The organism is Steroidobacter sp. (assembly GCF_036406195.1).
In the GTDB taxonomy this organism is placed as follows: Bacteria; Pseudomonadota; Gammaproteobacteria; order Steroidobacterales; family Steroidobacteraceae; genus Steroidobacter.
In genome coordinates, this window is sequence record NZ_DASWVW010000059.1 from 1 (window position 1) to 57,671 (window position 57,671).

General features: G+C 63.1%; 48 protein-coding genes and 2 tRNA genes (1 of these 50 running past the window's edge). 10 read left to right on the plus strand and 40 right to left on the minus strand.

The window, feature by feature from the left end; translation table 11 throughout:
* Positions 1-148: 148 nt before the first annotated feature.
* Together VGE08_RS22480 and VGE08_RS26650 are read right to left on the minus strand one after the other, a co-directional pair.
* Positions 149-1,150: a PEP-CTERM sorting domain-containing protein gene (locus tag VGE08_RS22480; protein WP_331070170.1), complete on the minus strand. Its 1,002-nt coding sequence runs from the start codon at positions 1,148-1,150 to the stop codon at positions 149-151.
* A gap of 799 nt (positions 1,151-1,949) precedes the next feature.
* The gene (locus tag VGE08_RS26650) at positions 1,950-2,126 is read right to left on the minus strand and encodes a hypothetical protein (RefSeq protein ID WP_414717526.1); all 177 of its coding nucleotides are present in this window, start codon (positions 2,124-2,126) and stop codon (positions 1,950-1,952) included.
* 157 nt (positions 2,127-2,283) lie between these two features.
* Between VGE08_RS26650 and VGE08_RS22490 the strand changes: the two genes are divergently transcribed.
* Positions 2,284-3,099 (plus strand): alpha/beta fold hydrolase, encoded by an 816-nt coding sequence (locus VGE08_RS22490; RefSeq protein ID WP_331070171.1) that lies wholly within the window; start codon positions 2,284-2,286, stop codon positions 3,097-3,099.
* A 264-nt stretch (positions 3,100-3,363) separates the two neighbouring features.
* Here the strand turns inward: VGE08_RS22490 and VGE08_RS22495 are convergent.
* Together VGE08_RS22495 and VGE08_RS22500 are read right to left on the minus strand one after the other, a co-directional pair.
* Positions 3,364-3,439 (minus strand) — tRNA-Arg (locus VGE08_RS22495).
* 32 nt (positions 3,440-3,471) lie between these two features.
* Positions 3,472-3,711: a hypothetical protein gene (locus VGE08_RS22500; RefSeq protein WP_331070172.1), complete on the minus strand. Its 240-nt coding sequence runs from the start codon at positions 3,709-3,711 to the stop codon at positions 3,472-3,474.
* Between the two features lie 169 nt (positions 3,712-3,880).
* Here VGE08_RS22500 and VGE08_RS22505 point away from each other — a divergent pair, with 169 nt between their 5' ends.
* Positions 3,881-5,539, plus strand: coding sequence for a response regulator (locus tag VGE08_RS22505; protein WP_331070173.1), 1,659 nt, complete (start codon positions 3,881-3,883; stop codon positions 5,537-5,539).
* Between the two features lie 13 nt (positions 5,540-5,552).
* Here VGE08_RS22505 and VGE08_RS22510 read toward each other — a convergent pair whose 3' ends face one another.
* Both VGE08_RS22510 and VGE08_RS22515 read right to left on the minus strand, forming a co-directional pair.
* Entirely contained in the window at positions 5,553-5,837 is a 285-nt protein-coding gene (locus VGE08_RS22510; protein ID WP_331070174.1) for an Lrp/AsnC ligand binding domain-containing protein, read from the minus strand.
* Positions 5,838-5,862: 25 nt separating this feature from the next.
* Positions 5,863-6,318, minus strand: coding sequence for an Lrp/AsnC family transcriptional regulator (locus VGE08_RS22515; RefSeq protein ID WP_331070175.1), 456 nt, complete (start codon positions 6,316-6,318; stop codon positions 5,863-5,865).
* Positions 6,319-6,449: 131 nt separating this feature from the next.
* Here VGE08_RS22515 and kynU point away from each other — a divergent pair, with 131 nt between their 5' ends.
* The gene (kynU, locus tag VGE08_RS22520; RefSeq protein WP_331070176.1) at positions 6,450-7,724 is read left to right on the plus strand and encodes a kynureninase; all 1,275 of its coding nucleotides are present in this window, start codon (positions 6,450-6,452) and stop codon (positions 7,722-7,724) included.
* A 20-nt stretch (positions 7,725-7,744) separates the two neighbouring features.
* Positions 7,745-9,361 carry an AMP-binding protein gene (locus VGE08_RS22525; protein ID WP_349258779.1) on the plus strand — a complete coding sequence of 539 codons (1,617 nt, stop codon included), beginning with the start codon at positions 7,745-7,747 and terminating at the stop codon, positions 9,359-9,361.
* Between the two features lie 9 nt (positions 9,362-9,370).
* Here the strand turns inward: VGE08_RS22525 and VGE08_RS22530 are convergent, their stop codons facing one another.
* The 6 genes from VGE08_RS22530 to VGE08_RS22555 all read right to left on the minus strand — a co-directional run bounded on the left by VGE08_RS22530 (position 9,371) and on the right by VGE08_RS22555 (position 14,463).
* The gene (locus VGE08_RS22530; RefSeq protein ID WP_331070178.1) at positions 9,371-11,251 is read right to left on the minus strand and encodes a hypothetical protein; all 1,881 of its coding nucleotides are present in this window, start codon (positions 11,249-11,251) and stop codon (positions 9,371-9,373) included.
* Positions 11,252-11,351: 100 nt separating this feature from the next.
* Positions 11,352-11,427 (minus strand) — tRNA-Ala (locus tag VGE08_RS22535).
* 96 nt (positions 11,428-11,523) lie between these two features.
* The gene (locus VGE08_RS22540) at positions 11,524-12,078 is read right to left on the minus strand and encodes a phosphoglycerate mutase family protein (protein WP_331070179.1); all 555 of its coding nucleotides are present in this window, start codon (positions 12,076-12,078) and stop codon (positions 11,524-11,526) included.
* Positions 12,079-12,285: 207 nt separating this feature from the next.
* Positions 12,286-12,879, minus strand: coding sequence for a YkgJ family cysteine cluster protein (locus tag VGE08_RS22545; protein ID WP_331070180.1), 594 nt, complete (start codon positions 12,877-12,879; stop codon positions 12,286-12,288).
* Between the two features lie 41 nt (positions 12,880-12,920).
* Positions 12,921-14,012 (minus strand): DUF3187 family protein, encoded by a 1,092-nt coding sequence (locus VGE08_RS22550; RefSeq protein WP_331070181.1) that lies wholly within the window; start codon positions 14,010-14,012, stop codon positions 12,921-12,923.
* Between the two features lie 190 nt (positions 14,013-14,202).
* Positions 14,203-14,463, minus strand: coding sequence for a DUF6356 family protein (locus VGE08_RS22555; protein WP_331070182.1), 261 nt, complete (start codon positions 14,461-14,463; stop codon positions 14,203-14,205).
* Between the two features lie 129 nt (positions 14,464-14,592).
* On the opposite strand from VGE08_RS22555, the gene VGE08_RS22560 reads away from it, so the two are divergent.
* Together VGE08_RS22560 and VGE08_RS22565 are read left to right on the plus strand one after the other, a co-directional pair.
* On the plus strand, positions 14,593-15,063 hold the full coding sequence (locus tag VGE08_RS22560; RefSeq protein WP_349258780.1) for an Lrp/AsnC family transcriptional regulator: 471 nt from the start codon (positions 14,593-14,595) through the stop codon (positions 15,061-15,063).
* A gap of 42 nt (positions 15,064-15,105) precedes the next feature.
* Positions 15,106-16,590: an NAD(P)/FAD-dependent oxidoreductase gene (locus VGE08_RS22565; protein ID WP_331070184.1), complete on the plus strand. Its 1,485-nt coding sequence runs from the start codon at positions 15,106-15,108 to the stop codon at positions 16,588-16,590.
* Here the strand turns inward: VGE08_RS22565 and paaZ are convergent.
* The 7 genes from paaZ to paaA are packed head-to-tail and all read right to left on the minus strand — an operon-like array spanning position 16,568 to position 23,137.
* The gene (gene paaZ, locus VGE08_RS22570) at positions 16,568-18,598 is read right to left on the minus strand and encodes a phenylacetic acid degradation bifunctional protein PaaZ (protein ID WP_331070185.1); all 2,031 of its coding nucleotides are present in this window, start codon (positions 18,596-18,598) and stop codon (positions 16,568-16,570) included. The genes VGE08_RS22565 and paaZ overlap by 23 nt on opposite strands.
* A gap of 22 nt (positions 18,599-18,620) precedes the next feature.
* Positions 18,621-19,412 (minus strand): 2-(1,2-epoxy-1,2-dihydrophenyl)acetyl-CoA isomerase PaaG, encoded by a 792-nt coding sequence (paaG, locus tag VGE08_RS22575; RefSeq protein WP_331070186.1) that lies wholly within the window; start codon positions 19,410-19,412, stop codon positions 18,621-18,623.
* 3 nt (positions 19,413-19,415) lie between these two features.
* Complete coding sequence (gene paaE / locus VGE08_RS22580; protein WP_331070187.1) at positions 19,416-20,507, minus strand: 1,2-phenylacetyl-CoA epoxidase subunit PaaE; 1,092 nt, start codon at positions 20,505-20,507, stop codon at positions 19,416-19,418.
* 4 nt (positions 20,508-20,511) lie between these two features.
* The gene (gene paaD / locus VGE08_RS22585) at positions 20,512-21,048 is read right to left on the minus strand and encodes a 1,2-phenylacetyl-CoA epoxidase subunit PaaD (RefSeq protein WP_331070188.1); all 537 of its coding nucleotides are present in this window, start codon (positions 21,046-21,048) and stop codon (positions 20,512-20,514) included.
* Positions 21,049-21,051: 3 nt separating this feature from the next.
* The gene (paaC, locus tag VGE08_RS22590; RefSeq protein ID WP_331070189.1) at positions 21,052-21,840 is read right to left on the minus strand and encodes a 1,2-phenylacetyl-CoA epoxidase subunit PaaC; all 789 of its coding nucleotides are present in this window, start codon (positions 21,838-21,840) and stop codon (positions 21,052-21,054) included.
* The gene (paaB, locus tag VGE08_RS22595) at positions 21,837-22,130 is read right to left on the minus strand and encodes a 1,2-phenylacetyl-CoA epoxidase subunit PaaB (protein ID WP_331070190.1); all 294 of its coding nucleotides are present in this window, start codon (positions 22,128-22,130) and stop codon (positions 21,837-21,839) included. The genes paaC and paaB overlap by 4 nt, the downstream gene beginning before the upstream one ends.
* A gap of 11 nt (positions 22,131-22,141) precedes the next feature.
* Entirely contained in the window at positions 22,142-23,137 is a 996-nt protein-coding gene (gene paaA / locus VGE08_RS22600) for a 1,2-phenylacetyl-CoA epoxidase subunit PaaA (RefSeq protein ID WP_331070191.1), read from the minus strand.
* 130 nt (positions 23,138-23,267) lie between these two features.
* Between paaA and paaX the strand changes: the two genes are divergently transcribed.
* Positions 23,268-24,251 (plus strand): phenylacetic acid degradation operon negative regulatory protein PaaX, encoded by a 984-nt coding sequence (gene paaX / locus VGE08_RS22605; protein WP_331070192.1) that lies wholly within the window; start codon positions 23,268-23,270, stop codon positions 24,249-24,251.
* Between the two features lie 10 nt (positions 24,252-24,261).
* Here the strand turns inward: paaX and VGE08_RS22610 are convergent, their stop codons facing one another.
* Together VGE08_RS22610 and VGE08_RS22615 are read right to left on the minus strand one after the other, a co-directional pair.
* A complete protein-coding gene (locus tag VGE08_RS22610) occupies positions 24,262-25,518 on the minus strand; it encodes a dihydrolipoamide acetyltransferase family protein (protein WP_331070193.1) in 1,257 nt (418 codons plus the stop codon).
* A 20-nt stretch (positions 25,519-25,538) separates the two neighbouring features.
* Complete coding sequence (locus tag VGE08_RS22615; protein ID WP_331070194.1) at positions 25,539-27,650, minus strand: alpha-ketoacid dehydrogenase subunit alpha/beta; 2,112 nt, start codon at positions 27,648-27,650, stop codon at positions 25,539-25,541.
* A 173-nt stretch (positions 27,651-27,823) separates the two neighbouring features.
* On the opposite strand from VGE08_RS22615, the gene VGE08_RS22620 reads away from it, so the two are divergent.
* Both VGE08_RS22620 and VGE08_RS22625 read left to right on the plus strand, forming a co-directional pair.
* The gene (locus tag VGE08_RS22620; RefSeq protein ID WP_331070195.1) at positions 27,824-28,297 is read left to right on the plus strand and encodes an Lrp/AsnC family transcriptional regulator; all 474 of its coding nucleotides are present in this window, start codon (positions 27,824-27,826) and stop codon (positions 28,295-28,297) included.
* Position 28,298: 1 nt separating this feature from the next.
* Positions 28,299-29,099, plus strand: a complete 801-nt coding sequence (locus VGE08_RS22625) for a DUF72 domain-containing protein (RefSeq protein WP_331070196.1) — start codon at positions 28,299-28,301, stop codon at positions 29,097-29,099.
* 8 nt (positions 29,100-29,107) lie between these two features.
* Here the strand turns inward: VGE08_RS22625 and VGE08_RS22630 are convergent, their stop codons facing one another.
* Genes VGE08_RS22630 through VGE08_RS22670 form a run of 9 tightly spaced genes read right to left on the minus strand, consistent with a single transcriptional unit; the run spans position 29,108 to position 45,366 of the window.
* On the minus strand, positions 29,108-30,100 hold the full coding sequence (locus VGE08_RS22630; protein WP_331070197.1) for an FHA domain-containing protein: 993 nt from the start codon (positions 30,098-30,100) through the stop codon (positions 29,108-29,110).
* Positions 30,090-30,932, minus strand: coding sequence for a PP2C family protein-serine/threonine phosphatase (locus tag VGE08_RS22635; RefSeq protein ID WP_331070198.1), 843 nt, complete (start codon positions 30,930-30,932; stop codon positions 30,090-30,092). Before VGE08_RS22635 ends, VGE08_RS22630 begins: the two co-directional genes overlap by 11 nt.
* Positions 30,933-30,945: 13 nt before the next feature.
* A complete protein-coding gene (locus tag VGE08_RS22640; protein ID WP_331070199.1) occupies positions 30,946-32,256 on the minus strand; it encodes a multiheme c-type cytochrome in 1,311 nt (436 codons plus the stop codon).
* Positions 32,257-32,268: 12 nt separating this feature from the next.
* Entirely contained in the window at positions 32,269-36,039 is a 3,771-nt protein-coding gene (locus VGE08_RS22645) for a hypothetical protein (RefSeq protein WP_414717528.1), read from the minus strand.
* Positions 36,040-36,064: 25 nt separating this feature from the next.
* Positions 36,065-38,131 carry a hypothetical protein gene (locus tag VGE08_RS22650; protein WP_331070201.1) on the minus strand — a complete coding sequence of 689 codons (2,067 nt, stop codon included), beginning with the start codon at positions 38,129-38,131 and terminating at the stop codon, positions 36,065-36,067.
* Between the two features lies 1 nt (position 38,132).
* A complete protein-coding gene (locus tag VGE08_RS22655; protein WP_331070202.1) occupies positions 38,133-40,223 on the minus strand; it encodes a GlcG/HbpS family heme-binding protein in 2,091 nt (696 codons plus the stop codon).
* The gene (locus tag VGE08_RS22660) at positions 40,220-41,953 is read right to left on the minus strand and encodes a hypothetical protein (protein WP_331070203.1); all 1,734 of its coding nucleotides are present in this window, start codon (positions 41,951-41,953) and stop codon (positions 40,220-40,222) included. The genes VGE08_RS22655 and VGE08_RS22660 overlap by 4 nt, the downstream gene beginning before the upstream one ends.
* A 12-nt stretch (positions 41,954-41,965) precedes the next feature.
* Positions 41,966-42,838 carry a hypothetical protein gene (locus tag VGE08_RS22665; RefSeq protein ID WP_331070204.1) on the minus strand — a complete coding sequence of 291 codons (873 nt, stop codon included), beginning with the start codon at positions 42,836-42,838 and terminating at the stop codon, positions 41,966-41,968.
* Positions 42,835-45,366 (minus strand): cyclic nucleotide-binding domain-containing protein, encoded by a 2,532-nt coding sequence (locus VGE08_RS22670; protein WP_331070205.1) that lies wholly within the window; start codon positions 45,364-45,366, stop codon positions 42,835-42,837. The genes VGE08_RS22665 and VGE08_RS22670 overlap by 4 nt, the downstream gene beginning before the upstream one ends.
* Before the next feature lie 452 nt (positions 45,367-45,818).
* On the opposite strand from VGE08_RS22670, the gene VGE08_RS22675 reads away from it, so the two are divergent.
* Positions 45,819-47,813, plus strand: a complete 1,995-nt coding sequence (locus VGE08_RS22675) for a S8 family peptidase (protein ID WP_331070206.1) — start codon at positions 45,819-45,821, stop codon at positions 47,811-47,813.
* Here the strand turns inward: VGE08_RS22675 and gabT are convergent.
* The 10 genes from gabT to pheA all read right to left on the minus strand — a co-directional run.
* The gene (gene gabT / locus VGE08_RS22680) at positions 47,763-49,073 is read right to left on the minus strand and encodes a 4-aminobutyrate--2-oxoglutarate transaminase (RefSeq protein WP_331070207.1); all 1,311 of its coding nucleotides are present in this window, start codon (positions 49,071-49,073) and stop codon (positions 47,763-47,765) included. The two genes, VGE08_RS22675 and gabT, sit on opposite strands and share 51 nt — an antisense overlap.
* Before the next feature lie 36 nt (positions 49,074-49,109).
* Positions 49,110-50,015 carry a UTP--glucose-1-phosphate uridylyltransferase GalU gene (gene galU, locus VGE08_RS22685; protein ID WP_331070208.1) on the minus strand — a complete coding sequence of 302 codons (906 nt, stop codon included), beginning with the start codon at positions 50,013-50,015 and terminating at the stop codon, positions 49,110-49,112.
* 134 nt (positions 50,016-50,149) lie between these two features.
* Positions 50,150-50,473, minus strand: coding sequence for a ComEA family DNA-binding protein (locus VGE08_RS22690; protein WP_331070209.1), 324 nt, complete (start codon positions 50,471-50,473; stop codon positions 50,150-50,152).
* Between the two features lie 184 nt (positions 50,474-50,657).
* On the minus strand, positions 50,658-51,854 hold the full coding sequence (locus tag VGE08_RS22695; RefSeq protein WP_331070210.1) for a tetratricopeptide repeat protein: 1,197 nt from the start codon (positions 51,852-51,854) through the stop codon (positions 50,658-50,660).
* Positions 51,844-52,137: a hypothetical protein gene (locus VGE08_RS22700; protein WP_331070211.1), complete on the minus strand. Its 294-nt coding sequence runs from the start codon at positions 52,135-52,137 to the stop codon at positions 51,844-51,846. The genes VGE08_RS22695 and VGE08_RS22700 overlap by 11 nt, the downstream gene beginning before the upstream one ends.
* 88 nt (positions 52,138-52,225) lie before the next feature.
* Positions 52,226-52,528 carry an integration host factor subunit beta gene (locus VGE08_RS22705; RefSeq protein ID WP_116810269.1) on the minus strand — a complete coding sequence of 101 codons (303 nt, stop codon included), beginning with the start codon at positions 52,526-52,528 and terminating at the stop codon, positions 52,226-52,228.
* Between the two features lie 132 nt (positions 52,529-52,660).
* Entirely contained in the window at positions 52,661-54,337 is a 1,677-nt protein-coding gene (gene rpsA, locus VGE08_RS22710; RefSeq protein WP_331070212.1) for a 30S ribosomal protein S1, read from the minus strand.
* 183 nt (positions 54,338-54,520) lie between these two features.
* On the minus strand, positions 54,521-55,204 hold the full coding sequence (gene cmk, locus VGE08_RS22715) for a (d)CMP kinase (RefSeq protein WP_331070213.1): 684 nt from the start codon (positions 55,202-55,204) through the stop codon (positions 54,521-54,523).
* A gap of 48 nt (positions 55,205-55,252) precedes the next feature.
* Positions 55,253-56,584 (minus strand): 3-phosphoshikimate 1-carboxyvinyltransferase, encoded by a 1,332-nt coding sequence (gene aroA / locus VGE08_RS22720; protein WP_331070214.1) that lies wholly within the window; start codon positions 56,582-56,584, stop codon positions 55,253-55,255.
* Positions 56,585-56,655: 71 nt separating this feature from the next.
* Positions 56,656-57,671, minus strand: partial view of a prephenate dehydratase gene (gene pheA, locus VGE08_RS22725; protein WP_331070215.1) — the 3' portion only. It continues 181 nt past the right edge of the window; 1,016 of the gene's 1,197 nt are visible here — the last part of the coding sequence; its start codon lies off the right edge, out of view; its stop codon occupies positions 56,656-56,658.

Consider the following 57,671-nt stretch of genomic DNA (forward strand, 5'->3'; position numbering starts at 1 on the left):
AAAGATGTGAAGGATCTGAAACGCACGATGCTCAGTCACTCGCGCCGGATCCAGAAGTCGCCAACCCGCGTGCGGGCATACTTCAAGAATAAGAACATTCGCTACGCCGCGTGAGTCCACTTCAATTACGCCGGGTTAATAGCTACGATCAGACGCTTCGAGCTAGCGACCGACGACGACCGAGGAACAAGCCAACCAACGCCAGGCCGAGCAGCCCGAAGGTTCCCGGCTCCGGAACCGTGGTGGTGGGCGGCGTTGGGTCGGTCGGCAGGCCGGGATCGAGCGGATCGTCGGTCACAGGCGGATTGGTGTCCACTGGCGGATTGGTGTCCACCGGCGGATTGGCGTCCACTGGCGGATTGGCGTCCACTGGCGGGTTGGCGTCCACTGGCGGGTTGGTATCGCCCGGCGGATTGGTATCTCCTGGCGGATGGGTGTCCACCGGTGGATTCATACCCACCGGAGGATTGGCATTCCCCGGCGGGTTCGAATTCTTCGGCGGGTTGGTGTCGGTCGGCGCATTGGGGGGCGTCGAACCTTCCGAGCCCGAGCCCGGGGACGTCGGGCCCGGAGTCCCGTTCGTCAACCGGCCGCCGCCACCGCCGCCCGCGAAGCCGCTGCCCGCGAACACACCGTGCAAGCCTCTCGAAACGAAATATTCAGGTTGGGTCGAAACGGACGCGGCGACGTCATTGAACAACACAGTGTCGTTGACCGCGACAGTCGAGCTGGCAAAGTCATCGTGCGCACCCGGCACGAAGTAGCTCGGCATGACCGCACCCGGGATCTCCGACTGGCGCGCCAGCAGATTTTGCCGGTGCAAGCCGGATTCACACAGATCGATCGGTACGGTGATGAGCTCACCCGACTCCGAAAGGACCCGGGATTCGAACTGGGAGCAGCCGTCGAGCCCCCACGCTGCGTCGTGCACCGACGCCAGCGGCAATCCGAGCTCGTTATGTTGATCGTTAGTTTGATCGACAGCAGCGTCGATCGATGCAACATCCCCTGCATCGGACGTGGATAGTGTCGACTCTTGGGCCGGTGGGGTCTTCGCCTTCGTTGCGACATAAGCATCCACCAGCGAGGTGCGCAACAGGATCGCAGCCACAATCGTGATCGCGAGCGCGAGCCATCCGTAACGTGCCACAAATTTCTCCTTCAGTTCGCCTTGCAGATCGCGGGAAATTCACGCCTGCTCGTAGTCTTCGACCTAGAGGATTGCAAACCCCATGCCACCGATGTAATCACGTTGCTGCTCAGTCACTTCGGCGATCGGCGCGCTGCCCCACTAGCACTTAGGTGCAATGCTTTTCGACATGCGATGGAAACATTGGCAAAGGCTTTGTAAATGCGGCGTCATTGGAGCGCCGACATAACCTGCTCGTTGTTTCGAGACTGCGTGCCGTTCAGATGCGAGCGAAGCGAGTCGAGCTCACAAATTGCTTCGTCACGCACACGACAAGTTCACACTTCGAGGCGCGCACGGCGCGGACTGCTTCTCATAATCAAGAAGCGATGTTCGAAGGCAGCGAAAAACGTCTGAACCTGAACGTCCGCGTCCAGCAACTCGCGTGCTTCACGCGATCGACGCAGGTGACGTGCGCTCACGCGAATGTATCTTGGATCGACACTCAGTGCGGTCCAGAACCTGAACGATCAGATCGAGCACTGAGCCTCGACATTGCGAGACTCGAGTTGCCTGACGATGCGGTGGCCGCGACGCGTGCGGCAACGATGATCCATCACGAAAGAAGAGCTGGCCGCTTCACATGCTCGAACGAGCATCGTTGCGATTTGCAAGGCTGGAGGAGATGGCGCCCTGGCGCGTCCAAAATGTCTTGAGATCCGTACAGTACGTCGCTCTGGGCTTGGCTCCCCGAGCACTACCAGCAGCAAGCCGCCGGCGACGATCGGATCGCTCAGGCGCGCTTTCAGGTCTTTGAAGGTCATCGCCACTCTTCCGTTCTCATGATCTCCGCCATGCGCTTTGCCCGGGCCGGCGTTTGTTTCGCCCATGTCGAGTCCAGCATCTCGATTGCCGCCGCGCTGTAATCGCGAATCCGCAGCGCGGCGCACATGCGCTTGAAGTTAGTCACGCCGTTGGTGCCCAGCTGATATGCCATGCAGAGGATCACGCCCTGGCGCGCGTCATCGATGCTGTGCCACCACTCGAATCGGCTCTCGCACTCAGCTTCCTTTTGCCAGGTCCGGTTGCGCAGTTGGTGTCATTCTGTGAACTCCATCCTACGTACACTCCAACGTCTGTGTTCAAGTGAACTGATGAAAGGAATCATCGCTTTCATAGCCTTCAGCGTTCTTTGTGGGTGTGGGTCGGATGGCTCGGCCCCTCCCGCGTCCCCAAGCGAGCCCGCGCTCGCACCGCTGCCGGCTGTCGAGTTGCCAGCCTACGAACTCATTGCCAATCACGGCCCGCTCGTGGTGCTGATGGCGATGGACATGCACACGACGCTGTACACGAACGCCCTGGGAAGCGTCCCGTCTGACCTGCTCGGTGCGGGTTTTTCGTTGCTGGCGCTGGATCTGCCATGCCACGGAGCGGATGCAACGGAGCCTGCGAAGTTCGAGCTGACGTGCTGGCGCAAGCGGATCGAAGCCGGCGACACGGAGCTGTTCCGGAAGTTCTGCTCGGGCCTGTCTCTCGTGCTCGACCAGATCGGAGCTACCGAGGTAAGCGTGGTGGGCCAGTCGCGCGGCGGCTACACAGCAGTCACCTGCGCGGCGTATGACGAGCGAATCCGAAACATCGCGCTGCTCTCCCCGGTGACCGACCTTCAGCGCCTGACTGAATTCGATGGATACGCGGTCGATCAGGAGGTTTACGGCTTGGCGCAGTTCGTTCCTTACCTTGCCGGCCGCCATATCATGATTCGCATCGCCTCCGACGATAGTCGAGTCGGCACAGATGCCGCTGTCGCCTTTGGCAAGCTCGTCAATGCTGAGATTCGCTTGGTTGATTTTGTCGGGCACGTGCCTCCAGAAGATGGCAGCACGACGGCTTGGCTGCTGGAACGGCATCAGGGATCGACCTTCGATAACAACCAATCAGCAGTCTCACCGTTATCAGTCACCCTGTGACCAGGTTCATAAGGCGTTCACGGCCAATGCGTTCCAGCTTCAGTGGCAGCGCCTACTGGCCAAACGCAAGGCGGATGGGTTCGCCGATCACTTCCACGATCTCAGGGCGAAGCGAGCGACGCAGATACCGATCAAGAGGCGGCCGATGCGCCCGGCCATGCCGATGTCCGGTCACAAAGAAGCGTTATCGCCGGCTGCCGCAACGATCGAAAGCCCTGCGGATTTTGGACAAGGCGAGTGATTTTGGACGGAGGCATTAGAAAATGGCGCCCCCGGCAGGAGTTGAACCTACGACCTACCGCTTAGGAGGCGGTCGCTCTATCCACTGAGCTACGGGGGCGACGGCCGGCATTCTAGCAGCTCGGGGCGGGATCATGACGTCGCCGGGTCATTCTTGCGGGTGCCGCGCAGGTTCAGCAGAAAAAGGCCCACCTGCAGCACGATCAGCGCCGCGGCGCCCTCGTGCCAGCCCCAGACGGTCCACAGCACGTTGCTCGCGATGAAGGTCCAGAAACCCCATTTGCGACGGCGCTGGGATTGGGACGCGACCAGCCAGGCGGCCACCAGGGTGACGAGCATCGCGGGCCATTGCAGCAGGGACAGCCAATCCATGAAAGCCTCAGTAGAAAGCCTGGGCTCGGCGCAGTGACTGGCCGAACCTCGCGACGAATCCAATCGTTGGCGGCGCGGGCGAGTTCCGGCGGCGAAAGCTGTTGGGAGCAAGCCCGCTTTGCTAGATTGCGCGCTTGTCGGGGGGACGGGCGGCACTTCGCGACCACTCATGCTCGTAAAACGCATCCGCAAGTGGTACGAAACCACGCAATTCCTGCGCGAAAGCCGCTGGCTGGGCCATGCCTTCGCCGTGGCCGCCAGCATCGCAGCGATGTATGTCCGTGTATTGCTCAGCGCCCAACTGCACGGCTTTCCCTTCATCACGTTCTTCGTCGCCATCGTCCTCACCGCTTTCATTTTCGGCTGGCGCGCGGGCGCGGTCGCGGGCGTGCTGGGTGCTGTTCTGTCCGGGTATTTCCTGTTGTCCCCGACCTGGTCGCTGTCTGCCGAGGGCCTGTCGAACTGGATCGGCATGGGCTTCTATGTCGTGCTGGTCAGCGTGATCCTGCTGATGACCGCGGCCATGCATCGCGGCTTCGCGGAGTACGCGCACGACAACGATCTGCGCCGCCGCGCCAACGATCTGCTGGAAACGCGGGTTGCCGAGCGCACCGCCGAGCTGGAGGACGCCAACCAGCAACTGCGTGACGAGGTGCAATCGCGCGCCCGGGCCGAGGCCCTGGTCAGGCAGATGCAGAAGATCGAGGCGGTCGGGCAGCTGACCGGCGGCATCGCGCACGACTTCAACAACATGCTGGCGATCGTCGTCGGCTCGATCGACATGGCGAAGAAATACCTCGTGCGCGATCCGGCCAAGGCCGCGATGGCAGTTGATCACGCCATGGAGGGCGCGCTGCGAGCCGCCGAGCTGACTTCGCGGCTGCTGGCATTCTCGCGGCAGCAACCTCTCGCGCCCTGCTCTGTGGACGTCAACAAACTGGTCGGCGGCATGTCCGAGCTGTTGACGAGAACGCTCGGCGGCAACGTCCGCATGGAGACCGTGCTGGCCGGCGGTCTGTGGCGCATGTTCGCCGATCCGCCGCAACTGGAGAGCGCCATTCTCAACCTATGCGTGAATGGGCGCGATGCGATGCCCGAGGGCGGCAGGATCACCCTCGAGACCATGAACGCGCACCTGGACGATATCTACGCCGCCGATCACGCCGATGTTCGGCCCGGTCAGTATGTAGCGATTGCCGTGACCGATACGGGAACCGGCATGACCGCTGAAGTGATGTCGCGTGCGTTCGACCCCTTCTTCACGACCAAGAAGCCTGGCCAGGGCACCGGTCTCGGCCTGTCGCAGGTCTATGGCTTCGCCAAGCAGTCCGGCGGTCACGTGAAGCTGTACTCTGAAGTCGGCCAGGGCACCACGGTCAAGCTCTATCTGCCTCGCTACGTCGGCGAGGAAGAAGCGTCCGTGCCCGAAACGCAGCCTGCCCCGCCGCCGGAAGGCACGCCCTGCGAAGTGATCCTGGTGGTCGAAGATGAAGACCGCGTTCGCCAGATGTCGGTGCAGTTGCTGCGCGACCTCGGCTACACGGTGATCCACGCGAGCGATGCCAGGCAGGCGCTGGCGATGGTCGAGGCGAACACCCGCTTCGATCTGCTGTTCACCGATGTGGTGATGCCCGACATCAATGGCAAGCAACTCGCCGATCGCATCCGCGAGCAGCGCCCGGACGCGAAAGTCCTGTACACCACCGGTTACACGCGCAATGCCGTCATCCATAACGGCATGCTGGATCGAGATGTTTCGTTCCTGCCGAAGCCGTTCACCCTCCAGCAGCTGGCGACCAAGGTCCGCCAGGTACTGGACCAGAAATAAAACGGTGCGCGCGTCAACTTCCCAGGTCGAACATGCCTTCCACCGCGGCCTTGGTGAACACACGAAACGCGATCATGGTCTCGGTGAGCTGCACGCCGGGTAGCTTGCGCATCTTGTCGGTGATCACTTCGGCCAGCTGTTCGTTCTCGTTGACGCGCACGATGGCCACGAGATCGTACTGCCCGGCCACCGAGAACACCTCGGCGACACCCTTCAACTCCACCAGCTTCTGCGCAAGCTCGTTGACACTGGAAGTCTCGGCCTTGATGAGGACCACTGCACTGACACCGCCGATCATGATGCTCTCCTGAGTTGTTCGTTGCTCATCGCAGGCACGCCATCAGCGAGCCGCGATGCTTGATGGTCTTCATGCAGACCGTGGTTTCCAAGCGCTGCACGCCGGGCAGCCGCGAAATCTGCGAGCGGAGCAATTCGTCCAGCTCGCTGATGCCACGCACCAGCACGTGCAGCAGGTAATCCGCCTGTCCCGCCGTCGTGAAGCACTCCAGCACGGCAGGGTGACGATTCACCGCCGCCTCGAAGTCGGTGTGCCGCGCCGAGTCGATGGTCACCTGCACGAACGCATGCAGCTCCAGCCCCACCGACGCCGCGTCGATCTCCGCTCGATAACGTCGGATGACTCCGCGACGCTCCAGGTCGTGCACTCGCGTCCAGCACGGACTCTTCGACAGACCGACCTTCTCGCCCAGCTCGGCGTATGAGAGCCGTCCGTTCTCCTCGAGCAATTTCAGGATAGCGGTTTCCGTTTTGTCCAGCATCGGGACATTGTCCTGCTAAAGGGCCCAGCTGCACTACTAACGTTCTTGGCGAGGCTTTGCAAGGGTGGCCATTCGGAACAATGTCTCGCGGCCGCAGCGCGACACTTTCCGGGTCACGAGGGACGGGACACATGCATCGCAAATTCGACAAAACCACCAACTTCGAGCGGCGAGATGCAATTACCTACCCGGCGATCCGCCGCTGGGACCAGGAAGACCCCCTGCGCCACCGGCGCGAAGAGTTCGAGCTGCCGGGCGGCCTCATATATATGGATGGCAACTCGCTCGGTCCGCTGCCCAGGGCGACACGCGCCCGCATCGAGGAAGTCGTCGCCAAGGAGTGGGGCCAGAGCCTGATCCGCAGCTGGAACGATCACAACTGGATCGATGCGCCGCTGCGCGTCGGCGACAAGATCGCCAGGCTGATCGGCGCTCGCAGCGGCGAAGTGGTCGTCGCGGATTCCACCTCGGTGAACCTGTTCAAGCTGCTGGGCGCCGCCCTCGCCGCTCGCCCGGACCGCCGCGTCGTGCTGTCGGAGCCGGGCAACTTCCCGACCGATCTCTACATGGCCGAGGGCGCCATCGGCACACGCAATGCGTCTCTGGAGCTGCGGCTGGAGCCCGGCGAGCGCATCATCGATGCCATCGATACGAATACTGCGGTGGTCATGCTCACGCATGTCCACTACAAAACCGCCGCGATCCATGACATGCGAGCCATTACTGCCAGGGCTCACGAGCATGGCGCGCTGGTGATCTGGGATTTGAGTCATAGCGTCGGCGCGATCGAGGTCGATCTCAACGGCTGCGAAGCCGATATGGCCGTGGGGTGCGGCTACAAATATCTCAATGGCGGGCCGGGCGCGCCGGCGTTCCTGTTCGTGGCCGAGCGGCTGCAGGCCGAGCTGGCCTCGCCGCTCAAGGGCTGGATGGGCCACAACCGTCCGTTCGAATTCATCGATCGGTACGAGCCCGCACGGGGTATCCGCCGCTTCCTGTGCGGCACGCCCTCGATTCTCGGCGTGCTCAGTCTCGAAGTGGGTGTGGACGTGATGTTGCGCAGTCGCATGCAGGACATCGTGCAGAAATCGCGCTGGCTGAGCGAGCTGTTCGTCGATCTCATTGCCGATATCTGCCCTTCGTTGCGCCTGGTGAGTCCGGCCAACGTGAACGAGCGTGGCAGCCATGTTTCTTTCGCGCATCCTGACGGCTACGCCATCATGCAGGCGCTGATCGAACGCGGCGTGATTGGAGACTTCCGCGCGCCTGATCTGCTGCGCTTCGGCTTCACGCCACTCTACCTTCGTTATCAGGATGTCTGGGACGCCGCTTACACGGTGGCCGATGTGGTTCACAGCGGCTGCTACGCGGACCCTCGTTATTCCGTTCGCGCGGCGGTGACCTGATGCTGGCTCCAACACTGCGCATGCCCTACACCTCGCATGTAGATCGATTCGCACGCGAGCGGTTGCCTCCGCCGCATCTTTGGCCCGAATTTCGCTTCGATCTGCCGGAACTCCAGTATCCGGAGCGGATCAATTGCGGCGTCGTGCTGCTCGATGATGCGATTCACGAAGGCCACGGCGAGCGCGTCGCGTTGTACTCGGACAGTGGCGTGTGGACATACGCACAACTGCTCGAACGCGCCAACCGCATCGCGAATGTCCTGGTGAACGAGATGGGCATCGTGCCCGGCAATCGTGTGCTGCTGCGAGGGCCGAACAACCCGACGCTGGTGGCCTGCTGGCTCGCCGTGATGAAGGCCGGTGCCATTGCGGTTACCACCATGCCGCTGCTGCGAGCGCCCGAATTGTCGGTGATCGCGGAGCGGGCGCAAATCGATCACGCGCTGTGCGACTGGCGTTTCGCGCAGGAACTGGAGCAAGCGGCGCAACTGGGCGGCCGGCTGAAACGCATCGTCTGCTACGGATCTAGCGCAGGGGATGGGCAGTTGGAGGGAATGATGAACGGGCAGGCTTCGACGTTCGACAATGTCGACACTGCCCGTGACGATGTTTGTTTGCTCGCGTTCACCTCGGGAACGACGGGCACGCCGAAAGCTACCATGCACTTTCATCGCGATGTGCTGGCGATGCGCGAGGTCGTTGCGGGACATCTGCTGGAAACCGCGCCGGACGACATCTATGTCGGCAGCCCTCCTCTGGGGTTCACGTTCGGCCTGGGCGCACTGCTGGTGTTTCCGCTCGGCCGGCGCGCTGCGACCCTATTGGTGGAGCAGCCGAGCCCGGACAATCTGCTATCGGCCGTGCAACGCTTTCGCGCGACGGCGTTATTTACTTCGCCGACGGCCTATCGCTCGCTGCTGCCGATCCTCGAGAAGTTCGATATCTCCAGCCTCGAGCGCTGTGTGTCCGCCGGCGAGGCGCTGCCCAAGGCAACGTCGGACGCGTGGTTCGCGGCGACCAAGATGCGGCTCATCGACGGCATCGGCGCGACCGAGCTCATTCACATCTTCATTTCCGCCAAGGGCGAGCAGATTCGCCCTGGCACGACCGGCAAACCCCTGCCCGGCTATCAAGCGTGCATTCTCGATCCAGATGGCTTGCCGCTGCCTCCCGGCAAGGTCGGACGGCTCGCCGTGAAGGGCCCGACGGGTTGCCGCTATCTCGACGATCCGAGGCAGCGCGATTACGTGGTGCACGGATGGAACGTCACCGGCGATCTGTATTCGCAGGACGAGGACGGCTATTTCCGCTTCGAAGCGCGCGCCGACGACATGATCATTTCGGCTGGCTACAACATCGCCGGTCCCGAGGTAGAGGCGGCTTTGCTGCAGCATCCGGCTGTACACGAATGCGCGGTCATCGGCGTTCCGGATGAAGCGCGCGGGCAACTCGTCAAGGCGTTCATCGTTCTGCAAGAGGGCATCGCGGGCTCGCCCGAGCTGGTTCAGACTCTGCAGGACTTCGTCAAACAAACCATCGCGCCTTACAAGTATCCGCGCGCCCTCGAGTTCCGCGACTCGCTGCCCAAGACCGCGACGGGCAAGCTGCAACGTCACGCCCTGCGGCCGCCGAAATAACCACGCCGCTCAGGAGGAGAAGGTAATGACGCGCAATACTTCGCGCGACACGCGCTCCTCGATCTCGGCGGCATGCCGCAGCTCGACTGGATAACGAACGATGGCGTCCACACCATCCACCGAGAAGCGCAACTGGACCTGCGGCTGAACATCGCCCGGGCCATGCGCCGAGCCAGCGCGCTCGATTTCCTGCGTCTGCCGCAGGATGTCCTCGCGGTAGTCGTTGAGCACGCCGCTGACAGCATCGCTCAACTTAGTCTTCAACTCCGTTGAATCCGCCCCCGTCGGCAGCTTCACGGTGATTTCACGCCAGGCGAGATTGATGCCAGGGATCTGTTTGAACAGCCCGCCCGAGGCCTGAAAGACAATGGAATTGGCGAACGCCACGACGCGGCCAGTCGGACTCATGGCCCCACCCTGGCCGCTCAATTCCAGCAAGTGCAGACGCACCAGCCCGAGATCGATGACTTCGCCGGTGACGCTGCCCACCTGGACACGATCGCCGACGCGAATGCCATACTTGCCGACCAGGAAGAAGTACCCCACCACCGAGACCAGCACGCTTTGCATGGCCACCGCCAGACCGGCGGTGATGAGACCCGCGAACGTGGCCAGCGATCCCAGCTCAGTCGCGAACGTCGCGGCAGCGATGGCGACCACCAGCGCCCACAGCACGATCTTTCTAAGCAACAACAGTCGCGAGCGACGGCGGATGTCAGGCACGTAGCGAAACACGGCACGACGCCACAACTCTGCCGCCGTGAAAACCAAAGCCAGCAACGCAGCAAAGATCACGAGGCGGATGCCGAGAACACGCCACGCTTCCCGAGACTGCCTTTGGGTAGCCTCACGCCAGTTATCGAGATTATTGCGATACTGAGTCAGCAGCACTTCCGCCTTGCTGAGCGGCGTGACGATGGATGATGTTTGCTGGAACAGCCAGGCAATGGTGTCGTACTCGTCGCGCACTCGCCGCAGACTCTCGCGGTCCTGCGAACCTGACTGCGCCGCCAACGCATCGCCTCGCGCGGCCAGCGCTTGCAATTGCTTCAGCGGAGCGTCGCGGATCTCCTTGAATGTTTCCTGCAGCTGTTCGGTGCGCCGATCGACCGTCTCGATGGTTCGCGCCTTGGCCGACAGGCGCAGCACGGTCGCGGTCAGATCCCAGATACCGAACTGGCTCAGCGATGTGCTCACCGCCGATGTGAACGACGCCGCGGCCGGCGCAGCTGCGATTGTTCCAGGCATCGTCACCGGCGTGGCACTGGCCGCAGGTATCGACGCCGCAATTGCATCGATGTGCGCCTTCAACGCATTCGCGCCGACATTCTCGCTGGCGTACTGCGCCATGTTCGAGAACAGATTGCGCTGGGCATTGATGAGATCCAGCTCGCCTTGCAGGACCTGACGCCGAGCTTGCAGGTCGCCTCGTTCCTTGGCCGACGCTGTGGCGATCTTCGCATTCACGGCTTCTATCTCGCCCTGCAACTGCGTGCGCTGCTGGTCGAGCTGCTGCTTCATGCGGGCATGCGACCGCATTTCCGCATTCGACTCGGCGTCTTCGTTTTCCTGCGCGCCGGCTTCGCTGCTGATCAGCTCGGCGTTCGCACGGGCGATCTCGAAGGCCAGCGCGATGACTTTCTCGGCGGTCTGGCGATTGGCGTACAGGATCAGCAAGTCGCTGGGTTGCGTCGCGGCTTGCTGCTGGGTGCCAAGAGTGCGATACCAGTCGACGGTCTCATCGAGGATCTGCACCACCTGCTCGCCTGTCATTACCGCTCGCGACGCGATCGGATCGATCTTGGCAGGGGCGTCGGCCTGCTCGGCGCCGTGGGCCGGCATCCACGAGAGCCCCAGCAACACACCCAACAGCAGCGATCTTGGCAGCATGCAGCCTCTAGCCATCGGACCGGGCGACGGGCTGGCGGAAGACCGCCGGGGCGCCCGTAAGTCATTGACGGATCGAGATTAAGGCACGGGTGGGGAAAGTTGGTGGACCCGAGGAGGATCGAACTCCTGACCTCCTCATTGCGAACGAGGCGCTCTCCCAGCTGAGCTACGGGCCCACCGAAGGGCGCGAATTGTAGCACCGGCCTGCCGGCAGGCAAGCGCAGCGGAGCACTTTGTCCGCCGCCCGGGTGCCGGCCAGATCGAGGACCCGCTCAGTAGGACAGTCTGACCACCTTGCTCTTGGACACCTGCGGCACGAACACCACGAACATGGTGTTGTACTCGTCCTCGCCCAGGGTCACGCTCTCGCCGCTCAATGCCTGCACCACCTGCGGGATGTTATTGGGATTGCCCGCGACCAGCACATATTCGCCGCGATGTTCCCGAGTGATGCGCTTGGCGAGCTCGGCCCAGGTGGCCGTGGGTACGACGTTGACCGGCAAAGCCAGGGTCTCGGACAAGGGTGTGACGGTCTGATGGGCGCGTCGAAACTCGGACGCGAAAATCGCATCCAGGCCGCGCACCGGGCGAGCCTTGGACAGCATTGTCGCCAGACGCGCGGCGCGTTCGCGGCCCTGGACGCTCAGCGGCGGATCCGGATCGTTGCCCGCTTCCACCTCGGCGTGACGCACGACGAACACCACGGTGGTGGCCCGGGCATCGAACAGCCACGCCGCGGCAGCCACCAAAGCGATGAACAATAGAACCGCGAGCACCAGCGGGAAGAAGAACGGCCGCCGGCGCATCTTGTCGAGATCTCGTTGCATGGGGCGGATCATAGCATCCGCGCCCGAACGGCCCGGTGACGGCCCTCAAACGCTCAGATGCTGCCTGCCCCAGACTGTCGTCCAGACTGTCCTTCGAGGCAGCCATTTTGCCGCCGGCCGCCATGCGGCCTTATCGATGAGGCAAGGCCGATGAGGGCAAGGCGGTCAGCACCGGCGATGCGCTGGTGGTTATGGAAGCGTTTGTTGCTATGCCAATGTGCCGGAATCGAAACGGCGAACCCCGTCGATGATGGCGCGGGCAATGTCCGTATCGCTGCCGCTCGTGAAGTGAGGATCGAGAAACACCGTGTACGCCTTGATCGCGAACACCGCGATGCCCATCGGGCCGGCAGGTACGCGAACGGTAAAGCTGTCACGTCGATCGCGAATGAACGCGGCGGCAGCGCGTACCGCCTCGTGTTCCTTGAGATCCAGCGGCTCTGGATAGGAAAACCGCCACTCCCGCACGCGTTTGTTGATGACGGCCTTGTCCTCGCCGCCCGCATCGATACCCGCAGCGGCGAAGATGCGGCAGTCGTAGTCGAGGCAGGTCTGCGGCCGGTCCGCGTAGATCGAGCATTTGCCGCCATCGAGCATGGGGCACACGCCACTCGGCAGCGGACGAACTGTGAGATGTCCCTTGGCGAAGCCCGGCGCGCTCACTACGAAGGTTGCCGGAATCCTGGCCGCGGCCCGGTGATCTTCGGGCCGTAGCTGCACGGAATACCCGGAAACGCAGCAACCATCGCAGTCTCCGCACGGCACATCCATGCCTTCGTTGCCGAGCAGCGAGCGACGCATTTGTCGCAGCCACGCGCTGAACGGGCCAGCCGCTACCTCCACTACAGCGGCATCCAGGCGAGGCCGAGTTGGAAACCAATGTCGGGTGTGTTGTTGATGTTCTGCAGGTTCTCGGTAATGCCAAAGGTGATCAGGAAGTTGTTGCGTCGATGGCGCACGCCCAGACTGACCTGGTACTTCTCGCCCAGCAGCTCATCGAGCTCGGTCTGATCGCGCGAGTAGACGCTCTGGCTGATGTAGCCCTGCAAGTTCACGTTGGTGCGCGAGGTCAGCATGCGCTCGTAGCCGAAGACCAGCGTGGGGATCACCTGCGAATCCTGCGGGGACACGTCTGCCGGGGCACCGTCGTAGTAGACCGCCGCTGCATCGAAGTAGAACGCGTGATTCTGCGCCTTGCGCTGAAAAGACACCTGGATGCCGTAGTCGGTGCGTCCGGTCGACAGCAACTCGCGCCGCCCCGCGACCGGCACCTTGACCGCGAGTTCCGCAGACAGATGCCAATCGCCTGGCAGCTTCCAGCTCGTGTAGCGCAGACCGAACGTGGGATCGAGCACGCCACCTTCGGTGGGACGGCTGAGGCTGGCATATTGAGTCGACTTCAGGTCGTAGATCAGGTTCACCCGGTTGCGCGCCACCGCCGGCCGGCCGAAGCTGCTGAAGCCGAAGGTGTTGTGAAAGCCCTCGATGGTGCTGTCCAGGAATCCGCCCTGGTACGAGACGCCGCTGGCGATCATGTACGCCGTCCAGGCCTCGGAGATCTTGTAATGGAAGGTCAGGTCCAGCAGCGCAAGCTCCATGTCGACCAGATAATTCTCGCCGGGCAGGTCGCGAATGTCTTGCAGCTCGGCCGCACCCAGCTCGCGCCGGCCGGTTGCTGCCAGCGCGGTGAGATAGTCCTCCAGCGCCGGGCTCAACGCCCAGGTATTCTGATAGGCCACTTCGGTCTCGATGGCCCAGGTGCCGGACTCGATCGCCATGGCGTGCGCCGGCCGCATGTCCAGGCGTAGAAAGCCGAAAGGAGTCAGGTCACGAGTGCGCAGCAGACCATAGAGTTGGCCATTCTCTGCGTGGGCCAGCGGCACGCCGGAGGCCAGGCCGACGAGCGTTAGCAACGCGGCTGGAAATTTCTTCACGTTCAACCCTTTTTCTCAACCCTTTCTCTTGGTGGCAAAGCGAGCTTGCACGGAACGCATGAACCGTGTCTTGAATCGCTGTGCTCGACACTGGATATTCTATCCGGCTCGCGCGCACGAGCCAGCGACGCCCGGGCTGGCGTCGTAAGGAGGATGCCCCCTTTGCCGAATGCTGGCCGAATACTGGCCGTTACTGGCCCGTCACTGGGCCCGTTACCTGACGAGTTGCCTGCGACATCTGACGGCGTGCACGCATCCGCTCGTGCAGCCGAAAAATGCAATCGCTGCCGGTACGAACGAACAGAAACGGCAGCAACGCATGGACCAGGCAGGCCAGCCCCGCAGCCACCATTTGGAAGCCAAAGCCGGCGGCGGTGCGCAGGTGCTCCAGATACGTCTCCCCGGCTGACGCGGGGTGCTCGGTAAAGGGATTCGCGCGCAGAATGTCCATGCACACAGCCTACCCAAGCCCGCCGGCGACACGATTGCGAAAACATGGACAGTCGGCACGAGGGACGCAACAATGTTGCGCAATCGCGCGTCCCTGCGCGTACCAGCCCTCGTCGCAGCCACCTCTGCCATGGACCGATTGGATCGCCGCATTCTCGACCTGCTGCAGCATGACGGCTCGCTCACCGCCGCCGACATTGCCGAGCGGGTCGGCTTGTCCAAGGCGCCGTGTTGGCGCCGCATCCAGCGTTTGCAGGAAACCGGCGTCATCACCCGAACGGTGGCCTTGCTGGATGCCAAGGCGGTGAACGTCGGCACCACTGTGTTCGTCACCGTCAAGACTTCCAATCACAGCGAAGCGTGGTTCGAGCAGTTCGTGCGCACGGTGCGCGACATCCCGGAGATCACCGAGATCCACCGCGTCAGCGGCGAGGTGGATTACCTGTTGCGTGTCGTCGTGCCCGACATCGATGCCTATGACGTGGTCTACAAGCGGCTGATCGCCGGCTGCGCTTTCCTGGACGTGAGCGCCAGCTTCTCGCTGGAAACCATCAAGTACACCACTGCCCTGCCGTTGAATTACGCGCCTACCGACGATTGATGAACAATGATTGATGAAGCAAGGTCCGTGGCGGTGTCGCCCATGCCGGCCACGGAACATGTTGACGTGTTGATCGTCGGTGCGGGTTTGTCCGGCATTGGCGCGGGATATCGCCTGCAACTCGATTGCCCCACGAAGAGCTACGCCATTCTCGAAGCGCGCGACGCCATCGGCGGCACGTGGGATCTGTTCAGATATCCGGGCATTCGCTCCGATTCGGACATGTACACGCTCGGCTATTCGTTTCGGCCCTGGCACGAGACCAAGGCCATCGCCGACGGCGCTTCGATTCTGAAATATGTGCGCGACACGGCGCGCGAATACGGTATCGACCGAAATATCCGCTTCAATCACCGTGTCAAGCGCGCCGCCTGGTCGACTGCCGATGCGCTGTGGACCGTCGAGGCGCAACAGCCGTCGGGCGAAGTCGTGCGCTTCACCTGCAATTTCCTTTTCATGTGCAGCGGCTACTACAACTACGACGCCGGCTACACGCCCGAGCTCGCAGGCACCGATCAGTTCAAGGGCCGAATCGTGCATCCCCAGAAATGGACTGACGACATCGAATATGCGGGCAAGCGTGTCGTCGTCATCGGCAGCGGGGCGACGGCCGTAACGCTGGTGCCGGAGCTTGCGAAGACCGCCGCGCATGTGACCATGCTGCAGCGATCACCCACCTACATCGTGGCGCGGCCCGCCGAAGATCGGATTGCCAACTGGCTGCGTCACATCTTCCCAGCGAAGCTGGCCCATGGCATCACCCGCTGGAAGAACGTCCTGCTCGGCATGCTGTTCTACAACTTGTGCCGGCGCGCGCCGGGACGCATGAAACAAATGCTCATTCGGCAGGTGAAGGACGAGTTGGGCGACAGCTGCGACGTCGAGCGTCACTTCACGCCGCGTTACAACCCGTGGGACCAGCGGCTGTGCCTCGTGCCTAACGGCGACCTGTTCGAAACGATCAAGACCGGCAGGGCTTCTGTGGTCACGGACCACATCGAAACCTTTACCGAGCAGGGCCTGCGATTGCGCTCCGGCGCCGAAATCGCCGCGGATCTGGTCGTCACGGCGACCGGTTTGGACCTGCAGGCGTTCGGCGATATGCAACTGGTCGTAGACGAGCAGCCCGTCGAGCTGGCACGGACCCTGTGCTACAAGGGCATGATGCTCGCCGACGTCCCCAACTTCGCCCTGGCGTTCGGCTATACCAACGCATCCTGGACGCTGAAGTGCGACCTCACCTGCGAGTATGTGTGCCGCCTGCTGAATCACATGGACCGGCAGGGTTACCGGCAATGCACGCCGCGCAATGACGATGCATCGGTCTCGCCCACGCCGTGGGTCAACTTCACATCGGGCTACATACGGCGCGCACGCGGCAAGTTCCCGAACCAGGGCTCGAAGCGGCCCTGGCGGTTGTATCAGAACTACGCGCTCGATCTCGCGACCTTGCGCTTCGCCGCCGTGGACGACGGCGTCATGCGCTTTTCTTCGCCGGCGGCGGTCAGCTCACCGGCTGCTCGCTGACCATGGTCAGAACGTCGTAGCTGGCCACGATTTCGCCATTCTGGTTGGTGATCTCGGTGTCCCAGGCCACTTCGCCGTAGCCCTTCTCGGCGCGCAGCGACTTGGACTTGCAGGTCAGCCGCACCTTGATGCGGTCGCCCGGCTTGACGGGCTTCACGAAGCGCAGGCGGTCGATACCGTAGTTTGCCAACACCGGACCATACGGCGGATCGACGAACAAGCCGGCTGCCGCCGAGACGAGGAAATAGCCGTGCGCCACACGGCCGCCGAACAATGGATTGCGAGCCGCCGCCTCTTCGTCCATGTGCGCATAGAACGTGTCGCCCGACAGCGCGGCAAACTTCTCTATGTCCTCCAGCGTGACTTCACGCTCGGCCGAGTTCAGGGTGTCGCCGATCTGCAATTCATGAAACGCTTTTCGGAACGGATGCCGGCCCGGATCTTTCTGCACGGCGCCTCGCGTCCACCGGCCGGTGACGGCAGTGATGGTCTGCGGGCTGCCCTGGATCGCCGTGCGCTGCATGTAGTGCATCACGCCGCGAATGCCGCCCATTTCCTCACCGCCACCGGCGCGGCCCGGCCCACCATGCACCAGCATCGGCAGGGGCGAGCCGTGTCCGGTTGATTCTTTGGCGCAATCACGATTCACCACGAGCAAACGGCCATGCAGCGGCGCCAGGCCCAGCACCAGCTCCGTGGCCAATGCATCGTCGGCAGTGAACACGGACGCCACCAGGCTGCCCTCGCCTTTGCGCGCGAACGCAATCGCTTCGCTAGTGGACTCATAGGGAATGAGTGTGCACACGGGGCCAAAGGCTTCGATGTCATGCACGGCCTTGGCCTTCTTCGGATCGCGGCAGTAAAGCAGTGACGGCGGCACGAATGCACCGCGGTCATGCTCGGCACCGGCGAGATCGATCTGTTCGGCGGTGATCAGCTCTGCTTCACGTCGCAGCTCGGCGATGCGGCCGAGCACTTCGCGTCGCTGTGACAATGCAGCGAGCGGGCCCATGCGCACATTCTCCAGACGCGGGTCGCCCACGACGACCTTGCCGAGTGCCGTCTTCAGTGCTTCGGCCACAGCATCGGCATACGCAGCCGGCACGATCGCTTTACGGATGGCCGTGCACTTCTGCCCGGCCTTGGTGGTCATCTCGCGGGCCACTTCGCGCACGAACAGATCGAATTCCGGCTGTCCCGGCCTGGCATCCTCGGCGAGCACGCAGCTGTTGATCGAATCCGTCTCGCTGATGAAGCGCACCGAGTGAGCGACGATGCTGTTGTGAGCCCGCAGCTTCTGCGCGGTGCTCGCCGAGCCAGTGAAAGAAACGACGTCCTGACAGGTCAGATGATCGAACAGATCGCCCAGGCTGCCGCACACCAGTTGCACCGAGCCCTCCGGCAGGATGCCGGACTCGATCATGCGCCGGACCACCAGCTCGGTGAGATACGCCGTCGCGGTGGCGGGCTTGACGATGGCAGGCACGCCGGCCAGCAATGTCGGAGACAGCTTCTCCAGCATGCCCCACACCGGGAAGTTGAAAGCATTGATGTGGACCGCCGCGCCTTCCAGCGGGGTGCAGATGTGCTGGCCGACGAACGTGCCGGTCTTCGACAGCATTTCGACATCGCCATCGATATAGACGCGGCTGTTCGGCAGCTCGCGCGTACCGCGGCTCGCATAGGCGAACAACGTGCCGAAACCACCGTCGATATCGATCCACGAATCGGTCTTGGTCGCGCCCGTTGCATACGAGAGCGCATAGAACTCTTCTTTGTACTCACCGAGCTTCTTGGCCAGCTGCTTCAGCTTGGCGGCGCGTTCATGAAACGTCAGCTTGCGTAGCGCAGGTCCGCCGACCTCACGCGCGTATTTCAATGTGGCCCGAAAATCGATTCCGGTCGACGACGCGGAGGCGATCACCTGGCCAGTCGTGGCATCGCGCAGCTGCTGCGCCTCGCCTTCACCGGCGAACCAGCGACCCTGAATGTAGCTCTTCAATTGCATGTCCACCCCCCTCGCGTGCAGCTCACCGGCCGGTGAACTTCGGCGTGCGCTTCTCGGTGAAGGCAGCGACGCCTTCGGCATAATCCTGCGAGCGGCCCAGCTCTCGCTGAAAGTCTCGCTCCTGGTCGAGCTGCTGCTCGAGCGTGTGACTCCAGGATTCGTAAATGGCTTGCTTGGTCCGCGCCAATCCGCGCGTTGGAGCGGTGGCAAGCTGGCTGGCCAGGTGATCGACGACGTTCTTGAACTCCGCGTCCTCGACACAACGCCAGATCAAACCCCATTGCGCCGCCTGCTCGGCAGGCAACTTGTCTCCCAACAAGGCGAGGCCCATGGCGCGTGCGTTGCCGAGCAGGCGCGGGAGGAACCAGGTGCCGCCCGAGTCGGGCACCAGGCCCAGCTTGCTGAAGGCCTGCACGAAGCTCGCAGACTTCGTGGCGATCACCAGGTCGCAGGCCAGGGCGATGTTTGCTCCCGCGCCTGCGGCAACGCCATTGACGGCCGCGATGACCGGCATGGGCAAATTGCGCAGCGCCATCACCAAAGGCTTGTAGTAATTCTCGATGGAGTCGCCGAGGTCCACGCCCTGCCCGCCCGGCGCGACCGCGCGATCGCCGAGATCCTGGCCAGCGCAGAACCCACGCCCGGCGCCAGTGAACACCAGCACGCGGGCCTCGCTGTTGTTCTGCAAAGTCGACAGCGCATCCCTCACTTCCCCATGCATCTGCACGTTGAAGCTGTTGAGGCGGTCGGGACGGTTCAAGGTCAGTCGCGCCACGCCCGCCGACACGTCGAACAGAATGGTTTGATAGCTCATGGCTCAGCGCTCGTCGTAAGTCAGCTCGATCTCGGCGCTGGTCGGGCGAGCCTGGCAACACAGGACGAAACCGGCTTCCACTTCCCAAGGCTCGAGGGCGTAGTTCACTTCCATCTCGGCGCTGCCACGGACCACCTTCGCCCGGCAGGTCGAACACACGCCGGCGCGGCAGGAGTACGGCAGCTCCATACCCACGCGCTCGCCCGCGTCGAGAATGGTCGCATCGTCGTCCAGCATGGCGAAGGTGCGTTGCCGGCCGTCCATGGTGATGGTGACTTTCGCCACCTCTTCGGCCGCGGCCTTTTTCGGCGCAGCCGCCGGCTGCGCTGCCGGTTGCACGCTGCCCGCGGGCATGTCGCTGGCGAAGCGCTCCGAATGAATCTTCTGAGCATCGACACCGAGACTCAGCAACGTCTCGCGCACGCTGTCGATCATGTTGCCCGGGCCGCACAGGAAGAACGCGTCGGTGTGCAATGGATCGAACACTTCCTTGCTCAGCAAGGTGACCTTGTCGCGATCCAGCCGGCCATTGAACAGATCCACGTCCTGCGGCTCGCGGCTGAGCAGGAAGTACAGCGACAGCCGCGTCGGATAGCGATCCTTCAGCGCCAGCAATTCCTCGGCGAACATGATCGTGGACGTGGTGCGATTGCTATAGAACAGCATGAAGCGGCTGTTGGGCTCGCTCGCCAGCAAGTTCTTCACGATGCCCAGGATCGGCGTGATGCCACTGCCGCCTGCGAACGCGCAGTACGTCCGGGCTGCCGTTGCCTGCGGCTCGGCGAAGAAGCGGCCGGTGGGCGTCAGCACGTCGATGCTGTCGCCCGCCTTCAGCTGCCTCGCCAGGTACTGAGACATGCTGCCGTTGTCGTGGACTCGCACGCCGATGCGCAAGTGGCTGTCGCCGGCCGCGCTGCAGATCGAATAGGTGCGACGCACCTCGTGTCCGCCGATGTGCGCACGCACGCCGACGTGTTGACCTGGCAGAAAACGATAAGCCTCACGCAGCGATTCGGGCACTTCAAACGAAATGCACAGCGCATCGCTGGCCTCGGGATGCACGTCGGCTACTTTGAGCGGATGAAAGGTCAGCATGGTTTCAAATGCACTTGAAGTATTCGAAGGGTTCCATGCAGCTGGCGCAGCGGTACAGCGCCTTGCACGGCGTCGATGCGAACTCGCTCACCTTGGCGGTCTGTGCCGACGAACAATGCGGACAGACCACGTTGGGCTCGCGAAACAGATGTTTCGGACTGCTCACGGAGTGAGCTGGCGGCGCGATGCCATATTCCCGGAGCCTGGTGCGACCGCTCTCGCTCAGCCAGTCGCTGGTCCACGGCGGCGACAGCACCGGCTCGACCTTGGCATGTGCATAGCCTTCGGCCTGCAGTCGTGTCTCGATCGAACGAGCGATCACTTCCGTGGCGGGACAGCCGGTGTAGGTCGGCGACACTCCCACGGTCACCTGGCCATTCTCGGCCACACGCACGTGACGGATGATTCCCAGCTCGACCAGGCTGAGCACGGGAATCTCCGGGTCGGGCACGTCGTTCAGGATGCGCCACACATCGGACTCGTCAGGGCGCTCGCTCGGAGCAGCGATGCGATCACCGGGATTGGTGGCTGCCGCGCTCATGAGCTACCACTGCGCGCCCGGATAGGTCCGCTGCATGAACTGCATCTCGGCCAACAAATGGCTCAGATGCTCGGTATGCTGCTGACGTTTGCCGTGCCAGCGATAGGTGATATCGGCGGGCTTCTTCAGAGTCGCTTCGTTCAGGACCTGGTCGACATTGGCGGTCCACGCAGCGCGTAGCGACGCCGGATCAGGACCCAGGCCCGCGGCCGCGGCCTCTTCGTCCACGGCGCCCGGCGCGAACATCTCGCCCGTGAATCTCCACAGCGCATCCAGCCCGGTCTGCACGCGATTGTGACTTTCTTCGGTGCCGTCGCCGAGCCGCACTATCCAGCCGGCGCTGAAGCGATAGTGATAGCGCGTTTCCTTCAACGCCTTGGCCGCAATCTCGGCCAGTCGCGGCTCGGACGAAGCTTGCAGCCGTTCGAACAATTCCAGCCGCCACGCATCGACCAGGAACTGACGCACGATCGTGTGGCCGAAGTCGACATTGGGCTGCTCGACCAGCGTGAGATTCAGGAAGTCCAATGGATCGCGCAGGAACGCGAGATCGTCCTCGCTGCGGCCCTTGCCTTCGATCTCGCCGGCATACGACAGCAGGTGGCGCGCCTGACCCAACAGGTCCAGCGCGGTATTCGCCAGCGCCAGATCCTCTTCGAGCGCCGGCGCATGACCGACCCATTCGCCCAAGCGCTGCGCCAGGATCAGGCTGGTATCCCCCAGGTGCAAGGCGTAGCGAAAGCGCAGATCCTCCGGCGCGCTGGCAATAACGGCGGCGGGCGAGGCGCTCATATGTTCTTCACCTCGTCCGGAATCGTATAGAACGTCGGATGACGATAGATCTTGTCCTTGGCCGGCTCGAACAATGCGTCGGCATCGTCCGGATCGGACGCCGCAATATCCGACGAGCGCACCACCCAGATGCTCACGCCTTCCTGCCGGCGCGTGTACAGGTCACGCGCATGCTCGATGGCCTGGCGGGCATCGACGGCGTGAATGCTGCCGACGTGTTTGTGTTCGAGGCCCGAGCGTGCGCGAATGAATACTTCGTACAGCGGCCACTGGTTACGTTGCTGACTCATGATGCTCTCTCTCAAGCTGCCTGCGTTGCGCGGGTACGCTGTTTTTCGGCATAGGCAAGTGCCGCCTCACGCACCCAACGACCTTCGTCATGCGCGCGACGGCGTGCTTCGAGGCGATCGCGATTGCAAGGGCCGTTGCCCTTGAGCACTTCCTCGAACTCTTTCCAATCGATGGGACCGTGGCTGTAGTGCTGCGTGGCTTCATCCCAACGCAGGTCGGGATCGGGCACCTTCAAGCCCAGGTATTCGGCCTGCGGCACGGTGACGTCGATGAACTTCTGCCGCAGCTCGTCATTGGTGACGCGCTTGATCTTCCAACGCATGGATTGCGCGGTGTGCTTGGACGCGGCATCGCTCGGGCCGAACATCATGAGCGCCGGCCACCACCAGCGATCCATCGCGTCCTGCGCCATGCGGTGCTGCTCGGGCGTGCCGCGAGCCAGCGTCATCATGAGCTCGTAGCCCTGGCGCTGATGGAAACTCTCTTCCTTGCAGATGCGCACCATGGCGCGCGCGTACGGACCATACGAGCAACGGCACAGCGGAATCTGATTCATGATGGCGGCGCCGTCCACCAGCCAGCCGATGGCCCCGATGTCGGCCCACGTCAGGGTGGGATAGTTGAAGATGCTGGAATATTTCGCGGTGCCGGCGAGCAGCTGATCGACCAGCTCGTCGCGTGAAACACCCAGCGTCTCGACGGCGCTGTACAGATACATGCCGTGACCGCCTTCATCCTGCACCTTGGCGATCAACACCGCCTTACGACGTAGCGTCGGCGCGCGAGTGATCCAGTTGCCCTCGGGCAGCATGCCGACGATTTCCGAATGCGCGTGCTGAGAGATCTGGCGGATCAGTGTTTGCCGGTACGCGTCGGGCATCCAGTCCTTGGGCTCGATGCGCTCGTCGGCGTCGATCTTGTTCTGAAAGCGCTCTTCCAGCGCAGCCGCGTCACTGACCTGGTGCAGGCAATCCGCCCCCAGGGAATCCAAACCTTGCGTGTACATAAGTCCCCCACCTTCGGACTGAGTCAATGTGACACAAAATGACGATATGATCAATTTTTTCTGTGTCACATGATCCATACTGCCATGCAGGTGCGCAACCCGGGCGTGCCGCTGCGCTAACATGCGAGCCATGTCAGCCAAATCCGCCAAAACCAGCTCCGCCTTCATCACCCGCACCAATGCGCTGGTCGCCCGCTTCCGGCGGCAACGCCCGTTGCGTGGCGGCTCGCTGCTGGTGACCATCCTGGGCGATTCGATCGCACCTCGCGGCGGCACCATCGCCCTGGCCAGTCTGATCCGGCTGGCGTTGCCCTTTGGCTTGACCGAGCGGCTGGTACGCACGTCCATCGGAAGATTAGCGAACGAGGACTGGGTGAGTTTTGAACGCAGTGGCCGTGCAAGTTTCTACAGCCTCACCACCAATGGCCGCGCTCGCTTCGCCGAAGCGACGCAGCGAATCTACGGAGCCCCGCCCCAGGATTGGGACGGCCTGTGGACTGTGGCCATCGTTCCGCCCTCGCTGAAGAGTCGTCGCGATGATTTGCGGGACGAGCTCGTGTGGCTGGGGTTCGGACAGATCACGCCCGGCGTGTTCGCTCATCCCACGTACCGCGAGCCGGCCATCAGTGCGCGCCTCGACGAGTTGCAGTCTTCGGGGCATCTGGTCGTCATGAAAGGCTCCATTCTGTCGGAAGCGGCCAGGGCCAACCTGGTCAGCATGGGGTGGGACCTGGGCGATCTCGCGCGCCGCTACAAGCGCTTCATCGATATGTTTGCACCGGTCGCGGCGGCGCTGGAGGCAGCAGGCAATGCACCGCTCCCTGGTGATGTAGCGTTCATCCTGCGCACGCTGCTGCTCCATGAATACCGCAAGATTCATCTGCGCGATCCGTTGCTACCTGCCGCACTGCTTCCCGAGGATTGGGTCGGCACGGACGCGCAGCGTCTCTGCCGCGATCTGTATGCGAAAGTGTTTCCGGCTTCGGAACATTATTTGTCCGCAACCGTGCAGACTCAGGCCGGCGCCCTGCCGCCCCCGTCCGCTGAAATATTCCAACGCTTCGGCGGACTGCCGCACGTCGATACCGAGAGCAGCGACGTGCGGGTCGCCTAGACCAGGATCATCAGCTCCAGTTCTCCAGCCGCTCCACCAGCACCTGCAGGAAACGATTGGCGCGGTGACCGTCCATCACCCGGTGATCCAAAGTCAGCGTGATGAAACAACGCGGTTGGATCACGATGCGGTCCTCACCGTTCTCCGTGACTACGACTGCGCGCTTCTCCAACTTACCGACACCGAGAATCGCGGACTGCGGCTGATTGATGATGATGGGCGTAGCCACCAGGCTACCGCTGACGCCATGATTGGATATCGTGAACGTGCCATCACGCACATCGTTTGGCGTCAGCTTGTCCGTGCGTGCCCGCTCGACCACATCGCCCAGTTCACGCGCGATGCCAGACAAATCCAGGCCCTGCACGTTGCGCACGACCGGCACCACCAGGCCCTTGCCTTCCAGCGCCGTGCCGACACCGATGTTGATGGTGTCCGGGACGATCAATGCATCCTCGGTCCATCGGCTGTTCGCCTCCGGCACTTCGCGGATCGCATCCACGCACGCGGCCAGGAAATACGCGGTGAACGTCAACGATACCCCACGCTTCTGAAACTCTTCCTTGTGGGCCGCGCGATGCGCAATCACAGCCGACATGTTCGCTTCGAACACCGTCGTTACATGCGGCGCGGTATGCAACAGGCTCTCGACCATGCGAGCGGCAATGCGCTTGCGCATGGCGGTATGCGGCACTCTACGACCTGCGACCGCGGCCTCAGCCTCGGTCGGCATCGATTCTTGGCGAGCCTGCGCTTCGGCGGCTTTCGCGCCCCTCGAAGCGACATACGCCAGCACGTCTTCGACGGTCACACGACCGCCAGCACCGGTACCACGAATCGGTGCTGACTCGAGACCGTGTTCGGCGATGAGGCGTCGGACCGCTGGGCTGCTGCGTCCTGTCGACAACGCCTCGGCATGCGCTGCAAGCGCCGCCATTCTCACTTCCGCACTCGAGTCGACTGGTTTGCTTGAGGAAGCCGCCGCAGGCGCGGCCGCGGTTGTCGTCTCTGCGGTTTCGGCGCCGACGGGTTGAATCGTCCCGAGCAACTCGCCCGGCTCGATCTCCTCCTGCTCCTGCTTGAGGATCTCACGCAATACGCCACCGGCAGGCGCGGGAATTTCAACGGTGACCTTGTCGGTTTCCACTTCGATGAGCGGCTCGTTCTCCTGCACGGTCTCGCCGATGTTCTTCAACCAGCGCTGCACCTGCGAACGCGTACCTTCGGACTGCTCGCTGGGGGCGCGCACTTCGATCGTCGTTGTCATTGTCGGTCTCTCGAGGTCGATTAGATGCTGGCCACCTGGCGGATAGCGTCAGTAATGCGAGCGACGCTCGGCACCACCGAATCCAGCAACAACGGGCTATGCGGGCTCGGCACGTCCGGCATGGTGACGCGCTCGATGGGCGCGTCGAGATCGAAGAACGCGTCCTTGGCCAGCGTTGCAGCGATTTCGGCGCCGAACCCGGCAGTGAGATTGTCTTCGTGCACGATCAGGCAGCGACGCGTCTTGCGCACCGATGCCAGCACTGCTTCGCGATCCCACGGCATCAAGGTGCGCAGATCGAGCAACTCAACATCGACGCTGGACTCTTCCGCAGCCTGTTCGCAGCGCTCCACCATCGCGCCCCAGCTGATGACGGTCAGCTCGGAGCCGGTACGCAGTTGTTTGGCCTTGCCAAACGGCACCACAAAATCATCACCGGGATACGGTCGACGCGCCCAGGCGCCATCGAGCATGGCGCGATGTTCGAAGAAGATCGTAGGATCATTCGCGCGCAGCGCACTGCGCAGCAGGCCGACCGCGTCTTCTGCGTTCGATGGCATCGCCACTCGCCAACCGATCGCGTGCACGAACTGCACTTCGTTGCTTTGGCTGTGCCACGGATCGCCGCACTTGAAGAAACCACCGGGCATGCGCACGACCATGGGTGCCGCAAAGCGATTCGCTGTGCGCCAGCGCATGGTGCCGCAGTCATTCAATTGCTCGACCGCCGGATCGGCGTACTTACGGAATTGAATCTCGGGCACCGGCATCAAGCCGGCCAGGGCCATGCCGACGGCGCGGCCGATGATGCCCTCCTCCGACAAGCTCGTATCGAACACGCGCGCCGCGCCGAACTTCTCCTGCAGTCCCAACGTCGCTGCGTGCACTCCGCCCTTGCGGCCGACGTCCTCGCCGAACACGACCACGCGCGGATTGATCGCCAGCTCATGTTCCAAGGTACGGCGAATCGCCGTGACCATGTTGATGCGTGGGCCTTCAGAACGCGGCGTCTCACTGCCCTGCGGGAACTTCACTCCGGCATTGAGCAGACCGCCCTGCTGCTGCAGGTCGACACTGCCATCTTCCTTGGTCTCCGAGAACACATGCGTCGTGGAGCGCGTCACGTCGGGAACCGGTCTGGTTTCGACCGCCGCGAGCGCGGCTTGCACGTCGGCGTGCGCTCGTGTTTCAAGGTCCTGCCACGCCTTCTCCGAAATCACAGAGGGTACGAGCTGCGCGCGCAACTTCACCAACGGATCGCGAGCACGCTCGGCGCTGATCTCTTCCGGAGACTTGTAGGTCTGTGTGTCCTGGCCAGAGTGTCCAGACAAACGCGGCACCAGCATGCGCATCAGCACCGGGCCTTCACCGGCGCGCACGGCCGCGACACCCTCGGCGATCAGTGCCGCGGCTTCCACCGGCTTGGCGCTATCGCCTTCAATGATGCGCAGGTTCTTGAAGCCCGAGAGATTGGCGGCGATGTTGCCGCCCGGCGTCTGGAAATCCGACTTCACCGAAATACCGTAGCCGTTGTCTTCGATGAAGAACAGGATCGGCAAGCGTTGCGTAGTCGCGATAGTGAGCGCAGACCAGAACCCATTGGTGGCCGTTGAAGCCTCACCGCCGTGAGCGACCGCGATGCTGCCGTTGGCTTCGGCTTCGCGCAAAACCTGCGACCGATATTGCAGCGACTGCGCCCAACCGATGGCCGGCGTGTACTGCGCACCGACGCCACCACAGGCGGGCAACACACACACGCCGTCCTTTCTTGGCAAGTTGAACACGACGCCGATGTCCCGGCCATCGCTGACGCTGCCCGAGCGCATCATGGTCGACGCCAGCGCATCCTCCAGCGCCAGGCCGACCGACAACAGCAACGGCCGCGAGCGGTAGTACACGCCGACGCCGTCGCGAGCACCGGTCAGCAACTGAGCCAGGAGAACCTGCGTGACATCGTGGCCACGCGCCGTGAACTGATACAGAACCTTGCGGGCCGGCAGCAGCTGGGTCTCTTCCAGCTCGTCCAGGGCTCGCGACACCAGGACGGCATGCACCACGCGCTGCCAGTCGGGTTGTGGAAACTGCCGGGCGCCGCTGCCGGTGCTGAAGAGTGAATGTCGTTCTGCGCTCATGTGCTCGGATCTTGCTGGTCCACGACGTCGTGCCGCGAACGTCAGCCTAACCTCGTACCGAAGGCGGAAATCAACAAAATGCGATAGGATTTCGCGCTGTATTGGTGATAATCTCTACGTTTAGAATCTGTATTAGCCGATTCCGCCAAACCGCAGGATGTGAGCCCAAGCCCATGAACCTGGACCGCTACGACGCCGCGATTCTCGACGAGCTGCAACGCGATGGCCGGCGCTCCATCGTCGAGCTGGCCGAGAAGGTCGGCCTTTCCAGTACGCCCTGTGCCCGCCGGGTGAAGCTCATGGAGCAGGACGGCATCATCCACGGCTACACCGCCGTCATCGATCCCGCGCGCCTGGGCCTGAAGATGCAGGCGTTCGTGCAGGTCAGGCTCAGTCGGCATACGGACGAGAACATCGAGCAGTTCCGCCGCGCCGTCGACGGCATGGAGGAAGTCATCAGCTGCTACGCCATGACCGGAGCCTTCGACCTGCTGGTGCAGGTGCTGGTCACCGATCTGGAGCAGCTGAGCAACGTGGTGCTGAAGAAGCTCATGAGCATTCGCGCGGTGCGCGACGTGCATTCCAGCATCGTGCTCAATACCATCAAGCGTTCATCGCGCGTTCCGGTGCGTCACCTGGTACGTTGATATGAGCAACAGCGCAGGCAGAATCCGCGCCGGCATCGGCGGCTGGACCTACGAGCCCTGGGAAGAAACGTTCTATCCTCCCGAGCTGCCCAAGAAATCGCAGCTCAACTACGCCAGCCGGCAGGTCACGGCCATCGAGATCAACGGCACGTTCTACCGGCTGCAGAAGCCGGCGGTGTTCGAGAAATGGCGGGACGATGCGCCCGAGGACTTCGTGTTCTCCATCAAGGCGCCCAGATATCTCACCTATCGCAAGGTGCTCTCGGAGGCCAATCCTTCCGTGCCGCGCTTCCTGGCCAGCGGTCTGTCATCCCTGCAGCACAAGCTGGGTCCCATCCTGTGGCAGCTGCCGCCGAGCCTGCACTTCGATGCGGCCGACATCGCGGCGTTCCTCGAAGCCCTGCCGCACACGTTGGACGGCCTGCCGTTACGGCATGTGCTCGAAGTGCGGCACAAGAGTTTCATGGATGCGGCCTACGTGGAGCTGGCGAAGAAACATTCGGTCGCCACGGTGTTCGCGCATACGGACGAGTTTCCGAACTTCGCGGACGTCACGGCTGACTTCGTCTACGCTCGTCTGCGCAAAGCCGAGGCATCGGAGCCTACCGGCTATTCCAAGCCAGCCCTGCAGGCCTGGAGCGAGCGTGCCAAGCTCTGGGCCGAAGGTGGCACACCCGGCGATCTACCCTATGTTACGAGCTCGGCGCCGGAGCAGAAGCCGCGCGATGTGTTCATATTCTTCATCAACGGCGCGAAGCAAAGAGCCCCCGCCGCTGCCAGGCACCTGCTGACGCTGATCTGAGCGCGCCGCTACTTCGACAGCAGGAATTTATAGACCACGAACAACACCGCGATGGTGGCGAGGAAGGCGATCGTTGCCACCACCAGGCTGCGGCCCTTGGACTCTTCTTCGCCCGTCCCGATTTCGACGAAACGCTGCGAAGCCGTGATGGCCCGGGAGCTATTGCCGTCGGTGTGGAACACGCATTCCACCGGCCCGAACCGCACGCGATCCCCCGAAGCCAGGTAACTCACATTGGCGCGCTTGCCATTGACGAACGTGCCGTTGGCCGACATCTGGTCGAGCACCTTCCAGCGCTCGCCTTCATTGACGATCTTGGCGTGCAGCGCCGACACGCCGCTGTCGCTGAACTGCACTTCGCGGTCCGCCTGGCTGCCGATGGTCCACTCCGCATTGCCGGAGTCGCCCACGGCCAACCGGATATTCAAACCCGCGCGGCTACCGGACACGACCTGTAGATGCGGCCCCTCCACCGCGCCGGGCATGGGCAGCGGCGCCGGCGCCGCGTTGGCCATTTGTTTCATCTGCGCCGGGTCGATGAACTTGGTCTTGTTGGCGCCCGCATCGCCCAGCGCATCGGGATCTGCCCAGGCACCCGGCCGTTTGAAGACGCCGCTGCTCTCGGCGACGACGGCTGCCGACTCCGGTGCGCGATAGACAGTCTTGAGGTCGTCTCCCGCCGGGGGCGCCGACGGCGCCGCCGGCAGTGCAGGAATGCGGAAGTCGTACTCTTCGACATCGAAACGCAGCCGGTCGCCCGAGGCCAAGCGCGCGCGGCCGGAGATGCGAGAGCCGTTGACGAAGGTTCCGTTGGACGAACCCAGGTCCTCCAACCAATAAGTGCCGTCCGCCAGCAACAGCCTCGCGTGCTTGCGCGAGGTGTGCCCCTCGGTCAGCAATACGTCGCAATCCGCCTGCCGGCCCAACACGGTGTCGGCCTTCAACGGAATCTCGCGGCTGTTGCCGACCTTGACCAGGAAAGCGTTGGACTCAGCGACCATAGAACCACCACCAAAGAACCGCCACACCCGTAGCTGCCGCCACCCCTCCCAAAACCGAGACCATCATAGGTAGCAGGGGCTTGAGTTTCTGCGACATCGCGCTAGAAAAGCTCACCGCGTCGGGGCCGTCATATTCCACCACCACGGCGCTGACATTGTCGCGCCCGCCCTTGGCCAGCGCCGCATCGATCAGGGCCTCGGTCGCGCCTTCGGGCTGCCGCTGCGAGCGCAACACATCGGCGATTTCGCGATCTTCCAATTCGTCATTCAGTCCATCGCTGCACAGGATCAGCCAGTCCCGGCGCTGCAGCGGCAGTCTGGCCACCGACGGCTCCGGCGTACCAATGCCCAGGGTCTTGGTGACCAGGTTGCGATTCGGATGCGTCCGCAACTGTTCCTCGGAAAGATTCTCCTGGGTCCGCAGCACTTCCAGAAAGGAATGATCGCGGGTCAGCGCGCTCAACGAGCCGTCCCGCCACAGATAGGCGCGGCTGTCGCCGACCCAGGCGATCTCGGCCTGACGCTCGGCGATTCGCGTCGCCACCACCGTCGCACCCATGTTGTCGTAGGCGCTGTTGGTCTTGGCCGTTGCCGCCACCGACTCGTGCGCCTTGCGCAGAGCTTCGACCAGGGGCAATGCCAATGCTTCGCCCAGCAATGTTTCTTTCACCACGCGGCTGGCGACATCGCCGCTGGCATGCCCGCCCATACCGTCGGCGACGAACCAGAAATTGCTCGCCTCGTCCCAACCTATGACGTCCTCATTGGTGCCGCCGCGGCGGCCGGGATGAGTGCGACCGGCGAATCGTTTGTAGGCGGTTCTGAAGGGCACGTTGGGAGCTCGTTCAGAAAGACCGCTGCGCGTTGGCCGCGGCGTTGGCGAATTGTTGCGGGCTGAATGTCGTATCGTTCTTGACGGCGTTGTACAGCGAGTCCAGCGCGGCCTTCTTGCTGGCGCGATCGCCGATCGTATAACTCAAGCTTTCCAGTCCAAGCACGATCTGCTCGGCGGCCGCGTAGTCGCCGGCCTTGTCGGTGGCCGCGTAACGCGCCAGCGTCTTGCGCATCTTAATTACATCGGCGTTCGAATATTGTCTACGAGCGAGGCCGTCGAAGGATGCCAGGTGGTTCAGCAACGCCTTGGCTGCCTCGTTCACCGCGGCACGGTCACGTTGCCCGGCGCGAATCAGCATGTTGGTCAGGTTCGCGAGCTCCGCGGTCGCGCTCGGATCGAAGGTATCGGTGAGGGCCTGCAGGACGATGAGATTCTGGGTCTGCAAACGCACGGTTCCCGGCTTGATGCCGGCGCCGGCGCGCGCGGAATTCCAACGGATCTTGTCCATGGGATGGTGGCAGCTGTGGCAGTCGTAGAACGCCAGCTCCGGAAACATGCTGCCGGCATGGAACATGTTTGTTTGCAGCAGCGACAGGTAGCGGCGTGTGGTTTCCAGCTGACCGGTGACCCACAAATTCATGCCGCCGATCTTGCCCTTGCGCTCGGCGTAGTCGGCATCGACGATGAAGTGCGCCGGCTGATTGGTGGTGTAGGCTTCCAGCTCGAAGCTCAATCGCGGATGGCCCGCGCCCATGATGGCGTGCGTGGCAAACTGATCCTTGGTGCCGAGGTGACAACCGAGACAGACCTGAACCCGTTTCAGCGGCTGCTCGGTGGGATACATGCCACGCGCCACATTGTCCTTGTGTGTGGCGCTTTCGGCGGCGTGACTCTCCAGCCACTTCTCCGAGCCGCCGTGACAGCCTTCGCAACCGACACCATCGCTGATCTGAAACTTCGGGCCGCGCTTGTCCGCGGGCACATTGTCAGCATGGCAGTCGAGACAGATCTTGGCCGCGGTTGCATTGGGCAAGCCTAGATTGGCCGCTATGCGCTTGGATTCAGCCAGCTCCAGCGTCCGATATGCCTGCGCGTGCCGGTCCTCCTGCTGCCAGATCCGATACTCGTTCAACGCTACGTCCTTGTCCGTTTGTGGCGCGAGCTTGCCATGGCAGACACTGGTGGAACAGCTGGCCACTCCCATGTGCTTGTAGTCGGCAATACCGGGCTCGATGGCGAGCGCGCGCACGCTCACGCCTAGTAGCGCCGCGACCATCCACAGCGCATTTGTTATATAGAAGGCACTCCGCCTCCACCCCATATGTCTACTCCGCTATTTTTGCGTCATCTGCTGTTGTAGTTGGTCGGTGACATACCAAGGTTGCCCATTGTCATCCAGGAACAGCTTGCGCATCTCCTGCAGGTTGAGCGGCCGCGAGCCGCGCCGGCCGAACACGGCGACCTGATTGCCCGTCTCGTCCACGCCGCGGTCGCGCTCCAGGCCCTTGGACAGGCTCAGCGCGGGCTTGCTGGTTTCATACATTGCGATCAGCTCCGGCTTGGGCTCGGGACTGAAGCCATAGAACTTCGGTTGCGATGCCGGCGACGTGAGCTGCACTACCTTCAGGCCGCCCTTGCCGTCCGCCACATACATGAATAGCGTGGCGTTGGTGGATGCAACAATCACGTCACGCGAATCCACGAGCTTGCCGCCCGCAGTGAAGCGTTGATATTCGAACATTCGCTCCGGCCGTTCGACATCGACGATCACCACACCGTCGCTGCCTGCGGCGACATATGCATACGTTCTAGCCACGAACACGCGCTGGGCGTTCTTCAGGCGAATGGTGTTGTTGGGCACCAGCCGCGGCGCCTTCGGATCGGTCACGTCGATGACCTTCAGGCCCTCGGCATCGGTCACGAACAGATAGCGGAATTGCAGCGCGCTCGAGTGGGCATTCTGCAGCGGCACTTCCGCCACCATGACCGGCTTCAGTGGATCGTCGACGCTGACGATGGCGAGGCCCTTCGCCGTCGTGATGTAGAGATAGTAGCCGCCCACTGTGATGTGGCGTGCGCCGTTGAGCACGCCGCCCGGATTCCAGGTCAGCGCGCGCTTCAGGAAGTTGTTGCGTGGCTCGCCGTCTGCCATCGTGTTCACGTCGACCAGAATCAAGCCTTCCTTGGAATCCGTGATGTACGCGTAGTTATAGAGCGGATGGAACGGCTGCTCCAGGTTCGCGACGCGCATCTTCTCGCCGGTGTTTCGCGGCGGATGGATAGGCTGGTTGGTCGGCAGCGCCATGCAAGTGGCGTCCTTGGTGCCGACCCGCGTGTCATGACCGAGCGGACTGAAGGGCGCCGTGATCAAGCGCTGTGACACGCCTTTGTTGCCCTGGCTCGCCACGTCGTACACACGGAAGCCGCCACGACCCTCGGCTACGTACAGATATTCGCCCCGCAGCTGCAAACAACGCACCTCGCCCGCGCCGTGACTGTAGCCGTCGCGCAGCTCGCGGCCGTTCTTCTCGTGCGCCGCATACCAGTCCGGATAAGCGTAACGATGCAAGTAACTGCCAATCACTGCCTGCGGCTCGTCCCACTCGGTCACCGTGACGGCATTGATCTGCCCCTCTCCGCCGACGTAAGCCTTGAAGCCCACGAAGTTGATGAAGTTGGTTCCCTGCACCAGCAACTGCGCCATGATGGCGTTGTTGTCGTTCTCCTTGGACAAATGACAGTCGGTGCAGGTCTTGGTCTCGGTCTTGCGCTCGGTGTGCGGATAGTGCGGGTTGAACGCCTGCGAGCTGTAGCCGCTGGCCGCGATCGGCGGCTGCTGCACATAGATCTTTTCGCGGTTGGCGTTGGTCGATGACAGCACCAGCGCCGAGCTGGACCGCACCGGCGCAATCTTGCCGCCCGCGGCCGGCTCGCGACGGCCGATCAGGAACATCTCGTCACGCGCCACCTGTGGGTTGTAGGTCGCATAGTTGCGTGTCTCGCCACCTTCGTAGTGATGACGTTCCGTCTTGTGATTCGCCTCGATGGGCAAGTGGCAGCCGCCGCAGCTGGTGGTCCACGAGGTGTGGCACATATAGCATTCGACGTTCTCGTCGGCATGCGCCAGGTTGTTCGACGCCACGCCCTTGCCCCATTCCAGCGATGTGGTGTTCTTGCTCATGAGCTTGGCGCGCGCCGCCTTCGGGTTGTATTCGGCGCTGTTCGGATCGACGGTGCGCTTCACCAGGCTCAGGCGCCACTCGACGCCGGGCTCCATCATCGAGCGTTGGTACAGCGCATCGCCGACCCACTCGAAGCGACGCCGGCCATCCGGAGTGCGCAGCGTGGTCATGTCGACACCGCCGCCCAGGGCCGCGGGTCCCGACGTATAGAGATTCGGTAGCTGCAATGCCGTGCCATGGCAGTCCTTGCAGTCGATTTCGACAGCCGCGGCTACCTCGCCATAGATATAGCCGTTGCCGTGATTGTCCTGCGAGAAGTGACAGTCGACGCATTGCATGCCCACGTCGACGTGAATCGACGACATGTGCACCGCCTTCTTGAACTTCTGCGGATCGTCATCGCTCACGATGCGGTTGTTGGCGTCGAGCAGGTTGCCTTTGCGATCACGTTTGAATATGGCACGGAAATTCCAACCGTGGCCGTGGTAGTCGGCAAACTGCGTGTCCTTGAGTTGCGGATTGAGCTCCGACACTTTCTTCAGGAACTCCACATCGGCCCATTTGCCGCGCGGGGCCGCACCTTCCGGATTGCGATCCAGAACCTTGCGAATCTGCTCACTGTCCGGGTACTGCTGCTTCTCCGGCCACATGAAGGGAGCATCGGACTCGTAATCCCACATCGTGTAGCCGAGAAAGGTGTTCATGAACATGTTGGGCTGGTGCATGTGACAGACCATGCACTGGCTGCTCGGCACCGAGCGCGTAAAGGAATGGGTCAGCGGATGACCGGGCTCGGTCTTGCTGATCGTCGGATCGACCGTGCGCGTCAGGCCCTCGTGGCCGAACCTGGCATAGATGCTGGAGTGGCGCTTGTCGCGGTCGTTGGCATAGACGACGTGGCACGAAGCGCAACCCGAATGGCGAAAGTCTCCGGGCTGGTCGTTGGTGCCGATGAACCACGTGAACGGATCGTTGAGGCGAGTCTTGGTGATATTGATCACCGGCACAGCGATGCGCGCGCCGGTGCCCGGCCCGCGATTGGACTGACGAAAATCCGGCCGGCCAGGTTCCTCGATCCGCTGCAACTGCCCCAGCGCGTTGGGCAGGCCGGTCTCGGGAAACAGGTTGACGATGTTGCGGCCGCCGCGCTCGAACACGCGGAAGATGTCGCCGGGACGGATCGTTTCCCACGACGGCAGCGGATAGAGCTGCGGCAGAATGCCGGCGATCGCGGCCTTGTCGATCAGATGATCCGGAATCTTCGGCCCCTTGAGCAGCACGCCGTTGCCGTTGCGGTCGTACGATTCGCCCACGATGTACTGTTTGAAATCGAGAATGCCGTTGTTGTACGCGGCGCCACCCCACAACATCACGCCGGTGCTGTGCATGCTGCGCACCGATGCCTCGATGACCTCCATGTGACAGGCACCGCAGGACTCGCGCACGATGCGGTAATCCGACGGATTGATGAAGCGAATGAACTCCGGGCTCTCACGATTCAGCAGCGTATAGGTGCGTTCTGGATTGGCGCTCGAGGGATATTTCCACTCCTTCGGATAGCGCGGCAGAACGTGAGCGAGCTCCTGCTGTTTCATATATGCATCGGCGCCGCGCGGGATGCCGCCCCCGAGGCGAATGCTCGCGTCGCCACCGTGACAGTCGGTGCAGCCCAGCTTCACCGCCGGGTTGGTGTGCATGGTGGCCTGGTCCGTTTGCGTGTGACAGGTCAGGCAGCCCTCGCTCTTCTGGCGGACCTGCTCGTCGCTCTGGCTCTCAGGCGCCGGCGGCGCGGTGACGTACTTGCGCTCCTCATGGAACAGACCGGCGTTGGCGACGCCGTTGAATGTGAGCAGCACGAACAGTACCGCGGCCAGTTCCCTGGCCGCGAACCGCGCGATCTCACCGAGCTTGGTCATTGGCATCTTTGGCATGATCTCGACTGGAAACTCAGTAGGCGAAGATCGCGTTGAGCAGGAAGTAGCCCGGGTCCTCGTTCGGGAACAAGGCGTCGAAGCCGTCGCCTGCGATCAACGTCGCGTACGAAGCGCGCACCACGATGTTCTGCGTCATCATCGGCCGGTAGATGAGCGAGGCCGACACGTCATAGCCGATGTGCTTGTCGATCGGGCCCTGGTTGCGCGCCACCTCGAGCACGGTCGTGTCATCGAAGTACAAGCTGTTCGCATTGAGCGAGACGCGCAGCGTGGGCAGCACATCCATGTCGACCCCGAGCCCGGCCATGAGCACGCCCGGATTGGTGAAGTTGGACTGCCCTTGTTCCTTGGACGAGCGCAGATTGTTCAGCACGCCGTTGCGCGTGGCCAGCGCGACACGGCCTCCGCCGATCAGCGGCACTGCCTGGCGAATGAAATAGCTGGTATCCGCGCCGGCGAACTGCGGATTCTCGAACACGGCGTCGAAGCCGTTCGCCTCGTCATCGAACGGATCGTCGTCGCCACTGGCATAGAGCAGCGACACGCGCGGCCGTATCCAATCGAAGTCCATCGACAGCTCGGCCGCCGCGAACAGCGCGCTGATGTCCACCTCCCGGTTGACGAACACGCTCGGCGTCTCGTCGCCGATGGCGTAGTACACCGACGTGGTGAGATTCAACCGGCCGAAGTGACCGTCGCCGTTGTAGCCGATGTAGGTCACGTCGTACTCGCGCAGGTTCTCCAGCCCCAGCGACGACGGCCGCTCGATGAAGCCGTTGGCGTTGAACTTGATGTCGTCCTCGCGATTGCGGTTGTGGAGCACCGTCGCCTGCGACGTGAAGCCGAGCACCGGAAAATCCTGCCGGTACAGATTCATGACGAATACATCGTCCTTGCGCGGCGTCTCGCCAACATCGTTCAGGCCGCTATTGATATCCTTCTCCAGACGGCGGAAGTAGGCGATGTTGTACTGCCACTTGTTGTTGCCGCGCGTACCGAACAGACGCACGCCAAGCTGGTTGTCCTGGAACAGGAAGCCGCGAAAGTCCGAGGAGAACGGCTGGATACCGATGCGGATACTATCGAAGTCGTAGTTGTCCGAAACGTTCCTGATGTGCCGGTCGACGAAGGCGGCCTGCAAACCCACGAACGTATCGTCGCGAGTGACTCCGCGTCTCGGGTCGGCATTCACGCCCTGCACTTCTTCCAGCTCGGTGTAGTTGTACGACACCGCCGGTGTCACACGGAATTCCCAATCGGGTGGCTTGAAGACGGTGTTGCCCTTGTAATAGACGAACTCCGCGCTCACTGTCTGGGCCATGGTCCATTGATCGGAGCTGCCGAACACGTCGATGCCGCCCGGTTGATCCGTGGAGATGGCGCCCACCGGCGTGGGCACTTCACGCAGCTCGTACACAGTGTCCGAGATCAATCCCAGATTGAAAAACCAATCCTCGCCCACCACCGGCTTGTCGGCCTTGAGCACGTTGCGGTTGTACGGGTCCCACCAACGTTCCTGATAGCCCAGGCCATCGACGATGCGCCAACGGTCGGGGATGGGCACCGAATCCACGAAGTCTGCGAGACCGGGACGTGGAATGGGAGAAACCGACGCGGGCGGCGTACGTTCGATGGTCCGCCGGCGCAACGCGCGGCCGGTGTCTTCCACGGGTGGCGCCGTTCTCCTCTGAGGGCTCGGCAGCGGCGGCAGCACTTCCAGTGCCTCTGCAGGCTGCGGCGGTATGCCTTCGCCCTCGCCGCTGATCGGTGCCGGTTGTTGCACACCGCCTTCCTGCGGACACGGCACTTCCGTGTAGCCCGGCCGGCGACGTTTGACGATGCGGCCCACATCGTCCTGATAACAGACTTCCTGAGCGTCGGCCTCGGGCGCCCACGCGGTCGCAGTGACGACGAAGGTGCTGATCAGCAGCAGCGAAGCGGTCAGTGGCTGGCGGTTGGTGGTTGGTGAAGAGAAGCCATTGCTTTCTGCTTGGGCATCAGTCATGCGCAGCATCTGCGATGCGGCGTGCTCGCACATGCCATCCAACCGCAAATCGCCAACCGCCAACCGCTTCCTCATCTCACTTTCCTCCTCCACAAACATTGTCGTCCGTGCTGTCGATGAACGGCGCTTGCGGACATTGCACGTAACGAAGCCGAACGCCCATCGGCGTGAGCGTATCGGCGCGACGCTCGGGCGCCGCATTATTGATTGCGCCATTGAGCGCCAGCCCGGCGTTGTGCAGGCCCAGGAACGCCACCATGTCGTCCTGATCGACGCCATCACCGGAAACACCGACACCGCCCACCAGCGTGTCGCCTCGATAGATAGGCACACTGCCGGGGAAGATCTGCATGCCATTGGCGAGGCGCGAACCGGTGATCGTCTGCTGAGCACTCAGGTCGTTGTTGAGATTCACTCCCGCACAGCCGGGTGCGACATCGACCGGCGATGCGCCGGCAACGAACAGCACATGCTGCAGGATTGCATTGATGGACAGGTCGAGCTGCAGGCCGGTGGAAAACGGGCTCCACTGGCCGCGCGGCTTGCTCATCGGTCCCTGGCTCTCGGTGTTGATGCCGTCCGGAAAGAACGGGCGTGAAAGATTGCCGAAAGAACGATCGGTGAAGGCGATCCGGCCATCGGCGAGTGCATTGGGATCGCCCATGAATGTTCGGAACGCATCGACGTAACCACCAAGCGGGACGGCCTGCGCAATGCCCACTGCCGCGTCGGTCGTGCTGAGGTATTTCGCATCGGGCAGGGTCGCGATGAATGCCGCGGCCGAGTTGGACGACATGAAAGCGGCAGTTCTAGCCTTCTGCAAGGAAACGTCCACGCCGAACAACGGCGCATCGCGCGTCCGGGCGATGCCGAGAATCGCGCCTTGAGAGTCGACGACCGAAATCGTCACGCGAGCCTGCGAACCCGCCGGCCTGCGAATTTGTGCGCGCGCGCGGTTCGCCACATCCAACGCCGATTGCAGCAGCGTGCGCACTTCCGTTTCGGTGAGCACTGCCGGACCGACCACCGCCGCATCGGTGCCGTTCCTGGGGGGATAACGCAGCGTGTTGGTTTCATCGACCAGCACGAACGCATCCCGGCCCGGGAAATTCTGATCGCCGTCGGGACGAATGCCCGAGCCCGGCTGGCCGAACGCCGTGCCGTCGCGAATCACGCCATCCGTGTAGCCCGGCACCGCGATGAGCATGCCCACCGTGGGGCTCAGGGTATCGAAGGACGGCGCCGTTTGCGGATTGGTCGTGAGGTCGGAGAACTCGACATCGGTGAAGCGCAACACCTTGCCGTCGACGGTGATGCGATCGGCGCGCCTATCCACCGGCGCGCTGAAGCCGAACGTAGCCGCGAGCGCGATGGCTTCGTCGATATCGACGTCGCGATCCATGATGCTCTTGTCGATGCTGTAGAACCCGTCGGCCAGTACGCCGACACCACCGATCACCGTGCCGTTCTTGTACAGCGGGAAGCCGCCCGGATCGGCCGACAGGCCCAGCGGCGTGCGCTGCGGCCCGACACTGGGCCCGACATTGTTGAACTGACGAACCAGGTCGGAGCACGCCAGCGAGCTGAACTGCACACCGAACAGCGGGCCCGCCGGTTGCAGCATCTCGCCTGGATTGAAATTCTCCTGCACGATCTGGCTGGCGACGCGAGTGGAGAACGCGTTGCCTTCTGAAGACAGGTAGGCACCGGTCACTGCTTTGGCAATCGCCGCTGCTTGATCGATGTTCACCACGGCGGCCTGCACCGGCAACGTGATTCCTTCGAGTCCGCCGGTCACTGGCGCGTCGCCCAGCGGCGACGTCGTTATAGTCACCGTCCGCGTCGTCGGGTCGCCCATGCGATACACGGCGAGCACGTTGCCGACTCGGTCCACCACCGCGAATGTTGCATTCGTGCCGCGTCCTTGCGCTTCTGCCACGCCTTGCGCGATCACTCGTTGCACATCGGCGACGGTGAGATTCGATGCCGTGTTCTGACAGCTGCCATTGCACGACGGATTACTTGTATCAGTACCGGTCGTCGGCGTCACCGACGAACCCCCTGAGCAGGCCGCGAGCACCATTGCCGAGAACGGCAATAACAACATGCGCCACGCGCCAAGCTGCGTGCGAGTGCGTGCGCCAAGGTTTTCCAGATTCTGTCTCATGATCCAGCGAGTTCGCCCCCAGGCTCCCTTTCGGTTTCGCGGTCCAATTCTCGCGGGTGATATTCGTGGCAGCTCACGCATTGCACGGTTACTCGCTCGGCAGCGGCTCTATCGCCATGACACTCCGTGCACTTCGCAATGCCGGGTATCATCAGATCACTGCTGTCCTCGGATTTTCTGGCAGCATGACACGACAGGCACGCGTCATCGCCGGTCAGCTTGCCCTGGATGCGGTGGCTGCGATGATCGAAGCGGTTGGCCGGGAAGTAGTCGCGCGCAAAACGGATCGGGATGACCTGGAACCGATCGAACACGTTCGCGACCTTCGTATCGATCACGCCGTGACAGCCGACGCAACCGCGCCGCGTGAACTGGCTTTCGATTTCCTTGCGGGCACTGCGCATGGCGCAATCGAACGGCTCGCCTACGCACGTTTCCTCTTCCTGTTCACGCCCCGGCAGACGACGACGATCGCGCGGTGCCAAGCGGCCGGCATTCGGGTCGGAGAACTTGCGCGTGAAGTAATCCTGCAACGTGAGCACGACCTCGCGCGGTTTCCCGTGCGGCAACTGACGATCGGGCGCCGTGGGATCGAAAGTCAGCTCGTGACACTGCGCGCACTGATCTTCCATCTTGATGGGCGTGAAATGCTCGCCGTCCGACTCGAGACGATGGCAATCGCCGCAGTTCATCGGCCGGCTGTCGCCACGACGCAGCACTCGATCGGGATCGAGATGCTGCTGGTGGGAGAACTTCAGGTTCGACTGCTCGGCAGCCCGGTCCAGCTCGGCCACCAGCGTCTTCCATTCATAGGAGAAGCCCGAGCCGGCCGGCACCGTGGTGGACGTGAGCAGATGCGGCTTGAACTCGGGATGCCGCTCCAGCCCGAAGCCCAGCACACGATCGAGCTGGATCTGACCGAAGCCGTCCTCGGGATCGCCATGACAATCGACACACGCGCTATCGCTGCGGTTGACCAGGAAGGTCTGCGGCTCGTTGTGTTCGCGATGACAGGTCGCGCAGCGCGGCGTCGGGCCCAGCTCGGTGAGTGCCAGTCGAGCCGGTATGATGTGATCGTGCGTGGTGCTGTGACACTCCTGGCAGGCGGCGTCCTGTACGCGTTGGAACAATTTCTGGTGACAGGTATCGCAGCGATCGCCGATCGCCTGCTGATGCACCTGGTGCAGGGGTCCGGTGTTCCAGAACTTGTCACCCGGAATCCAGGCCGCGGTGTCGGTGCCGGCGCGATGCACTTTCATCACGATCATGGGCAGCGCCAGGCCGAACAGCATGACCAGCACGATGCCGGTCCAGGCCATGGTGCGCTTGCCGAGCCAGGTCTGCGCCAGGTCGGTGCGGAATGCGCTTTCGAAGGCGCTGGCGTCGACCAGATCGTTGGTTTGCAGCTCGATGGCGACGCTGAAACCCGGCGGCGGCTGCGCGATGCGCAGCTTGTGGCCGGCCAGCTCGATGAGGTCGCCTACCTTCAACTTGGCGACCGCACGCTTCCTGCCGTTGAGCCGCACCAGCTCGCCGCGCTTGCATTCGAGCATCAGCTGCGAGCCGACCTGGCGAATCACCGCGTGTTGAGCGGCGATGCCTCGGCCGAGCAATTGGATATTGCGATCGGCAGCGCTGCCGAGGGTCAGTTCCTTGGCGGTGATCTCGGTATCGTAGTACTCGGCGATACCGTCAGGACCTTCTCGAAGCTCACGTAGCAGTGCGTCCATGGTGTCCTCGCACTACCAGTAGAAGAAGGTGACGATGATGTGCAGCACCAGCGCCACGAGCAGCGCGATGGTGACCGGCACATGGAAGTACAGCCAGATCTTCAGCCAGCCGTACAAGCGAATGTCGCGGCGAATTCGTCGCAGCACCGCCTGCCTGCGACACAACAGCACGATCAACTGCTGCAAGTTGGCCGCTTCGGCACCCTTCGCGGCTCGCGGCAAGCGGGCACCGACGAAATCCACGACCGGCTGCTGATCGGTGTTGGGGACTGGCTTGCCCTCGCCGCGAATGAAATGCGAATCGTCGCGGGCGAACAGTTGCGAGTAGATGCCGCCGCCCAGCGTCGTGCGTTCGATGCTGCTATCGACGGCGATTGCGATGTCTGGAGCGCAGCGGCTCGCGATCGATCGCGCGCTGCGATCGAGCTCGAACAATTCGGCGAACAACTCCGCCCGCGCCCCGCCTTCGCGGTTCTTCGAGATGAGCTGCGGATAGCTCATATAGGTATACAGACCGAAGAAGCCGCTCAGGATCACCACGCACATCAGCACGTAGGCGAGCGTGTGCAGATTCCAGCCGATCTGGACGCCCGAATGCAAAGTGGCGACGACGATTAGCGTCGACCCCAAATAGACGTGCGCCGACGTCCAGCCCTGCACGGTACCCACGGTCGAGTGATAACGGCGTTTGCGAATGCCGAGCATGGTCAGCCACGCGATCAACAGCGCCCCGATCGTGCCGAGCACGTAGCCTTGCCACGTGCCCCCGTTCGGCGGTTGCGAATCCCCCTGCGTGACATACAACACGCATGCAAACACGATGAGCGCCAGCGACCACCACAGGTAGCGCGCGCCTCGATACATGAGGAGATTGCGATGGATCACCGCTTGCTCTCCTCGACCAGATCGATGAACTGCTCGGGCCCGATGCGAATCGCGGCGCCGGTCGGACAGGCGCGCACACAGGCAGGCCCGCCCTTGATGCCGACGCAGGCATCGCACTTGGTCGCTTTCTTGCCCTTTTCCTTGGCGCTCGCGGCCGGCTTGTAATCGGGCTGTTCGCCCGGTCCACTGCCACGAGCGAAGATCATCCAGGAAATCAGGCCCGGCTTCTTCGGTGCGTCGTACACCATGCGAATGACACCGTAAGGACAGTTCGCCTCGCAGTTGCCGCAGCCGATGCAGGTTTCGTTGATGTAGACCTCGCCGCTCTCCGACCTGCGTAGCGCGTTGGGCGGACAGTCCTTCATGCAGTGAGGCTGCTCGCAATGACGGCAGGAAATCGGAATGTGAATGTTGGCGAAAGTCGCACCGGCCTCGCGATCCAGGCGCGACACGCCCTCATGCGTTTCGGCGCAGGCCTTTTCGCAGTTGTCACAACCGACGCACAAGGCTTCGTCGATGACCAGCACGTTGGTGGCTTCGCCCAGTCCCTCCTCCATGAGGAAGTTCATCAAGGTGCCCGCCTCGGGGCGCACCTGCATACGCGCGTTGTCGACGACGCGCCGGCTCACGTCCTTCTGCAAGGGATCCAAGCGGGCATCGTCACGACGCGTCAGCTCCAGGAATTCCCTGCGCTTGATCTCGATCAGCTCGGCGGCCACGTTGGCCGTGGCGGTTTCGCGGCGCACCGGGTCACCCATCAGCGCCATCTCGCCGATGAGCTGTCCCGAGCGAACCTGCGACACCGGCGTGTCCTCGCCGGCCCGGCGACGTAACAACGTGATCGCGCCGGAGCGCAGCACGAACAGCGAGTCACCCATCTCGCCTTCAGTGAAGAGGACTTCGCCGGCCTTGAGCTTCCGCAACGTCACACGAGTCGCGATATTGCGCAGTTCGCGCAGCGAGGCGTATGGCGCGAAGTGCCGCTGCAGCTCGCGCACGATGAAAATCCAATCGATACCGCTGCGAACCTCCTCGTTGGAGTTCATCAGCTTCAACATGGTCCGGCGCGGCGTTTCCACCAGGATGCAGCCAGGACCGGCGATGGCTTTTTCCAGGCGCGGGCGGCCCGACAGCAAGCTCATCTCGCCGAAGAACTCGCCGCGTCCCAGGCGCGTGCGCAGCTTTTGCGGGCCGCTGGCTTCGAGCAGCACTTCGCCATCGACGATGGTGAAGAACGACGTGCCGAACTCGCCCGGCTGGTAGATCGTCTCGCCTTCGCGGATGACGCGAGTCATGCGCGGCCGCGGATCTTTCGTGGCCAGCCGCTTCTCCAACACGGCCATGCGCCGGCGCGCGTCGTCGAACTCGGCGCCGGGCGGGAACGCGACCATCAGATCGCTTTCAATCACCAGCTCGCGGAACGCCAGCGCGTTCATCTCGCGAAACATCGGGATCAGGGTCTGGAAGCGTTCGACGATCTCGTCCACCGAGCGCTCGAACGGCAGGCCGAAGAACTGATACTCCAGCAACGGATGATCGGCGGGCTTCACGTCGTTGCCGTTGATGAATTCGACCACGTCGTAGCCCTGGTTCATGGCCTGCTTGATCAGCGGGAAGCCGGCCAGCGAGCCGATGATGTATACACCCGGGACATTGCTTTCGTAATGACGCGACAACGCCGGGATGGCGTCGGCGCGCTCGTTGGGAAACTCGATTCCGATGGACTCGACGAACTTGCGCGGCGGAATCGCGCCCAGGCGCGCGATGATGCGATGGCACTGGATGGTCTTTTCACCCGCCGGTGTCTGCATCACCACGGTCAGCGGCATCGCGCCGTCTGACTGGGTGACGCTCTTGATGCTGGTTTCGTAATGACAATTCAAACGCCGTCGCGGATCGGTAATGGCCGCCACCACGGCGTTGAGGTTGGCGTCCTTGGCGCGGCTGAATTCCTTGCCGCGATTCAAGATCCAGACGTCGTTCTGCTCGGCCAGCGCCAGCGCGTTTTCGATGGCCGAATCGCCCGCGCCCACCACCAGAATGGTTTCGTTGGTGAATTCCTTGGGATCGTCGAGCTGATATTGAACGCGCTCCAGGTCCTCGCCCGGCACGCCGAGCTTGCGTGGATTGCCTTCGAGGCCGATGGCCAGCACCACGCGCGCGGCCTGGATGGTTTCGCCGCTGGCGAGCTGGATGGCGAACGCGCCCTTGTTGCCGCTGATCTTGCGGACCTCGGCCTGGTGCCGGATGTTTACATTGAGCTGGCGCAGACCGTCGCTCCAGGCCGACAGAATCTTCTCGCGGCTGCCGGCGGCGAATCCCAGATCGCTGCGCAGATCCAGGAAGCCGGGCTCGGCCATCACATGCTTGCCCTTCTGGTAGCGCTGGATGGTCTTGGCGTGCGCGCTGAAACCTTCGAGCAGGATGTAGCTGGGGCTGCTGCGCCTTGCCTGTCGATCACGCGCGGCGGCGCGTGCCGCTGCGCTCAGGCCCGCCGGGCCAGCGCCGATGATTGCGATTTGGTACATGCAGAAACAAATGCGCCAGCACTTGCTCCTCCCTGCTGCTTGCGACCCGCTGCCATCCCGAATTTCTTATTGCCGAGTATTGTTAAATTCGCGACTGATGCTAACCACCCCGTCGTGGCGCCCGCAAGGTGTCCCCTGTGCGCTACGTCACGGAATCCAGGATGTTTGCTCCAGCGAATGGATGAACCAGAGCGCCGCCTCGCAAGTGCGGTGATGAGCGAGCTGATGCGACCGAACCCAGTGTGTGACTCCAGGGCGTTTCGTGCCCCGGCCCCAAGTGGATGCGCCGGGCCGGCCATGGCCACGGAAATATTCATCCCCGGTACACGGACTGCCTGCTCTCATCGGCGTACCAACGATGCGTCCGGTCGCCTCCGGTGGACGTCAGCCCACGCGGCTTACGTTCGTCTCGGCAGCGACGTAGACTTCCGCCAGGCTTCAAGGAACTGCCAATGAAGATGTTCGTCGCCGTCCTCGCCGCGCTGATCGCCATCCCGGCACTCGGCCAGGCACAGGAATCCCAGGGACCGCTACGCTCGCGCGCCCCGGCGGATACCGATCAGATCATCGTGAAGTGGCGCAGCGGCGCGAAAACGACGCTCGCGGCGCCGGCGGCTCAAAAGGCCGGCAAGCTGTCCGTCCGCTCGGGATTGGGCATCCAGCACAAACGCCGCAGCGGCAGCCCCAACACGGATGTATTCAAGCTCGAGCGCCGCATGAGCGGCGGCGAATTGCAGGCCGTGCTGGACCGGCTCAACGCCGATCCCGATGTGGAGTACGCCGTCGCCGACAGGCGCCGCCAGATCCAGCAGATCCCGACCGATGCGCTGGCCATGGATCAATGGTATTTCCTGAGCGTGCAGCCGGCGGCGACCCGCACCGACCAGGCCTGGGATCTCACCACTGGCAGCGCTTCGACCGTGGTGGCGGTGCTCGACACCGGCGTGCGCTACAACCATCCGGATCTCACTAGCAAGCTGCTGCCCGGCTATGACTTCATCACCGACCCGCTGATAGCCAACGACGCTGACGGGCCGGATGCCGACGCCAGCGATCCCGGCGATTGGATCGACTCCGCCGATCGCTCCAGTGAGGTCTTCAGAAACTGCGACACCAGCCCGAGCTCCTGGCACGGCACGCGCGTTGCCAGCCTGATCGGTGCAGCGGCCAACGACGGTAACGATCTGGTCGGTGCCGGCTGGGCCACGCGCATCCTGCCGGTGCGAGTGCTGGGCAAATGCGGTGGCTTCGACTCCGACATCATCGATGGCATGCGCTGGGCCGCCGGCCTGCCGGTCGACGGCGCACCGGCCAATCCCACGCCCGCCAAGATCATCAACATGAGCCTGGGCGGCGACGGCGCTTGCAGCGCCGCCTATCAGAGCACGGTAAACGAAATCATTGCCCAGGGATCGTTGATCGTGGCGTCCGTCGGCAACGACGGCATCCCGGTCGGCACGCCCGCGAATTGCAATGGCGTGCTGGGTGTCAGTGGCATTCGCCACGTGGGCACGAAAGTCGGTTACAGCAATCTCGGCACTGGCGCGGACATTGCCGCGCCTGCCGGCAACTGCGTAAACGCCGGCCCACCTTTCAGCACCGATTCGCCTTGCGTGTTCGCCATATCGGTAGCCATCGATTCGGGCACGACAGCGCCGCAAGCGAGCACCTACAGCGACCCGGTCAACCGGCCGAATTACGGGACCAGCTTCTCCGCGCCGCTGGTCGCCGGAGCCGCGGCCTTGATGCATTCGGTGAATCCACGGCTCACGCCGTCGCAGTTCACAGCTCTGTTGCAGGAAACGGCCGCGCCTTTCCCCACTTCGAGCACCACGACCACGAACATCTGCCGTGTGCCGACCACCTTCGTGCAAGGTCAGGAATGCATTTGCACCACCGTGACTTGTGGTGCCGGCATGCTCGACACGTTCGCCGCCGTGAGTGCGGCGATGAAGCCCTTCGGTATCGTGCAGGCAAGCGGCACGATCGAGCCGAATACCGCCGTGGATATCAGCGGCAGCACCAGCTTCGGTGCATACGACACCACGGCCGCCGCCAGCCGGCCCATCACTTCCTATCAGTGGAGCGTGGTCAACGTGACGGGTGCCACGCCGAGCATCGTCGACGCCGCGGCGGCATCGACGACGTTGCAGGTTTCTGGAAACAGCCGCTTCACGCTGCGGCTCACGGTGACGGACGCTGCCGGCGGGACCGATGACACCGATTTCGCGATGGTCACCAGCACACCGCCGGAGCCACAGACACCGCCCGCCTCGACGCCCATCGGCACGGGCGGGGGCGGGGGTGGTGGCGGCAGCTTCGACTGGTGGTTGCTGGTGCTCGGCCTGTTGCCGCTGGTCCTGTCCGGTCCCCGCCGCCGCAAGCCGTTGCCGAGCTCAGCCGGTCGCGGCCACCGGCGCCGTCGCGGCAAGTACTTCGCGGAGTGATTTCTCGATGATGTCCAGGCCCTCGCCAATGAGGGCATCGGACGCGGTGAGCGGCACCAGCAGACGAATGACGTTGCCGTAAACGCCGCAAGAGAGCAGTACCAGGCCGTTGGCCGCCGAGCGCTGGACCAGCGCCTTGGCGAGGTCTGCATCGGGCGAATTGGCGTCGCGATTGCGCACCAACTCCATCGCGACCATCGCGCCCAAGCCACGCACTTCACCGATGCAGGTGAGCTCGACCTGCAGCTTGCGCAGCCGCTGCGTGAGAACCTCGCCAACCTTCACCGCCCGCGCGGGCAACTTCTCTTTTTCCATCACTTCAATGACAGCGAGCGCGGCCGCGCAGCTCACCGCCGAGCCGGCGTAGGTGCCGCCGAGACCGCCGGGGATCGGCGCGTCCATGATGTGCTGTTTGCCCACCACGGCCGCAAGCGGGAAGCCACCCGCCAGGCTCTTCGCCATGGTCATCAGATCCGGCTCCACGCCGTAGTGCTCGACCGCGAACATCTTGCCGGTGCGTGCAAAGCCGGTCTGGATTTCATCGACGATGAGCACGATGCCGTGCTTGTCACAGAGCGCGCGCAGCGCCTTGAGAAACTCGGGGGGTGCCGCGTAGAAACCGCCTTCGCCCAACACCGGTTCGATGATGATGGCGGCAACGCGCGAGGGCTCGACGTCGCATTTGAAAAGCTGGTCAATCGCTTCGAGACTGTCTTCGCTGCTCACGCCGTGATACGTCATCGGAAACGGCACGTGATAAACGTCCCCCGGGAACGGACCGAAGCCCACCTTGTACGGCGACACTTTGCCGGTGAGAGCCATCGCCATGTACGTGCGGCCGTGGAAGCCGCCGCCAAAGGCGATGACCGCGGAACGGCCAGTGTGAGCACGCGCGATCTTGATCGCGTTTTCCACCGCTTCCGCGCCCGTCGTCACCAACATGGTCTTCTTCGGCGTCGGGCCTGGAACCAGCGCATTCAACTTTTCAGCCAGCTCCACCGCCACGCGATACGGAGTGATCATCACGCATGTATGCGTGAAGCCCGTGTCCAACTGCTTCATCACCGCAGCTTTCACATGCGGATGCAGGTGGCCGGTGTTCAACACCGCGATACCGCCGGCAAAGTCGATGAAGCGGCGGCCTTCCGCATCCCACAACTCGGCGTTCTGCCCCTTCTCGATATAGACGGGCAGCATGGTGGACATGCCCTTGGTGAGCGCGGCGTTGCGCCGGTGGTGCAAGTCTGAATTGGCTGACATGAAGGTTCTCGAAAGACTAGTGGGAACAGTTGACGATCAGTTCTTTTGTGCGAGCGTCGTGGCGGCGAGATTGCGCAAATAATCGTGGAACTTGGTGCCGAGGCTGTCGTGCTTCAAACCGTATTCCACGGTGGCCTGCAGGTAGCCGAGCTTGCTGCCGCAGTCGTACCGCTTGCCTTCGAACTCATAGGCATACACCGGTTCTTCGCCCAACAGGTCGGCGATCGCATCGGTGAGCTGGATTTCACCGCCGGCACCGCGGCCGGTGTTCTCGAGCTTGGCGAAGATCGTCGGCGACAGCAGGTAGCGTCCCACCACGGCGAGCGTCGACGGCGCGTTCTGCGGACGCGGCTTCTCGACGATCTGCTTGACCAGGCTGACGCGCCCTTCGCGCTCTTCGGTTGCGACGATGCCGTACTTGTCCGTTTCGCTGCGAGGCACGGTCTCTACACCAAGCACGCTGCCGCCACGCTCCGCATACACTTGCGCCATCTGTCGCAAGCACGGCGTGGCTGCATCTATCAAGTCGTCGGCGAGATGCACGAAGAAAGGCTCATCACCCACCACCGGCTTGGCGCACAACACGGCATGGCCGAGGCCCAACGGCGATGGCTGACGAATATAGATGCAGCTGGCCCACGAAGGCACGATGTCCTTGAGCGCTTTGAGCAACTCGGTCTTGCCCTGCGACTCGAGCGCCTCTTCCAATTCGTGATCGGTATCGAAGTGATCTTCGATGGCGCGCTTGGAGCTGCCAGTGATGAATACCAGCTTGCGCGCGCCGGCCGCGAGCGCCTCTTCGGCGGCATACTGGATCAGCGGCTTGTCGACGATCGGCAACATCTCTTTGGGGCTGGCCTTGGTGGCTGGCAAGAATCGGGTGCCGCGCCCGGCCACCGGAAATACTGCCGTCCGGATCTCTGTCGTCGCTACGTTCGCCACTGCTGATCTCCACTGAAGTGTAAAGGGCGCGACGCGATGATATCGCAGGGCGCTGACATCCAGGGGCACGAAGGCGCGGCCCAGTGCCCGGTCACTGGTGACTTCCGAGTGACCGGGCTGCGCTGGCGTGGCTGTCAACTGCCTTTACGGGAATCGACGGTCGCGGAATCCATACGGATGTTGGCGCGGTTTCGTTCCAGGGTTTTGGCACCGATGCCCTTGATCTTGCGCAGATCCTCGACGCTCTTGAAGGCGCCGTTCTGTTCGCGATAGGCAACGATGTCCTGTGCCTTGCTGAGCCCGATGCCCTGCAACTCCCTGGCGATGGTAGCGGCGTCGGCACTGTTGATGTCCACCGGACCGGCCCAGACCGTCGCCGGCAGCAGACTGCAGATCAATAGTTGCACTGCGTAACGCACCCTGCCTGGCGCACCGCTGAGGGAACGATTGTTCGACATGATTCTCTCCTTGAATATTCCAATTGAACGATCCAGACGAATGATCGAGACCTGAGCACTGACAGCTGGAATCTGTCTCGGTCCATCTGTCGCGGGAGATTGTCGATCGACAGACGTGGTGCGGAATGCGCGATATCCGGGCGATTCACCCGGAAACTCGTCTTTTCTTGGGCCGCGGAGTGTGCTAGCGGCGCTGCATGCCCGGGGTGAGATCCAGCAACGCCACCGGGGCGAATGCATCCCAGCTGCGACAACCGGGGCATTGCCAGAAATGCGCCGCGCTGGCGAAACCGCAATCCACGCAGCGATAGCGCTGCGTGCGCCGCAGGACTCGTCCCAGCGCCGTCGCCAGCGCAGTGCGTTGTTCGGGGCTCAGTTGTGCCGGATCGCCGCTGGTCGCGCTGACGATCTCGCCGAGCGTCGAGTCCTCACGCAGCAGGTCGGGCAAACACTCGCGCACGAACGGTTCCCGCTCGAGACCCGCCACGATGGCGGCATACGCCAGCTCGGCGCGAGCCACCGGATCCGGCCGCATCCATGACTGGAAACGCCGCTCTATAGCGCGCGCATCAGTGTCGCGCATGGCACGCATCACGCGAGGCAGTGCCAGCGTCAGAAGTTTCGGATGCAACTCGACCGTTCGCTGGCATAACAAAGCGGCCAGCTCCGGTTGATTCATGTCGAGCGCAATGTCGGCTCGAATCAGAGCGCCGCGAGGAAAGTTACGTTGCACGTCGCGCGCCAGGTGCAGTTGCTGCCGGGCGCCTTCGAAGTCGCCTTTCGCACGCATCTGCTCCGCCAGCTCGCAGTGATAGTGCGCGATTGCCGTTGGATGCTCCGGGGAAGCGACCGCGACCAGGCGCCGATGCGTGGCGATCGCTTGTTCCCAGTCGCGCTGCTGCTCGTAGATGCGCAACAGGTAGCGCAGCGCTGGCACATGACGGCTGCCGCCAGCGGCGAGTTGTAGAAACAAACGTTCGGCGCGATCGAACAGGCCGGCGCGAAAGTAATCTTCACCCAGAGCAAACATCGCATGCACGCGATGCTCGTCGCGCAGCGACGGGCGCGCCATGATGTTTTCGTGAACGCGAATGGCGCGCTCCACTTCACCGCGCCGGCGATACAGGTTGCCCAGCGCGAAGTGAGTTTCGACGGTGTCGTTGTCGACATCGACCATCCGCAGGAACACTTCGAGCGCCTTGTCCGGCTCTTCATCGAGCAGGAAACTCAGGCCACGAAAGTATTCTTCGGAAAGCCGGTTGGCAGTGGGATTGGATTGCGACGCGCCGGCACCGGAACGATAGCGGCCGAACAGCCAGCCGGCGGCTGCGGCGATGAACAGCGCAGCGATCAGCAGAAGCGACGGCGAGTCAGCCGGCATTTTCCCCCGCCGCGGCGGCCGCATCGCGTGCCTTCTGCTCCGCCAGCCGCAATGCGCGTCGCAACCGGCCGCGCTCATTGAGCAACTCGGCCACCCAGTACACGCGCCAGATCAGCCCCGCGACCAGGCCGGCCACGAACGCCACGACCAGCGCCAGCCCCAGCGGCGTCGCGATGCGCAGGAACGCCAGTTCCACTTCGACACGATTCAAGTTCATGGCGCTGACCAGCAGCGCGACCAGCGCGGCGAGTGCCGCTGAAAAATAGAAAACCACGCGGGACATGGGAAGCGGTTGGCGGTTAGCGGTTGGTGGTTAGTTTAAGAGGCGAGCGCCGCTCTGACCAACCACTAACCGCCAACCGCCAGCCACTTTAATCTCGGATCGGACTGCCGGCGCCTTCGTTGACGCGCTCGCGCAGATCCTTGCCGGGCTTGAAGTGCGGCACGTACTTGCCGGACAGCGCCACGGTCTCGCCAGTCTTGGGATTGCGCCCCTGGCGCGGCGGCCGGAAATGCAGGGAAAAGCTGCCGAAGCCACGGATCTCGATGCGACCGCCCTGCGCCAGGGCGTCGCTCATGATCTCCAGCACCTGCTTCACTGCCAGCTCCACGTCCTTGGCCGGCAGATGTTTTTGCTTGGCTGCAATGAGCTCGATGAGTTCCGATTTGGTCATGCTCGGGCCCGTTGTTGTTCTTCCACCAAAGCTGCCGTGACAAGTACGGACAAACCTGTCGTGACAGGCACGGAGGTGGCCAGAGCCACCCCCGCGCCGCTGATCGTCACGCCACAATCATGTGGGCACAGGTTAATTGTCCTGGCCTCCGATGTGCTCCTTCAGCAGATCGCCCAGGCTGGTGCCGGCCGAGGTCTCGCTGGTGCGGTAGTTCGAGACCACCTCGGCTTCCTCGTGGATCTCCTTCGCCTTGATCGACAGGGCGATGGTGCGGCTCTTGCGATCGACGTTGGTGAAGCGGGCTTCCACTTCCTGGTCGACCTTCAGCACCGTGCGGGCATCTTCCACGCGATCGCGCGACAGCTCGGAGGCACGCAGGTGGCCTTCCACGCCGCCGCCCAGATCGATGATGGCACCCTTGGCATCGACCTCGCGGACGGTGCCCTTGACGATGGTGCCCTTGGGATGCTCGGCGATCCAGGTCGAGAACGGATCCTTCGCCAGCTGCTTGATGCCCAGCGAAATGCGCTCGCGCTCCGGATCGATCGACAGCACCATGGCTTCGACCTGCTGGCCCTTCTGGTAGTTGCGCACCGCCTCTTCGCCCGGGATGTCCCAGGAGATGTCGGAGAGGTGCACCAGGCCGTCGATGCCGCCCGACAGGCCGATGAAGATGCCGAAGTCGGTGATCGACTTGATCTGGCCGCTGACCTTGTCGCCGCGGTTGAAGTTGTCGCCGAAGTCCTTCCACGGGTTCGACTGGCACTGCTTGATGCCGAGGCTGATACGACGACGCTCCTCGTCGATGTCCAGCACCATGACTTCCACTTCCTGGCCGATGTGCACGACCTTGGAGGGATTCACGTTCTTGTTGGTCCAGTCCATTTCGGACACGTGCACCAGACCTTCCACGCCCTCTTCGATTTCCACGAAGCAGCCGTAGTCGGCGATGTTGGTGACCTTGCCGAACAGGCGCGAGCCGGTCGGGTAACGACGGGCGATGTTCTGCCACGGGTCGTTGCCCAGCTGCTTGATGCCGAGGCTGACGCGCTGACGCTCGCGGTCGAACTTCAGGATGCGCACGTCGATCTCGTCACCCACGGTGACGACTTCCGACGGATGCTTGACGCGCTTCCACGCCATGTCGGTGATGTGCAGCAGGCCGTCGATGCCGCCGAGGTCGACGAACGCACCGTAATCGGTGAGGTTCTTGACCGTGCCCTTGACCACCGCGCCCTCCTGCAGCTTCTCCAGCAGCTCGGAACGCTCGGCGCTGTACTCCTGCTCGACCACGGCGCGGCGCGAGACCACGACGTTGTTGCGCTTCTGGTCCAGCTTGATGACCTTGAATTCGAGGGTCTTGCCTTCGAGGTAGGAGGGATCGCGCACCGGACGCACATCGACCAGCGAGCCCGGCAGGAACGCGCGGACGAAGTCGATCTCGACGGTGAAGCCGCCCTTGACGCGGCCATTGATGACGCCCTTGACGATCTCCTGCTTCTCGAACGCCTGTTCGAGACGCGACCAGGTGCGAGCACGCTTGGCCTTTTCGCGCGACAGGCGCGTTTCGCCAGTGCCGTCCTCGACGCTGTCGAGGGCGACTTCAACGTCGTCGCCGACGCTGACTTCAATCTCGCCACGGTCGTTCTTGAATTGCTCGACCGGGATCACGGCCTCGCTCTTGAGCCCAGCGTTGACGAGCACCACGTCGGGCCCGACTTCCACCACCCGGCCAGTGAGGATGGCGCCTGGCTTGATCCGCTGGGAGGCCAGGCTTTCTTCGAACAGTTGCGCAAAACTTTCGGTCATGAGTACTTCCGGGGCCACTCTGGGCCCGCTTGGGTTGTCCTGTCGGCATCCGCTCCGATCAGGGGTTGTTGCATCGAGCCGCGCATCCAGCGCGGCGTCACCATGAAATCAAACGATCATCCACGAGTCGAAAGCGGGCCAAGGCCCTCTCGACCAGAAACCAATAACGCCTTCAGCTGGGAATCAACGACGGGCGAAACGTGCGGCGGCCAGCTCCAGAACCCTGGCCAGGACGGCGTCAATCGTCATCGAGGTGGAGTCCACGATCACAGCGTCATCCGCGGGCTTCAGCGGGGCGATCGGGCGGCTTGCGTCGCGTCGGTCACGCTCGGCGATGTCCAGCGAAAGGGCGGCGAGGTTAGCATCCAGGCCCTTGTCTTTCAACTGGTTATAGCGGCGTCGCGCCCGCTCTTCGGCGCTCGCCGTGAGGTATATTTTGAGGCCCGCGCCGGGAAAAACAACCGTTCCCATGTCCCGGCCGTCAGCCACCAGCCCGGGAGGCCGCGCGAATGCACGCTGGCGCTCTAATAGGGCCGCCCGGACGCCCGGCATGGCCCCCACCCGGGAAGCACCCTCGCCGGCCTGCTCGGTCCGGATGGCTTTGCTGACCTCCTCGCCCTCCAGCCAGATTTCTTCGCCGCCGTCCGGGGCGAGGCCGAATCTGACATCCAGCTGCTCGGCCACGCGCTGGTGCGCGCTTTGGTCGTCCGGGCAGAGGCCCTTGCGCTGGGCCGCATGAGCCACCAGGCGATACAGCGCACCGCTATCCAGCAGATGCCAGCCGAGCTGGTCGGCCACCCGCCGGGCAATGGTGCCCTTGCCCGAGCCGCTCGGGCCGTCGATGGTCAGAATGGGAATATCCGTCATCGGTGGGGTCCGGCGGCGTCATCCGTCATGTTGCATCCGGCAACGGTATCAGTCATGCACCTTGACATTCAGGCCGGCGGACGCCGCCGTGCCCGGGAAATCCGGGAACGAGGTGGCGACGTTCGCCACATCCAGGATCTTGATCGGCGCGGCCGCGCGCAAGCTTGCCACCGAGAACGACATGGCGATTCGATGGTCGCCGTGACTGTCGATCGTGCCGCCGGAAAACACCTTGGCCGATGCGTTGGCCGACTGCCGCCCCTGAATGCGAATCCCATCGCGCAGGACTTCGCAGTCCACACCCATCGCTTTCAACCCTTCCGCCATGACGGCAATCCGGTCGCTCTCTTTCACGCGCAATTCTTCGGCGCCGGTCACAAGGGTTTCACCCTGGGCGCAGGCCGCAGCCACGAACAACACCGGAAACTCATCAATGGCCAGCGGCACCAGGTGTTCCGGTACATGAATGCCCTTGAGCTGCGCCGGCCGCACTTCGATATCGGCGACCGGCTCGGCACCGGCGGAGCGATGATTCACCACCCGCAGATCGGCGCCCATCAGCGCCAGGATATCCAGCAAGCCGGTGCGTGTCGGATTGATGCCGACACCGGTGATCGTGAGCACGGCATCCAGCTTGGGATTGATCGAACCGGCGACCATGAAAAAGGCCGCGGAAGAAAAATCGCCCGGCACTTCCAGCGAACAGGCTTGCAGTTGCGTCGGCGGCGTCAGCGCCACTTCGCCATGAGCCGCGTCCACCTGGCAACCGAAGCTCAGCAGCATGCGCTCGGTATGGTCGCGGGTGACCGCCGGCTCGATGACCGTGGTCGGACTGTTTGCATATAAACCGGCGAGCAGCACGGCCGACTTCACCTGCGCGCTGGCCACCGGCAATTCGTAACGAATGCCCTTCAGCGTCGCGCCGCCTTTGATTTTCACTGGCGGCTTGCCGTCGAGTGTCTCTATTCGAGCACCCATTTCACGCAGCGGCTTGGCGACACGCTCCATCGGACGTTTCATCAGCGACGCATCGCCGATCAGCTCGCTGTCGAACGACTGACCGGACAACAGGCCGGTCATCAGGCGCATCGCCGTGCCGGAGTTGCCCATGTCCAGGGCATGGCCGGCCGGCCGCAAACCGCGCAGGCCGACACCATGTACTCGCACCGCCTGCGGTCCGATCTGCTCGATGCGCACCCCCAAGGCCCGCATGGCTTTCATGGTTGACAGGCAATCTTCGCTCTCCAGGAAGCCGCGAACCTCGGTGACGCCATCGGCGATGCTGCCGAGCATGAGGGAGCGGTGCGAAACGGACTTGTCGCCGGGAACGCGGACCGCGCCGGAGACGGCTGAAACGGGCTCGACTAGGTAGTACGACATCGAATATTCGTGAGTTTGCGACAGACGGGCGGCGCGGCCTCGGCAGCGCCGAGCATACGCCGATTCCTTGATTACAGCACCGCGGCCGGGTACGACCCGAGCACGCGGAACAGCGTCGAGGCCTGCTTCAATTGTGCCAACGCCGTTTGCAACGGCGGCTGCTCGGCGTGACCGAGCACGTCGATGAAAAACACATAGTCCCACTTGCGCTTGCGCGAGGGCCGCGACTCGATGCGCGTCATGGTGATGTTGTTCGCCGCCAGCGGGGTGAGCAGCCGGTGCAACGCGCCGGGCGACTGCGTGTCGCCGGCGGACACGAGCAAGGTGGTCTTGTCCTGGCCGCTGGCGCTGAACAACTTGCGACCGATGACCAGGAAGCGCGTGGTGTTGTCGGCCGTGTCCTCGATCTCCGGCACCAGCACGTTCAATCCATAGACTTCCGCGGCGGCTTCGCCAGCGATGGCTGCCGTGCCATCTTCGTCCCGGGCACGACGCGCCGCCTCGGCGTTGCTGGCGACCGGCACGCGTTCGATGTTCGGCAGATGTTCGTCCAGCCACTGGCGGCACTGCGCCAGCGACTGCGGGTGCGAGCAGATCCGCACGATCTTCTGCAACCCCGACATCCTGCCCATCAGATGCTGGCGGATGCGCAGCTCGATCTCGCCGCAGATCTTCAGCGGCGAATTCAGAAACATGTCCAGGGTGTGATTGACCGTGCCCTCGGTGGAATTCTCGATGGGCACCACGCCGAAGTCGGCATGGCCGGCCTGCACTTCCTCGAACACTTCGCTGATCGCGGGCAACGGCAAGGCCCGCACCGAATGTCCGAAATGTTTATTGACCGCCTGCTGCGAGAACGTGCCTTCCGGGCCCAGGAATGCGATCTTCAGCGGTTCCTGCTGCGCCAGGCACGCGGACATGATCTCGCGAAACAGCCGCACGATCTCTTCATTGCGTAGCGGTCCCTTGTTGCGTTCGATCGCACTACGCAGCACCTGCGCTTCGCGCTCCGGCTTGTAGAAATCCGCCGTGCTCAAGCCGGCGCCGCGTTTGGACAAGCCAACCTGCTGAGCGAACCGCGCGCGTT

Coding starts and splice junctions, on each gene's coding strand:
- VGE08_RS22500 (WP_331070172.1), bottom strand. CDS start 3,711: ATGGATTGGCTGTCCCTGCTGCAATGGCCCGCGATGCTCGTCACCCTG.
- VGE08_RS22645 (WP_414717528.1), bottom strand. CDS start 36,039: ATGCCAATGACCAAGCTCGGTGAGATCGCGCGGTTCGCGGCCAGGGAA.
- VGE08_RS22700 (WP_331070211.1), bottom strand. CDS start 52,137: ATGTCCCGCGTGGTTTTCTATTTTTCAGCGGCACTCGCCGCGCTGGTC.
- VGE08_RS22555 (WP_331070182.1), bottom strand. CDS start 14,463: ATGGACATTCTGCGCGCGAATCCCTTTACCGAGCACCCCGCGTCAGCC.
- VGE08_RS26650 (WP_414717526.1), bottom strand. CDS start 2,126: ATGGCATATCAGCTGGGCACCAACGGCGTGACTAACTTCAAGCGCATG.
- VGE08_RS22510 (WP_331070174.1), bottom strand. CDS start 5,837: ATGATCGGCGGTGTCAGTGCAGTGGTCCTCATCAAGGCCGAGACTTCC.
- paaA (WP_331070191.1), bottom strand. CDS start 23,137: ATGTACACGCAAGGTTTGGATTCCCTGGGGGCGGATTGCCTGCACCAG.
- paaE (WP_331070187.1), bottom strand. CDS start 20,507: ATGCTGACCTTTCATCCGCTCAAAGTAGCCGACGTGCATCCCGAGGCC.
- paaB (WP_331070190.1), bottom strand. CDS start 22,130: ATGAGTCAGCAACGTAACCAGTGGCCGCTGTACGAAGTATTCATTCGC.
- VGE08_RS22565 (WP_331070184.1), top strand. CDS start 15,106: ATGCCGGCCACGGAACATGTTGACGTGTTGATCGTCGGTGCGGGTTTG.
- paaC (WP_331070189.1), bottom strand. CDS start 21,840: ATGAGCGCCTCGCCCGCCGCCGTTATTGCCAGCGCGCCGGAGGATCTG.
- VGE08_RS22690 (WP_331070209.1), bottom strand. CDS start 50,473: ATGTCGAACAATCGTTCCCTCAGCGGTGCGCCAGGCAGGGTGCGTTAC.
- VGE08_RS22625 (WP_331070196.1), top strand. CDS start 28,299: ATGAGCAACAGCGCAGGCAGAATCCGCGCCGGCATCGGCGGCTGGACC.
- VGE08_RS22530 (WP_331070178.1), bottom strand. CDS start 11,251: ATGCTGCCAAGATCGCTGCTGTTGGGTGTGTTGCTGGGGCTCTCGTGG.
- kynU (WP_331070176.1), top strand. CDS start 6,450: ATGCATCGCAAATTCGACAAAACCACCAACTTCGAGCGGCGAGATGCA.
- VGE08_RS22560 (WP_349258780.1), top strand. CDS start 14,593: ATGGACCGATTGGATCGCCGCATTCTCGACCTGCTGCAGCATGACGGC.
- gabT (WP_331070207.1), bottom strand. CDS start 49,073: ATGTCAGCCAATTCAGACTTGCACCACCGGCGCAACGCCGCGCTCACC.
- VGE08_RS22675 (WP_331070206.1), top strand. CDS start 45,819: ATGAAGATGTTCGTCGCCGTCCTCGCCGCGCTGATCGCCATCCCGGCA.
- paaG (WP_331070186.1), bottom strand. CDS start 19,412: ATGAGCTATCAAACCATTCTGTTCGACGTGTCGGCGGGCGTGGCGCGA.
- cmk (WP_331070213.1), bottom strand. CDS start 55,204: ATGACGGATATTCCCATTCTGACCATCGACGGCCCGAGCGGCTCGGGC.
- VGE08_RS22660 (WP_331070203.1), bottom strand. CDS start 41,953: ATGGACGCACTGCTACGTGAGCTTCGAGAAGGTCCTGACGGTATCGCC.
- VGE08_RS22620 (WP_331070195.1), top strand. CDS start 27,824: ATGAACCTGGACCGCTACGACGCCGCGATTCTCGACGAGCTGCAACGC.
- paaD (WP_331070188.1), bottom strand. CDS start 21,048: ATGAGCGCGGCAGCCACCAATCCCGGTGATCGCATCGCTGCTCCGAGC.
- VGE08_RS22630 (WP_331070197.1), bottom strand. CDS start 30,100: ATGGTCGCTGAGTCCAACGCTTTCCTGGTCAAGGTCGGCAACAGCCGC.
- paaZ (WP_331070185.1), bottom strand. CDS start 18,598: ATGCAATTGAAGAGCTACATTCAGGGTCGCTGGTTCGCCGGTGAAGGC.
- VGE08_RS22610 (WP_331070193.1), bottom strand. CDS start 25,518: ATGACAACGACGATCGAAGTGCGCGCCCCCAGCGAGCAGTCCGAAGGT.
- VGE08_RS22525 (WP_349258779.1), top strand. CDS start 7,745: ATGCCCTACACCTCGCATGTAGATCGATTCGCACGCGAGCGGTTGCCT.
- VGE08_RS22695 (WP_331070210.1), bottom strand. CDS start 51,854: ATGCCGGCTGACTCGCCGTCGCTTCTGCTGATCGCTGCGCTGTTCATC.
- paaX (WP_331070192.1), top strand. CDS start 23,268: ATGTCAGCCAAATCCGCCAAAACCAGCTCCGCCTTCATCACCCGCACC.
- VGE08_RS22515 (WP_331070175.1), bottom strand. CDS start 6,318: ATGCTGGACAAAACGGAAACCGCTATCCTGAAATTGCTCGAGGAGAAC.
- VGE08_RS22540 (WP_331070179.1), bottom strand. CDS start 12,078: ATGCAACGAGATCTCGACAAGATGCGCCGGCGGCCGTTCTTCTTCCCG.
- VGE08_RS22640 (WP_331070199.1), bottom strand. CDS start 32,256: ATGGGGTGGAGGCGGAGTGCCTTCTATATAACAAATGCGCTGTGGATG.
- VGE08_RS22650 (WP_331070201.1), bottom strand. CDS start 38,131: ATGAGGAAGCGGTTGGCGGTTGGCGATTTGCGGTTGGATGGCATGTGC.
- rpsA (WP_331070212.1), bottom strand. CDS start 54,337: ATGACCGAAAGTTTTGCGCAACTGTTCGAAGAAAGCCTGGCCTCCCAG.
- VGE08_RS22505 (WP_331070173.1), top strand. CDS start 3,881: ATGCTCGTAAAACGCATCCGCAAGTGGTACGAAACCACGCAATTCCTG.
- VGE08_RS22655 (WP_331070202.1), bottom strand. CDS start 40,223: ATGAGACAGAATCTGGAAAACCTTGGCGCACGCACTCGCACGCAGCTT.
- aroA (WP_331070214.1), bottom strand. CDS start 56,584: ATGTCGTACTACCTAGTCGAGCCCGTTTCAGCCGTCTCCGGCGCGGTC.
- VGE08_RS22490 (WP_331070171.1), top strand. CDS start 2,284: ATGAAAGGAATCATCGCTTTCATAGCCTTCAGCGTTCTTTGTGGGTGT.
- VGE08_RS22670 (WP_331070205.1), bottom strand. CDS start 45,366: ATGTACCAAATCGCAATCATCGGCGCTGGCCCGGCGGGCCTGAGCGCA.
- VGE08_RS22615 (WP_331070194.1), bottom strand. CDS start 27,650: ATGAGCGCAGAACGACATTCACTCTTCAGCACCGGCAGCGGCGCCCGG.
- VGE08_RS22705 (WP_116810269.1), bottom strand. CDS start 52,528: ATGACCAAATCGGAACTCATCGAGCTCATTGCAGCCAAGCAAAAACAT.
- VGE08_RS22545 (WP_331070180.1), bottom strand. CDS start 12,879: ATGCGTCGCTCGCTGCTCGGCAACGAAGGCATGGATGTGCCGTGCGGA.